This window comes from Pantoea sp. X-Soil-TKNS-1280 (assembly GCF_059730475.1).
The window spans coordinates 3,906,926-3,959,514 of the sequence record NZ_AP035962.1; the positions used below are offsets into that span (position 1 = coordinate 3,906,926).

Consider the following 52,589-nt stretch of genomic DNA (forward strand, 5'->3'; position numbering starts at 1 on the left):
GCATTCAGGCCCTCACCATTCATGGACGCACTCGCGCCTGTTTGTTTGAAGGACAAGCTGAATACGACAGCATTCGGACAGTTAAGCAGAGCGTTACCATTCCGGTTATCGCGAATGGTGACATTACTGACCCGCATAAAGCCAGAGCAGTGCTCGATTATACAGGAGCCGATGCTCTGATGATCGGTCGCGCTGCTCAGGGAAGACCGTGGATCTTCCGGGAAATCCAGCATTATCTGGACACAGGGGAGCTGCTGGCACCGAAGCCGTTGGCTGAAGTGAAGCATATGCTGATTGGACATATACGGGAGCTGCACGACTTTTACGGTCAGCGCAAGGGATACCGTATTGCCCGAAAACACGTTTCCTGGTATTTGCAGGAAAATGCCCCTGATGACCAGTTTCGGCGCACATTCAACGCCATTGAGGATGCCAGCGAACAGCTGGAGGCGTTGGAGGCATACTTCGAAAATCTTGCGTAAACGAAATAAAGAGCTGAAAGAACTATGTTCGAACAACGCGTAAATTCTGACGTACTGACCGTTTCTACCGTTAACTCACAGGATCAGGTGACGCAAAAGCCTCTGCGTGATTCGGTTAAACAGGCACTGAAGAACTATTTTGCTCAACTGAATGGTCAGGATGTGAGTGACCTGTATGAGCTGGTACTGGCTGAAGTCGAGCAGCCACTGTTGGACATGGTGATGCAGTACACCCGTGGCAACCAGACCCGTGCAGCCCTGATGATGGGTATCAACCGTGGTACTCTGCGTAAGAAGCTGAAAAAATACGGCATGAACTGATTTCAGTTTGTTGCTGCGATAACGCCAGCCCTCGGGCTGGCGTTTTTGTTTGTGTCTTTGTCGTTAACAACGGGTGAAACAGTTGTCCCCATAATGGTAACGATAGTTGCAATTGCTCCAGTGATATTTCGCCCGCAACGCCATCCTTGTTCTGCCCCATTTTCGCACCGATTTCCCCCTCATTTCTTCACCTGATTGCCGCCCAGGCCGCTGCCGATGTGATCCTAAACCATTCCAACCGCAAATCTGCAAACCCATACATTTTGTCCTGCGCCCCCGCTCACACTGCTTCCATATAGTGAAACTTTTTGCACTGTTTGTGATCGAGGCGACTCGCATTGCTTCCTTTTGGTGCGCGATAGTAGTCGGAACTTTCTGAATGCTTCAGTTTATGAAGAGATCTTTCCAATGAATTCAGGATTCTGCAAACCTGGCATTAGCTTTGCAAAGTCGTGAATGGCTGACTGCCACAGACAGGAAAAGCGCACATAAAAGTGCGCAATGCACCCACATCACAACACGATTTCGCCACACAGGATGCTTTATGAAAAAGATGATGCTCTCCACCCTGGTCGCTGCAGCTTCTCTGTTCGCCGTTGCGCAGCAAGCGCACGCCGGCACCACGTTGGATGCAATTAAAAAGAAAGGGTTTGTTCAGTGCGGTATCAGTGATGGCCTGCCCGGCTTTTCCTATGCCGATGCTAGCGGCAAATTCACCGGTATCGACGTTGACGTTTGCCGTGCCGCTGCGGCTGCCGTATTTGGTGATGCTAATAAAGTGAAATACACCCCGCTGACGGCAAAAGAGCGTTTTACTGCGCTGCAATCTGGTGAAGTGGACATTCTGTCTCGCAACACCACCTGGACTTCTTCACGCGATGGCGGCATGGGCTTCCTGTTCGCGGGCGTGAACTATTACGACGGTATCGGCTTCCTGACCCATAAAAAAGCCGGTCTTAAAAGCGCGAAAGAGCTGGATGGCGCCACGGTATGTATCCAGGCGGGTACCGATACCGAACTGAACGTGGCGGATTACTTCAAAGCCAACAATATGCAATACACCCCGGTGACCTTTGACCGTTCTGACGAATCCGCTAAGGCGCTGGACAGTGGTCGCTGCGATACCCTGGCCTCTGACCAGTCTCAGCTGTACGCACTGCGCATCAAGCTGGGCAAACCGGACGAATTCATCGTTCTGCCGGAAGTGATCTCTAAAGAGCCGCTGGGTCCGGTAGTACGTCGTGGCGATGATGACTGGTTCACTATTGTGAAATGGTCACTGTACGCGATGCTGAACGCTGAAGAGATGGGCATCAACTCGAAGAACGTCGATCAGCTGGCCGCCAAACCGTCCAACCCGGACATGGCTCACCTGCTGGGTGCTGAAGGCGACTTCGGTAAGGATCTGAAACTCGACAACAAATGGGCGTTCAACATCATTAAACAGGTAGGTAACTACCAGGAAAGCTTTGACCGTAACGTCGGTAAAGACAGTGCTCTGAAAATCGCGCGTGGTCAGAATGCGCTCTGGAATCAGGGCGGCATCCAGTACGCTCCGCCGGTACGTTAATTCTGCCTTCCAGTCGGGCACCGCACCCTGCGGTGCCCAATGCGTTTTATTCACTGAGGTTTCAACATGTCACAACGCCCAACCGTAAAAAGGGATTTTTCGTTCGGTAATCCTACGGTTCGCGCCTGGCTTTACCAGATAGTCGCGATTGTGGCCGTGTTCGCTGTTGTGGGATATCTCATCCACAATACGGTGATCAACCTGGCTAATCGTGGCATCACATCCGGTTTTGGCTTCCTGGAGCGCAGTGCCGGTTTCGGCATCGTCCAGCATCTGATTGATTACTCCGAAGGTGATACCTACGCGCGCGTATTTATGGTGGGGTTAACCAATACCCTGCTGGTTTCCGCGCTCTGTATTGTTTTCGCCTCTATCCTCGGATTCTTTATCGGCCTTGCCCGCCTGTCTGATAACTGGCTCCTGCGCAGGATCTCCACCATTTACATCGAGACGTTCCGCAACATTCCACCGCTGTTGCAGATCTTCTTCTGGTATTTCGCGGTGCTGCGTAATTTACCTGGCCCACGCCAGGCGTTGAGCGCTTTTGACCTGGCGTTTGTCAGTAACCGTGGGCTTTATATTCCCTGGCCTACCTACGCACCGGGGACATGGCCATTCATTATCGCCTTAGCCCTGGCGATAGCGGGTAGCGTTGGATTGTTTCGATTTAACCGTAAACACCAGCTGAAAACCGGTCAGTTCCGCCGTACCTGGCCGTTCGCGGTAACGATGATCGTTGCCTTCCCACTGATCGCTCATGCGTTGTTTGGTGCGGCGACGCACTGGGATCTGCCGCAACTGCGTGGATTTAACTTCCGGGGTGGCGCGGTGATGATCCCTGAGCTGGCTTCACTGACGCTGGCCCTGTCGATCTACACCTCTTCGTTTATCGCTGAAGTGATTCGCTCGGGTATTCAGTCGGTGCCACACGGTCAGAATGAAGCGGCACGTTCGCTCGGCCTGCCGAATCCTGTGACCATGCGCCAGGTGATCATCCCGCAAGCCATGCGTGTGATCATTCCGCCTCTGACCAGCCAGTATCTCAACATCGTGAAAAACTCTTCACTGGCAGCGGCTATCGGCTATCCGGATATGGTTTCGCTGTTTGCCGGAACAGTGCTGAATCAGACAGGCCAGGCTATCGAGACCATCGCGATCACCATGGCGGTCTACCTGATCATCAGTTTGGTCATTTCGCTGCTGATGAACCTCTACAACCGCAAAATTGCGCTGGTTGAGCGTTAAGAGAACGGGATTATTATGTCTGTTACCACACACGAAACACCGCCGGTGCCAACCAACCCTGTCAGCAAAGCCTGGGGTTGGGCGCGCAAAAACCTGTTCTCCAGTTGGTTCAATACCCTGCTGACACTGCTCTGCTTCTGGATTATCTGGAGCGTGATCCCACCTGCACTTAACTGGCTGGTTTTCCAGGCTAACTGGTTCGGCTCAACCCGCGCCGACTGTACCAAAGAAGGTGCCTGCTGGGTGTTTATCCATGCACGCTTTGGCCAGTTTATGTATGGGCTGTATCCACATGAACTGCGCTGGCGCATCAACCTGGCGCTGGTGATTGGCCTGCTGTCCATTATCCCGATGTTTATCAAATCGATCCCGCATCGTGGCCGTTATATCGCCTGCTGGGCAGTGGCCTATCCCATTATCGTCTGGTTCCTGATGTATGGCGGCTATTTGGGCTTGGATCGCGTCGAAACCCGCCAGTGGGGCGGTTTGACGCTGACGCTGATTATCGCGTCGGTCGGCATCGCCGGTGCCCTGCCATTGGGGATTTTGCTGGCATTGGGACGCCGTTCAAAGATGCCAGTGGTACGAACCCTGTCGGTGATTTTTATTGAATTCTGGCGTGGTGTGCCGCTGATTACCGTGTTGTTTATGTCATCGGTGATGCTGCCGCTGTTTATGGCCGAGGGAACGACCATCGATAAGCTGGTGCGTGCGCTGGTCGGTGTGATTCTGTTTCAGTCAGCTTATGTCGCGGAAGTGGTGCGCGGTGGCTTACAGGCTCTGCCAAAAGGACAGTATGAAGCCGCTGAGTCGCTGGCGCTGGGTTACTGGAAAACACAGATTCTGGTGATTTTGCCTCAGGCACTCAAACTCACCATTCCCGGCCTGGTTAACACTATCATCGCTCTGTTTAAAGATACCAGTCTGGTGATCATCATCGGCCTGTTCGATCTTTTCAGTAGCGTGCAGCAGGCCACCGTTGACCCCACATGGCTTGGGATGTCGACGGAAGGCTATGTTTTTGCTGCCCTTGTCTACTGGATTTTCTGTTTTAGCATGTCGCGCTATAGCCAGTATCTGGAGAAGCGCTTTCACACCGGGCGTAAATCGCACTGAGGTTTTACATGACACAATCTATGACTAATTCTGCTGACCAAATGATGATTACGCTCGAAAATGTGAATAAATGGTACGGCCAGTTCCATGTATTAAAGGACATTAACCTGCAGGTGAAACCGCGCGAACGTATCGTTCTTTGCGGACCATCAGGCTCGGGCAAATCCACCACTATTCGTTGCATCAACCACCTGGAAGAGCATCAGCAGGGGCGAATCGTCGTTGATGGCATTCATTTGAATGATGATGTTCGCAATATTGAACGAGTGCGAACTGAAGTTGGCATGGTGTTCCAGCACTTCAACCTTTTCCCGCATTTGACTGTGTTGCAAAACTGCACGCTGGCACCTATCTGGGTGCGTAAGATGCCAAAGAAAGAGGCGGAAGAACTGGCGATGCATTATCTGCAACGTGTCCGTATTGCCGAGCATGCACATAAATTTCCCGGTCAGCTATCCGGTGGCCAGCAACAGCGCGTGGCAATTGCACGTTCGCTGTGTATGAAACCCAAAATCATGCTGTTTGATGAGCCTACTTCAGCCCTTGACCCTGAAATGGTTAAAGAAGTGCTCGATACCATGATTGGTCTGGCGGAAGATGGCATGACAATGTTGTGTGTAACCCATGAGATGGGCTTTGCGCGCACAGTCGCGGACCGGGTTATCTTTATGGACCGTGGTGAGATCGTGGAACAAGCCCCACCACAGGAGTTCTTTGCCAATCCGAAGTCAGAACGTACCCGTGCCTTCCTGTCGCAGGTTATTCACTAAGACAGTTCCCTGGCCGGTCCACTGCAATCAACCCTCTGCCCTGGCAGGGGTTTTTTTATGTCTCTGCTTTATTTATCGTGAATGTTTAAGGCCTGGTACGATAGAAACTGCGCGATAAATCGCGTCGCTACGGCACCGGGCTTTTTTCTGATTCAAAGACGTAAAAAAGCCCTGAACTTTCGTTCAGGGCTTCTTCACTTGATTGATGCCTGGCAGTTCCCTACTCTCGCATGGGGAGACCCCACACTACCATCGGCGCTACGGCGTTTCACTTCTGAGTTCGGCATGGGGTCAGGTGGGACCACCGCGCTACAGCCGCCAGGCAAATTCTGTTTATCCGCACCGCCCTCGCAGGCCGCACGAATCAATCCGTTCGAACAATGCTGAAAATCTTCTCTGGTCTCTCACCAAAACGCCTCTGGCGTTGTAAGGTTAAGCCTCACGGGTCATTAGTACCGGTTAGCTCAATGCATCGCTGCACTTACACATCCGGCCTATCAACGTCGTCGTCTTCAACGTCCCTTCAGGACTCTCAAGGAGTCAGGGAGAACTCATCTCGGGGCAAGTTTCGTGCTTAGATGCTTTCAGCACTTATCTTTTCCGCACTTAGCTACCGGGCAATGCCATTGGCATGACAACCCGAACACCAGTGGTGCGTTCACTCCGGTCCTCTCGTACTAGGAGCAACCCCCCTCAATTCTCCAGCGCCCACGGCAGATAGGGACCGAACTGTCTCACGACGTTCTAAACCCAGCTCGCGTACCACTTTAAACGGCGAACAGCCGTACCCTTGGGACCTACTTCAGCCCCAGGATGTGATGAGCCGACATCGAGGTGCCAAACACCGCCGTCGATATGAACTCTTGGGCGGTATCAGCCTGTTATCCCCGGAGTACCTTTTATCCGTTGAGCGATGGCCCTTCCATTCAGAACCACCGGATCACTATGACCTGCTTTCGCACCTGCTCGAGCCGTCACTCTCGCAGTCAAGCTGGCTTATGCCATTGCACTAACCTCCTGATGTCCGACCAGGATTAGCCAACCTTCGTGCTCCTCCGTTACGCTTTGGGAGGAGACCGCCCCAGTCAAACTACCCACCAGACACTGTCCGCAGCCCGGATTACGGGCCTACGTTAGAACATCAAACATTAAAGGGTGGTATTTCAAGGTCGGCTCCACGCAGACTGGCGTCCACGCTTCAAAGCCTCCCACCTATCCTACACATCAAGGCTCAATGTTCAGTGTCAAGCTATAGTAAAGGTTCACGGGGTCTTTCCGTCTTGCCGCGGGTACACTGCATCTTCACAGCGATTTCAATTTCACTGAGTCTCGGGTGGAGACAGCCTGGCCATCATTACGCCATTCGTGCAGGTCGGAACTTACCCGACAAGGAATTTCGCTACCTTAGGACCGTTATAGTTACGGCCGCCGTTTACCGGGGCTTCGATCAAGAGCTTCTCCTTACGGATAACCCCATCAATTAACCTTCCGGCACCGGGCAGGCGTCACACCGTATACGTCCACTTTCGTGTTTGCACAGTGCTGTGTTTTTAATAAACAGTTGCAGCCAGCTGGTATCTTCGACTGGCTTCAGCTCCGGGAGCAAGTCCCTTCACCTAATGCCAGCGTGCCTTCTCCCGAAGTTACGGCACCATTTTGCCTAGTTCCTTCACCCGAGTTCTCTCAAGCGCCTTGGTATTCTCTACCTGACCACCTGTGTCGGTTTGGGGTACGATTTCGTGTTACCTGGAGCTTAGAGGCTTTTCCTGGAAGCAGGGCATCAGTTACTTCACCACCGTAGTGGCTCGTCATCACGCCTCAGTGTTAAAGAAGACCGGATTTGCCTGGTCTTCACACCTACACGCTTAAACCGGGACAACCGTCGCCCGGATAACCTAGCCTTCTCCGTCCCCCCTTCGCAGTAACACCAAGTACAGGAATATTAACCTGTTTCCCATCGACTACGCTTTTCAGCCTCGCCTTAGGGGTCGACTCACCCTGCCCCGATTAACGTTGGACAGGAACCCTTGGTCTTCCGGCGAGCGGGCTTTTCACCCGCTTTATCGTTACTTATGTCAGCATTCGCACTTCTGATACCTCCAGCAGACCTCACAGTCCACCTTCAGCGGCTTACAGAACGCTCCCCTACCCAACAACACATAGTGTCGCTGCCGCAGCTTCGGTGCATGGTTTAGCCCCGTTACATCTTCCGCGCAGGCCGACTCGACCAGTGAGCTATTACGCTTTCTTTAAATGATGGCTGCTTCTAAGCCAACATCCTGGCTGTCTGTGCCTTCCCACATCGTTTCCCACTTAACCATGACTTTGGGACCTTAGCTGGCGGTCTGGGTTGTTTCCCTCTTCACGACGGACGTTAGCACCCGCCGTGTGTCTCCCGTGATAACATTCTCCGGTATTCGCAGTTTGCATCGGGTTGGTAAGCCGGGATGGCCCCCTAGCCGAAACAGTGCTCTACCCCCGGAGATGAGTTCACGAGGCGCTACCTAAATAGCTTTCGGGGAGAACCAGCTATCTCCCGGTTTGATTGGCCTTTCACCCCCAGCCACAGGTCATCCGCTAATTTTTCAACATTAGTCGGTTCGGTCCTCCAGTTAGTGTTACCCAACCTTCAACCTGCCCATGGCTAGATCACCGGGTTTCGGGTCTATACCCTGCAACTTAACGCCCGGTTAAGACTCGGTTTCCCTTCGGCTCCCCTATACGGTTAACCTTGCTACAGAATATAAGTCGCTGACCCATTATACAAAAGGTACGCAGTCACACCCCGAAGGATGCTCCCACTGCTTGTACGTACACGGTTTCAGGTTCTGTTTCACTCCCCTCGCCGGGGTTCTTTTCGCCTTTCCCTCACGGTACTGGTTCACTATCGGTCAGTCAGGAGTATTTAGCCTTGGAGGATGGTCCCCCCATATTCAGACAGGATACCACGTGTCCCGCCCTACTCGTCGGACTCACAATCTGTGCATTTTCGTGTACGGGGCTGTCACCCTGTATCGCGCGACTTTCCAGACGCTTCCACTAACACACAAACTGATTCAGGTCCTGGGCTGTTCCCCGTTCGCTCGCCGCTACTGGGGGAATCTCGGTTGATTTCTTTTCCTCGGGGTACTTAGATGTTTCAGTTCCCCCGGTTCGCCTCGTTAACCTATGTATTCAGTTAACGATAGTGCACAAGTGCACTGGGTTTCCCCATTCGGACATCGCCGGCTGTTGCGGTTCATATCACCTTGCCGGCGCTTTTCGCAGATTAGCACGTCCTTCATCGCCTCTGACTGCCAGGGCATCCACCGTGTACGCTTAGTCGCTTAACCTCACAACCCACAGGCGTTTTGCAACGCTTATGAATCGTAAGCTTTTGAGAGACTCGAACGCGTCGCTTTCATTTCTTATTACGGAGAAATGACACAACACGTCGTTTCAAATTTTCAGCTTGTTCCGGATTGTTAAAGAGCAAATATCTCAAACGTGACTCGTAAGTCAGTTTTGAGATACTGAGCAGCGACACCTTTCACCTGTCACCAAGCAAGTGGCGTCCCCTAGGGGATTCGAACCCCTGTTGCCGCCGTGAAAGGGCGGAGTCCTAACCGCTAGACGAAGGGGACACGAATGTGTCACGACTTCGCAGCCGTCTTGCTCATTACTTTTCTATCAGACAATCTGTGTGAGCACTTCGCGGGAAAGTATCTTCAGGTAAGGAGGTGATCCAACCGCAGGTTCCCCTACGGTTACCTTGTTACGACTTCACCCCAGTCATGAATCACAAAGTGGTAAGCGCCCTCCCGAAGGTTAAGCTACCTACTTCTTTTGCAACCCACTCCCATGGTGTGACGGGCGGTGTGTACAAGGCCCGGGAACGTATTCACCGTAGCATTCTGATCTACGATTACTAGCGATTCCGACTTCATGGAGTCGAGTTGCAGACTCCAATCCGGACTACGACGCACTTTATGAGGTCCGCTTGCTCTCGCGAGGTCGCTTCTCTTTGTATGCGCCATTGTAGCACGTGTGTAGCCCTGGCCGTAAGGGCCATGATGACTTGACGTCATCCCCACCTTCCTCCGGTTTATCACCGGCAGTCTCCTTTGAGTTCCCGACCGAATCGCTGGCAACAAAGGATAAGGGTTGCGCTCGTTGCGGGACTTAACCCAACATTTCACAACACGAGCTGACGACAGCCATGCAGCACCTGTCTCACGGTTCCCGAAGGCACTAAGGCATCTCTGCCAAATTCCGTGGATGTCAAGGCCAGGTAAGGTTCTTCGCGTTGCATCGAATTAAACCACATGCTCCACCGCTTGTGCGGGCCCCCGTCAATTCATTTGAGTTTTAACCTTGCGGCCGTACTCCCCAGGCGGTCGACTTAACGCGTTAGCTCCGGAAGCCACGCCTCAAGGGCACAACCTCCAAGTCGACATCGTTTACGGCGTGGACTACCAGGGTATCTAATCCTGTTTGCTCCCCACGCTTTCGCACCTGAGCGTCAGTCTTCGTCCAGGGGGCCGCCTTCGCCACCGGTATTCCTCCAGATCTCTACGCATTTCACCGCTACACCTGGAATTCTACCCCCCTCTACGAGACTCTAGCCTGCCAGTTTCGAATGCAGTTCCCAGGTTAAGCCCGGGGATTTCACATCCGACTTGACAGACCGCCTGCGTGCGCTTTACGCCCAGTAATTCCGATTAACGCTTGCACCCTCCGTATTACCGCGGCTGCTGGCACGGAGTTAGCCGGTGCTTCTTCTGCGGGTAACGTCAATCGATGAGGCTATTAACCTCACCGCCTTCCTCCCCGCTGAAAGTACTTTACAACCCGAAGGCCTTCTTCATACACGCGGCATGGCTGCATCAGGCTTGCGCCCATTGTGCAATATTCCCCACTGCTGCCTCCCGTAGGAGTCTGGACCGTGTCTCAGTTCCAGTGTGGCTGGTCATCCTCTCAGACCAGCTAGGGATCGTCGCCTAGGTGAGCCGTTACCCCACCTACTAGCTAATCCCATCTGGGTTCATCCGATGGTGTGAGGCCCGAAGGTCCCCCACTTTGGTCTTGCGACGTTATGCGGTATTAGCTACCGTTTCCAGTAGTTATCCCCCTCCATCGGGCAGATCCCCAGACATTACTCACCCGTCCGCCACTCGTCACCCAAGGAGCAAGCTCCTTTGTGCTACCGTTCGACTTGCATGTGTTAGGCCTGCCGCCAGCGTTCAATCTGAGCCATGATCAAACTCTTCAATTTAAAGTTTGATGCTCAAAGAATTAAACTTCGTAATGAATTACGTGTTCACTCTTGAGACTTGATATTTTTTAAGTCCGTGGACTTTTGATATCAATCCTGCGAGTGCCCACACAGATTGTCTGATAAATTGTTAAAGAGCAGTGCGAGCAGCGGGTTAACCGTCTGTCGCGAGGTGGCGTATATTACGCTTTCCTCCTTCAGAGTCAATCACTTTTTTCAGCGATTTTCTCTGGCGGGATGAATCACTTCGTCCCTCGCTGACCGTCTGCGTTGCCGCTTTGCCGTGTCAGTGGAGGCGCATTATAATCCGATTTTTTTGCACAACCCCTTTTTTCGATCTTTTGATTCAACTGGTGAGTTTTCATCCTTTCTGCTGGGATCACGAACGATCCGCTCAATAATTAGCTTGTCTGACGCACCGATCGCGCTCAGGCTAGGCATAAATGAGTAAAAGGAGAAAGATCATGTCCACAGCCTTACGTCCCTATAAAAGCAGCTATCCGCAAACTGGCGATCGCGTCATGATCGATAAAAGCAGTGTTGTGGTTGGCGATGTTGTATTAGGAGACGATGTCAGTATCTGGCCACTGGTTGCTATTCGCGGTGACGTGAATCAGGTGATGATTGGCGCACGAACCAATATCCAGGATGGCAGCGTCCTCCATGTGACGCATAAGTCAGCCAGCAATCCGGCGGGTTACCCTCTGGTGATTGGTGAAGATGTTACGGTGGGCCACAAAGCTATGCTGCATGGCTGCACCATTGGCGATCGCGTCCTGGTTGGCATGGGATCGATTCTGCTGGATGGTGTAATAGTAGAAGAGGATGTGATGATTGGTGCAGGTAGCCTGGTCCCCCCCGGCAAGCGTCTGGAAAGTGGCTACCTGTATTTAGGCAGCCCGGTGAAACAAATTCGCCCGCTTAATGAAGCCGAGATAGAGGGCCTTCGTTACTCAGCAAACAACTATGTTGGCTGGAAAAATGATTATCTCGCTCAGGAAAGCCAGACCCAGCCCTGATGATCAACTTCATCATTACGGATAAGTTGCTCGGCCTCATCTTCCAGATCCCAGCGATGAGCGCTAAACAGCGCCATCGCTTCTCCCTCACCGAATCTGTCATGCAATGCCTGAAGAGAGATCGCGCACATCAGCCCCATGCCATTCACCATCGCCGGAAAACACACCGCTTGCCGGTTTTGATCCCAATCTTCCCAATCAGGAAACTGAATCGCCTGATTCACGGCTGCATCGCCTGCTTTAATTGCGCAATGACGGGCGTGATCTCAGGCATCACACCATGCCATAACTGAAAAGCATGCGCTGCCTGCCCCACCAGCATACCCAATCCATCGGCGAGTTGTTGTGCCCCCTGTTGCTGGCACCAAAACAAAAATGGCGTCAGACCCGGCTGGTAAAACATGTCATAACAGCGCGTATGTTGGGAAATCAAAGAAGTAGGTAATGGCGGCACATCGCCTTTCACACCGCTGGAAGTGGCGTTGATAATCAGATCAAACGACTGGCCAGTCAGAGAGGTGAAACCGCAGGCATGAATGGCCCCGCTATGCTGAAAAATATCCGCAAGCAGCTCCGCCTTTTCAACCGTACGATTCGTCACTGTCAGTGCGCACCCTAATGAGAGCAGTGGCAAAATCACGCCGCGTGCGGCTCCCCCTGCCCCCACCAGCAATATCCGATCGCCGGGGCGGATCATGTTAAGCCGCTCAAGATCGCTCAGTAAGCCGATGCCATCCGTGTTGTCGCCCAGGATCTGCCCCTGCACATCCTTCTTTAACGTATTGACCGCCCCAGAGAGCGCAGCACGCTCGCTGAGTTCATCAGCAAACTCCCACGCCTGCTCTTTGAAGGGCAACGTCACATTGGCCCCTTTCCCACCAGCCGAAAAGAACTCGCTGATCGCCTGCGGGAAACCATCCAGTGGTGCGCATACGCGACCATAGTGGTGTTCAATTCCCGTTTGCTCTGCGAATAAACGATGGATAAAAGGTGACTTACTATGTTCAATCGGGTTACCAAAGACGGCAAAGTTTTCCATAAATTAGCCCTGGCGGATAAGTTCGCCGCTGATAACGTCGCGGATTTCAGAAGGATTAAGACGTCCGCCCGTTTCACCCGCTAATACCGGAAACTCAGCACCAAATTGCTGAGCGACTTCGGCAACGGTGCGACATGGCGTCTCGCCTGAAAGATTGGCACTGGTTGAAACCAGCGGTTTACCGAAGCGCTGACACAGCGCCTGCACATCAGGATGGTCGCTAACGCGAATCGCCAGCGAGTCAAAACGTCCAGTTAGCCACCGTGGCGTATGTGGGGAGGCCGGTACGACAAACGTGACCGGCCCCGGCCAACAGGCAAACATACGTTCACGCTGCACCACGGAAAGCTCCTGATCGGCAACGTAGGGTTCCAGCTGAGCATAGTCGGCCGCAATCAGGATCAATCCTTTTTCGACAGGCCGCTGTTTCAGCGCAAGTAATGACATCACAGCACTTTCGCTGTCCGGGTCACATCCCAGACCAAAGACCGCTTCTGTGGGATAAGCGATCACCGCATGTTGCTGCAGCTGGTTAATACAGAATTCCAGGTTTTCCGCTGAAGAGTGATTTTGCGTCATGGTAATTCATTGTCCTGCACTACGGGTTTGCCGCAGCGCTTACTGGCGCAGAAACGTTTCTTGCCCTGCGCGGTTTTCTTTTCAATTAATAGAGGGAACTGGCAGTGCGGGCAGACACCCTCAATCGGGGTCGCATTCAGCGCAAACTGGCAGTCTGGATAACGATCGCAGGAGTGGAACGTCTTACCATAGCGCGAACGGCGCTGAACCAGCTTCCCACTTTGGCACTGTGGACAGGCAATAGCCGTCTCGTCAGGCTTATCAATCGTTTCAGTATAATCACATTCAGGATAGTGGCTGCAGCCAACAAACATACCAAAGCGTCCCTGACGCAGCACTTTATCAGCGCCACATTGCGGACAGGCATGGCCTTCCAGGACTTTAACGATATGGCCATCGCCCTGGTTTTTCAGCGGGCGGATATACTCGCAGGCAGGAAAGTTGGCACAGCCAAGAAATGGACCATGTTTGCCGGCACGTATCACTAAATCTGCCCCGCAAGCGGGGCAGGGATCATGTTTACGCACGGTAAATAGTGCTGATTTACTCATATAACCCGATGCATCAAGCGCAAATTAATGCAGCATACCTTCATTGACGTCGAATAACAGTTCTTCCATTTGCTGATAGGCATTTTCGCATCCTGGGATGTTAAACAACACCATCAGCACCACCCATTTGAGATCTTCCAGATCGAATTCGAGGGTATCGAGGGCCATCACACGTTCGATAACCATTTCGCGAGTTTCCATATTCAGCACCTGGATTTGTTCCAGGAACAGAATAAAACCACGACATTCGGCATCCAGACGCAGGCTCTCTTCCTCCGTGTAGATTCGCATTGAGAGCGGATCGTTCGCCAGCAACACTGGCGCAACTAAACCTTCCTGGTAATCCGCCAGTCTCTCAAGCCAATTCAACGCATTGTAGATATCTTCACGATGAAAACCGGCATCAGTTAAATCATCGGTCAATTTATCCTGATCAACGCGCATTTCGGCTTCGTTGTGGATATAGGTCTCAAACAAGTACATAAGTACGTCGAACATGGCATGCCCTCCTCAATCGGACATAGCCGCCGGGTACAGCTGCGATCCATCCTGCTAACTCCAGCTCCAGCAACTGGGCTGAGATAACTGGCACAGGTTGGCCGGCACGTTCAGCGACGACGTCAACAGGTGTAACCTCATCACCTACGTTAGCCAACACGTCTGCAAATGGCAATGGAACATCGTCACTGTCATGTGAATATATTGTTTCTGAGGTTGTGGCAGGTAGCCAATGCAACGTGGAACGCAGGTCTTCGAGAATATTATCAGGATGCACAACCAGCAACGCACCCTGCTGGATTAACCAGTGCGTCCCTTCACTGCCCGCGTTACCTAATGCACCGGGTAAAGCATAGACATTGCGGTTTTGTTCCAGTGCATAACGCGCCGTCACCAGTGAACCGCTTTTAAATGAGGCTTCTACTACCAACACTCCAAGGCTCAACCCGCTGATAATACGATTGCGTCGTGGGAAATTTACCGCATATGGGGCCATTTCCAGAGGAAACTCCGAAATCAGCGCACCGCCATTGTTAACGATATCCTGTGCCAACTGTTGGTGACTTTTCGGATAGATATGTTTCAGTCCGCTACCCAGCACCGCAATGGTTTTACCGGACGCATTCAGCGCCGCCCGATGAGCAATGCCATCAATCCCCCGCGCCAGACCGCTGGTGATGGTCAATCCATTCACCGCCAGTTGCTGTGCGAAATAGCTTCCCCACTCGCTTCCATAATGAGAGCAATGGCGGCTCCCAACCACCGCGAGTTGTGGCGTATGTAACGCTGCGGCATTACCCATTACATACAATAGCGAAGGAAAACGACTGATCTCAGCCAGCGCAGGGGGAAAATCGCTGTCCAGCACCGAAAGCAGCTGATGTTGTGGATTCTCCAGCCACTGGCGAGTACGTAAAAGCTGCCGTGAGCATAGTGTATGAAATTGTTTTCGCTGCGTTTCACTCAGTCGCTGCGACCTCATCAAATCATCATCCATATGCCCGGTGGTTTGCAGCCTTTCCGCCAGATGGCGGATCTGCTGCCCACTGAGTCCTTTCACATTTGCCAGCCTGAGCATCCACTCAATTTTGTCCACGCCTCACTCCCTGTTCAGCCGGTGCCATCATGCGGTGCAATGCTGTCAATCAGGCCCCAAAAAGTCTACAATATGAGGTAGTAATCTTTTCTTTAACGCATACAGATCTGGAAATTTATGTCAGTTTTGCAGGTATTACATTACCCTGATGACCGTCTTCGCAAAATCGCAGCACCGGTGAAAACCGTTGATGCTGGTGTGCAACGCATCGTCGATGACATGTTTGAAACGATGTACGCTGAAGAAGGCATTGGCCTTGCAGCGACTCAGGTTGATATTCATCAGCGCATTATCGTGATTGATGTGTCGGAAAGCCGCGAAGAGCGCCTGGTGTTGATTAACCCAGAGTTGCTGGAAAAAGGTGGCGAAACCGGCATCGAAGAAGGCTGTCTCTCCATCCCGGAACAACGTGCTTTTGTGCCGCGCGCTGAGTGGGTAAAAGTGCGTGCGCAGGATCGTGACGGTAATACTTTCGAGCTGGAAACTGATGGCTTGCTGGCTATCTGCATTCAGCACGAAATCGACCATCTCGATGGCAAACTCTTTATTGATTATCTGTCCCCGCTGAAACGTCAGCGCATTAAACAGAAACTGGAAAAACTGGCACGCCAGAATGCACGCGCATCCTGAGTGCAAATAGAAGGTTAAACTGTGTCTGCACCGCTAAAAATCATTTTTGCCGGTACACCTGACTTTGCAGCGCGTCATCTTGACGCGTTGCTTGCTTCTGAGCATCAGGTGGTTGGCGTCTTTACGCAGCCCGATCGCCCAGCTGGCCGTGGCAATAAACTCACACCCAGCCCGGTTAAAGTCCTTGCACAAGCGCACAACGTTCCGGTTTTTCAGCCGAAATCATTAAAACCTGCGGAAAACCAGCAACTGGTCGCCGACCTGCAAGCTGATGTAATGGTGGTGGTGGCCTATGGTCTCATCCTGCCAAAAGCCGTGCTGGATATGCCGCGTCTGGGGTGTATCAATGTTCACGGTTCTCTGCTGCCGCGCTGGCGTGGTGCCGCCCCGATTCAACGTTCGCTCTGGGCTGGCGATGCCGAAACTGGCGTAACCATTATGCAGATGGATGTAGGTCTGGATACCGGCGACATGCTGCATAAACTTGCCTGCCCGATTACCGAACATGACACCAGTGCCACGCTGTATGACAAGTTAGCGCAACTTGGTCCTGAAGGAATGCTGAAGACGCTGGAGCAACTGGCAAACGGCAGCATACAGCCGGAAAAACAGGACGAAGCGATGGTTAGCTACGCCGAGAAGCTGAGCAAAGAAGAAGCCCGCCTCGACTGGACGCTTTCTGCCGCACAGCTTGAACGCTGTATTCGCGCATTCAATCCCTGGCCGATGAGCTATTTCATGGTTGATGATCAACCCGTGAAAGTCTGGCAAGCCAGCGTGTTACCCCATCAGGCCAAACAGCCAGGTGAAATACTTCATGCCGATAAGCAAGGTATTCAGATTGCGACGGCTGATGGTGTTCTGAATTTGCTTTCGCTACAGCCTGCCGGTAAAAAAGCCATGTCCGCACAGGATTTGCTTAACTCACGCCGTGAATGGTTCACTCCTGGCAGCATTCTGGCCTGATCCCGTAGCCCGGTTAACACCGGGCTTTTTGTTTGATGAATGAATCGCATGAAAAAAACGACAAACCTGCGTAGCCTGGCCGCGCAATTAATTGAACGCGTAGTGGATAAAGGCGAGTCGCTTAACGCTATTCTGCCTGGTGCGCAAAAAGCGCTTTCCGATAAAGACGCTGCGTTATTGCAGGAGCTCTGCTTTGGCGTCATGCGTACTTTGCCGCAGCTTGAAGCGTTAATTGGCAAGCTGATGGAGCGCCCCTTAACCGGTAAGCAACGCGTTCTCCATTATCTGATTATGGTCGGACTGTATCAGTTGCTGTATACCCGCATACCGCCCCATGCTGCGCTGGCGGAAACCGTGGCTGGTGCTGAAGTGCTGAAGCGCGCTAACCTGAAAGGATTACTCAATGGCGTATTGCGCCAGTTTCAGCGCCAGCAGGAAACGCTGGTTGCTGAAGTGGATCAGGGTGCGCAGCGTTATTTGCATCCCGGCTGGTTGCTCAAACGTTTGCAAACCGCATGGCCTGAGCAGTGGGAGCAGATTGTGGACGCAAATAATCAGCGTCCGCCAATGTGGCTGCGCGTCAACCGCCAGCATCATTCACGAGACGCCTGGCTGGCACTGCTTGAGCAGGCAGAAAAAAACGCTTTCCCTGGGGATGTTCCAGATGCGCTGCGGCTGGAAGCTCCCGCTCCTGTCGGGTTGTTGCCCGGTTTTGATCAGGGCTGGGTAACAGTTCAGGATTTATCCGCACAACGTTGTGCGTTGTTGCTTGAACCACAAAATGGCGAAACCATTCTCGACCTTTGTGCAGCACCAGGCGGAAAAACCACCCATATCCTTGAAATCGCACCGCAGGCGCAGGTGTTAGCCGTCGATATTGATGAACAACGTCTGGTACGCGTCAGGGAAAACCTGCAACGTCTCGGCATGCAGGCGGACGTGCGTCAGGGTGATGGCCGCATGCCAGCACAATGGTGTGGAGATCAACAATTTGACCGTATTCTGCTGGATGCCCCCTGTTCGGCAACCGGCGTGATCCGCCGCCATCCCGATATCAAATGGCTGCGACGCGATCGGGATATCGCTGAATTGGCCAGCCTGCAACGTGAAATCCTCGCAGCAGTATGGCCACGCCTGAAAAGCGGAGGCACACTGCTTTACGCCACCTGCTCGATCCTGCCGGAAGAAAACCATCAGCAGATCAGCGCATTTCTGGCTGCCCATTCCGATGCGATAGCTGAGGCATTGCCGCAGGGTCAGGCGAATGGCTGGCAGGTATTTCCTAACACAGATGGCGGGGATGGTTTCTTCTACGCTAAGTTGATGAAAAAATAATACGGCGCAATCTGACAAGAGCTCATCGCGATGAAAATTATTATCCTCGGTGCCGGACAGGTCGGCGGGACCCTCGCAGAAAACCTGGTGGGTGAAAACAACGACATTACTGTGGTGGATAGCGATCCCACCCGTTTGCGTCAGTTGCAGGACAAATTTGATCTGCGCGTAGTGCATGGTCATGGCTCTCATCCACGCATTCTGCGCGAAGCAGGTGCTGAGGATGCCGATATGCTGGTGGCGGTGACCAGCTCGGACGAAACCAATATGATCGCTTGTCAGATCGCTTATTCGCTATTCAATACACCAAACCGTATTGCCCGTATTCGTGCGGCTGATTATCTGCGCGATGCTGAAAAGCTGTTTGTACCCGAAGCGGTGCCAATCGATCATTTGATCTCGCCAGAGCAGTTGGTAATCGACAATATTTATCGTTTGATCCAGTACCCTGGTGCACTGCAGGTGGTGAATTTTGCCGAAGGAAAAGTGAGTTTGGCAGTGGTTAAAGCCTATTATGGTGGGCCACTGGTAGGAAATCCGCTCTCCATTCTGCGCGAACATATGCCGCATATTGATACCCGTGTTGCCGCCATCTTCCGCCAGGATCGCCCGATTCGTCCGCAAGGTTCAACCATTGTTGAAGCGGGTGATGAAGTCTTCTTTATCGCGGCAAGTCAGCATATTCGTGCCGTAATGAGCGAGATGCAACGCCTGGAGAAGCCTTACAAACGTATCATGCTGGTTGGCGGTGGGAATATCGGCTTTGGCCTAGCACAGCGTCTGGAAAAACAGTACAGCGTGAAGTTGATCGAGCGGAATCCGCAACGTGCTGCAGAACTGGCCGAGCAATTGCAGGATACCATTGTATTCTACGGTGATGCCTCCGATCAGGAGTTGCTGGCTGAGGAACATGTCGATCAAATCGATCTGTTTATTGCTGTTACTAATGACGATGAAGCCAACATCATGTCCGCCATGCTGGCGAAGAAAATGGGGGCAAAAAAAGTCATGGTGTTGATCCAGCGCCGGGCCTATGTTGATCTGGTTCAGGGCAGCGTGATTGATATTGCCATTTCGCCGCAGCAGGCGACCATTTCCGCGCTTCTGGGACATGTACGTAAAGCTGACATTGTAGGTGTCTCATCATTACGCCGTGGTATCGCTGAAGCGATCGAGGCGATCGCGCACGGTGAAGAAACAACTTCACGCGTAGTGGGACGCCTGATTGAAGATATTAAATTGCCACCCGGTACCATCATCGGTGCCGTAGTGCGCGGTGATGAAGTTATCATCGCCAATGACAACGTTCGCGTCGAACAGGGGGATCATGTGATTATGTTCCTGACCGACAAGAAGTTTGTGCCTGATGTCGAACGGCTCTTCCAGCCAAGCCCCTTCTTCCTGTAATCGCTGCGGGCAATCCGTTGCCCGCCGTGATAATCCAACTTAATCCCTTGTTGTAATGGCAAATGTAGAAAGGTTTGTTAAACTTTAGGCATTGGCCAGGACAAGGAGATAACAATGAGTTTTTTCAAAGAGTTTCGTGATTTTGCGATGCGTGGCAACGTAGTTGACCTCGCAGTTGGTGTGATTATCGGTGCCGCTTTCGGTAAGATTGTTTCATCACTGGTGGCTAATATCATCATGCCGCCTTTAGGCTTGCTGATCGGCGGGGTCGATTTTAAGCAATTCAAATGGGTACTCAAACCCGCAGAAGGTGCAGTAGCTCCCGTGGTGATGGAATACGGTGTCTTTATTCAGAGTATTTTTGATTTCGTTATCGTGGCACTTGCCATTTTCATCGCCATCAAGCTCATGAATAAATTATATAAAAAGAAAGAAGTGGAAAAACCGGATCCGAAACCAACCAACGAAGAGTTGTTACTGACGGAAATTCGTGACCTGCTCAAGCAACAAAATAACAAAATCTGATTCAAGGAACCGCCTCACCAGGCGGTTTTTTTATGATTAAAACCAGAAGGCCAGTGGTAAACCGCTTTGCTTACCACTGGCCTCCCAGTTGCCTCGTTTCGCATGTTTGTCTTTGCGACGATAACTACCTTTCCCTTTTTGATTTTGCTCAACACGCTGACGAAATAGCGGATCGTGCAATAGAGCTTCAATAGCGTTGTCTTTGATCTGACCTTTTTGGTGCTGATAACGGCTCATATTTCCTCCGGTTAGTGATTGCGCAACTATAGGCCTTTGCGCCATAAATTCAATCCTTACTACAGCAATTTTCCGGATGGGGTTCTTCCCCCTTCTCCAGGGCTTCCAGGATTGAGCAACAAGCGCTGCTATGTAAATCGCCACAACAGGTTTCTGCCAGTCGTTGCAACGAACGCTCGATCGTTTGCAACTCAGCGATCATTGAGCTGACCTCATCAAGACGCTTCGCCACAATAGCTTTAGATTCCTGACAGGTATGATGTTCGGGATCGATGCGGATCGATAATAATCCACGAATAGAATCGAGGCTAAACCCCAGCTGGCGTCCATAACGGATGAAACGCAGACGTTGCAGATCGTCATCACTATATAAGCGAAAACCCCCTTCGGTTCTGACTTCATGATCCATCATGTTTTGCTTTTCATAAAAACGGATGGTGTCAGGTGTGACATCTGCCATTTTGGCGAGTTGGCCGATACGGTACATGTTATTTCTCCTGCATCAGTCGGTGTTTAATCGCATCGCTATAGTCGCCGCGTAGGAACGTGGTGCTCATTCCCGCCTGACGTAATTTGAGCTCCAGTAAACTCAACCGTTTCGATAGTTCATGCGCCTGATGATCGTCAGGATCCAATTCCCGGAGCAGATCCTGAACTTGCAGGGCTTCACGTCGCATTTCCAATTCTGGCGGTAAAAATCCGGCATTTTTTAACAGCCGATACCCGGTACGCAGTTCTTCAGGTACACCACTTTCATCATCGAGTTGCAACGGCGCTCCCTCACCAGGCAAATTGCTGAGTTCACCTTTTTCCTGAGCAGCAAGAATGTGCTGTTCGGCAAGCTGGTCAATTAACCACATGAGTCGCTCCTGATCGGGATAACAGCCATCAGCATAGCGGAAGGGGGAGAAATGGGAAGAAACGACAGGCAATAAAAAACCCGCCGAAGCGGGTCTTTTACGTTACTGCAAATTACTCTGCAGCAGCTTCTGCTTGAGCTTCTGGACGATCAACCAGCTCGATGTATGCCATCGGAGCGTTGTCACCAGCACGGAAGCCACACTTCAGAATACGAGTGTAACCACCGGCACGGCTCGCGAAACGCGGGCCCAGCTCGTTAAACAGTTTTGCCACGATCTCGTTATCACGAGTGCGGGCGAATGCCAGACGACGATTAGCTACGCTGTCGGTCTTGGCAAGAGTAATCAGCGGCTCAACTACGCGACGCAGCTCTTTGGCTTTCGGCAGAGTCGTCTTAATGATCTCATGACGAACCAGAGAACCAGCCATGTTGCGGAACATAGCCTGACGATGGCTGCTGTTACGGTTCAGTTGACGACCACTCTTACGATGGCGCATGACCTTATCCTTCTCAGTGAAACCTTAACCTGTGATCCGGTTATTCATCAGCAATGCTTGCCGGCGGCCAGTTTTCCAGGCGCATGCCCAGAGACAGACCACGTGAGGCCAGCACGTCTTTAATCTCGGTAAGAGATTTTTTACCCAGGTTAGGCGTTTTAAGCAGCTCAACCTCGGTACGCTGTACCAGATCACCGATGTAGTGGATAGCTTCTGCCTTAAGGCAGTTAGCAGAGCGGACAGTCAATTCCAGATCGTCAACAGGGCGCAGCAGGATCGGATCGAATTCTGGTTTCTCTTCTTTCACTTCCGGCTGACGTACATCACGTAAGTCAACGAAAGCTTCCAGTTGTTCTGCCAGGATGGTTGCCGCACGACGAATCGCCTCTTCAGGATCGATTGTGCCGTTGGTTTCCATTTCGATGACCAGCTTGTCCAGGTCGGTACGCTGTTCAACACGCGCTGCTTCAACATTGTAGGCGATACGGTCTACAGGGCTGTAGCATGCGTCAACTAACAGACGGCCGATTGGGCGCTCATCTTCTTCCGAATGAATTCGGGCAGAAGCCGGCACATAACCACGACCACGCTGAACTTTGATACGCATGCTAATAGATGCGTTTTCATCGGTCAGATGGCAGATCACATGCTGCGGCTTGACGATTTCGACATCACCGTCGTGGGTAATGTCGGCTGCAGTCACAGGGCCAATGCCAGATTTATTCAGGGTCAGGATGACTTCATCTTTACCCTGAACTCTTACCGCCAGCCCTTTCAGGTTAAGCAGGATTTCCAGGATATCTTCCTGTACGCCCTCTTTGGTGGAGTACTCGTGGAGCACGCCATCAATCTCAACCTCGGTCACCGCGCAACCCGGCATGGAAGAAAGCAGAATACGGCGCAGTGCGTTACCAAGAGTATGGCCAAAGCCACGCTCTAACGGCTCAAGGGTCACCTTGGCGTGCGTCGAACTCACTTGCTCGATATCTACCAGGCGCGGTTTTAGAAACTCTGTCACAGAACCCTGCATTGTGTCCTCTCTTTGGTACTAAGCTTTACTTAGAGTAAAGCTCGACGATCAGGTGTTCGTTAATGTCCGCAGACAGATCAGTACGCTCAGGAATACGCTTGAACACACCTTCCATCTTAGTCGCATCAACTTCCAGCCAGGTTGGCTTTTCACGCTGCTCAGCCAGCTCCAGAGCGGCCTTCACGCGAGATTGCTTTTTGGCTTTCTCACGGATGCTTACGACATCATTCGGAGATACCTGATAAGAAGCGATGTTAACAACGCGGCCGTTCACCAGGATAGATTTGTGGCTCACCAGCTGACGTGCTTCTGCACGAGTGGCACCAAAACCCATACGGTAAACTACGTTATCCAGACGACCTTCCAGCAGAGCTAACAGGTTTTCACCGGTGTTGCCTTTCAGACGCGCTGCTTCTTTATAGTAGTTACGGAACTGACGCTCCAGCACGCCGTAGATACGACGAACTTTTTGCTTTTCACGTAACTGACCGCCGTAATCAGACAGACGCGGTTTACGCGCACCATGCTGACCAGGGGCTTGTTCAATTTTGCACTTGGAATCGATCGCGCGAACACCAGACTTAAGGAATAAGTCAGTGCCCTCACGACGGCTCAGCTTGAGCTTAGGACCCAAATATCTTGCCATTTTCTTTCTCCAACTATCCTAAAAACGAGGCGTTAAACGCGACGTTTTTTCGGCGGACGACAACCGTTGTGAGGGATCGGAGTCACATCAGTAATGTTAGTGATGCGGAAACCAGCGGCGTTCAGAGCACGAATAGTAGATTCGCGACCCGGACCCGGACCCTTAACCATAACTTCCAGGTTCTTAATACCGTAATCTTTCACGGCTTCTGCACAGCGCTCTGCAGCGACCTGAGCAGCAAACGGAGTAGATTTACGTGAACCGCGGAAACCGGAACCACCGGCGGTTGCCCAACCCAGTGCGTTACCCTGACGATCAGTAATGGTAACGATGGTGTTGTTAAAAGAAGCATGGACGTGAGCCACGCCATCTGAGACTTGCTTTCTTACACGTTTACGTGCACGAACTGGTGCCTTTGCCATTATTTACTCACCCCGATTATTTCTTGATCGGTTTACGCGGACCCTTACGGGTACGTGCGTTGGTCTTGGTACGCTGACCGCGTACTGGCAGACCACGACGATGGCGCAAACCACGGTAGCAACCAAGGTCCATCAGACGCTTGATGCTCAGGGTGATTTCACGGCGCAGATCACCTTCTACAACGAATTTAGCAACTGCATCACGCAGCTGATCAATTTGTTCTTCAGACAGCTCACTGATCTTAACATTTTCAGCGATGCCCGTTTCAGCACAGATGGCTTTAGAACGGGTTTTGCCGATACCGAAAATCGAAGTTAATGCGATAACGGTGTGTTTTTGATCAGGAATGTTAATGCCTGCTATACGGGCCACTATGCACTCCTATAATTAAATAAATGCGAACCATGCTGAAAAGCCCGTTTTCAGGATACTCAAATGGAAACGCATCGACATACAAAAGATTGGCTGGCTAATCTAGCCAGCTCAACCCGACTTTGCAAGAAAAATATGTGAGAAAATCAGCCCTGGCGCTGTTTATGCTTAGGCTCGGCGCTGCAAATCACACGTACGACGCCGTCGCGACGGATGATTTTGCAGTTACGACATAATTTCTTGACGGAAGCACGAACTTTCATTTTTACTCTCCGTAACTTCTCAAGCGCCTGAATTAACGGCCATAGCCTTTCAGGTTAGCTTTCTTCAATGCAGACTCGTACTGACTCGACATCATCAGAGTTTGCACTTGAGCCATAAAGTCCATGATGACAACCACTACGATGAGCAGTGAAGTACCGCCAAAGTAGAAGGGAACCTTCATGGCATCACGCATGAACTCCGGGATCAGGCAGATAAAAGTAATATACAGTGCGCCGATTAAGGTCAGACGTGTCATTACTTTATCGATGTACTTCGCCGTTTGCTCTCCCGGACGAATTCCCGGTACGAATGCACCAGACTTCTTCAGGTTATCTGCTGTTTCACGCGGGTTGAAAACCAACGCCGTGTAGAAGAAACAGAAGAAGATGATTGCAGTCGCATAGAGTAGCACATAAAGCGGCTGTCCTGGCTGCAAATACAGCGAAATTGTTGTCAGCCAGTTCCAACCGGTACCGCCCCCGAACCAGGATGCTATCGTCGCCGGGAACAGGATAATGCTGGAAGCGAAGATTGCCGGGATAACCCCTGCCATATTCACTTTCAACGGTAAATGTGTGCTCTGTGCAGCATAAACTCGACGACCTTGCTGACGCTTAGCGTAGTTCACCACAATTCGGCGTTGACCACGTTCTACGAAAACAACGAAGAAGGTCACTGCAAATACGAGAACTGCAACCAACAGCAACAGAAGGAAGTGCAGGTCGCCTTGCCGCGCTTGCTCGATGGTATGGCCAATGGCCGGCGGGAGACCCGCAACAATACCAGCAAAGATAATGATCGAGATACCGTTACCGATACCACGCTCAGTAATCTGTTCGCCCAGCCACATCAGGAACATTGTTCCAGTAACCAGACTTACAACAGCGGTAAAGTAGAATGCAAAGCCTGGATTAATTACCAGACCCTGCATTCCAGGCATATTCGGCAGACCGGTAGCAATACCGATCGACTGGAATACGGCCAAAACCAGCGTGCCATAACGGGTATACTGGCTAATCTTACGACGGCCAGCCTCCCCTTCTTTCTTAATCTCCGCTAACGCCGGATGAACCACCGTCAGCAACTGGATAATAATAGAGGCCGAAATATACGGCATAATACCCAGTGCAAAGATTGAGGCACGACTGAGAGCACCACCAGAGAACATGTTAAACATTTCAATGATGGTGCCACGCTGTTGCTCAAGCAGTTTGGCAAGTACAGTGGCATCGATACCGGGGATTGGAATAAAAGAGCCAATACGGAAGACAATCAGTGCACCGATAACAAACAATAGTCTGCGCTTCAGTTCACCAAAGCCACCTTTGGCACTTTGAAAATCTAATCCCGGTTGCTTTGCCATCTGCTACTTATTCCTCGATTTTACCGCCAGCAGCTTCGATTGCAGCACGAGCACCTTTGGTGACACGCAGACCGCGAACCGTTACCGGTGTAGAAACTTCACCAGACAGAATCACTTTCGCAAATTCAATCTGAACACCGACAATGTTTGCTGCTTTCAGCGTGTTCAGGTCAACGATACCGCCTTCAACTTTCGCCAGGTCAGACAGACGAACTTCTGCAGTGACCATTGCTTTGCGAGAGGTGAAACCGAATTTCGGCAGACGACGGTACAGAGGCATCTGACCACCCTCGAAACCGCGACGTACGCCACCGCCAGAACGAGACTTCTGACCTTTGTGACCACGACCACCGGTTTTACCGAGGCCAGAACCGATACCACGACCCAAACGCTTAGAAGCGTGCTTAGACCCTTCGGCCGGAGACAGAGTGTTTAAACGCATCTCTTACTCCTCCACTTTCAGCATGTAGGAAATCGCGTTGATCATACCGCGTACAGCCGGCGTGTCTTCACGCTCTACGGTGTGACCAATGCGACGCAGACCCAGGCCAACCAGAGTGGCTTTGTGCTTAGGCAGGCGGCCGATTGAGCTACGGGTTTGTGTAATTTTAATAGTCTTCGCCATGGTGATTACCCCAGAATTTCTTCAACGGATTTACCACGCTTGGCAGCGACCATTTCCGGAGACTTCATATTGCCCAGGCCGTCAATAGTTGCACGAACCACGTTGATCGGGTTGGTGGAACCATAGGCTTTAGCCAGAACGTTATGAACTCCAGCGACTTCCAGAACGGCGCGCATTGCACCACCGGCGATGATACCGGTACCTTCAGAAGCCGGCTGCATGAACACACGAGAACCCGTGTGCGCACCTTTAACCGGGTGCTGCAGGGTGCCGTGAGTCAGCGCGACGTTAATCATATTGCGACGGGCTTTTTCCATCGCTTTCTGGATCGCTGCTGGAACTTCGCGCGCTTTACCGTAACCAAAACCGACGCGACCGTTACCATCACCTACCACAGTCAGAGCTGTGAAGGAGAAAATACGACCACCTTTAACAGTTTTAGAAACACGGTTTACCGCGATCAGTTTTTCCTGCAGTTCGCCAGCTTGTTTCTCGATGTGTGCCATCTTAGACCTCTACCTTAGAACTGAAGGCCAGCTTCACGAGCAGCATCTGCTAGTGCCTGGACGCGACCATGATATTGGAAACCGGAACGGTCGAAAGAAACATCTTTGATGCCTTTTTCGATTGCGCGCTCAGCCAGAGCTTTACCTACAGCTGCAGCGGCGTCTTTGTTACCGGTATACTTCAGTTGTTCAGCGATAGCTTTTTCTACAGTAGAAGCAGCAACCAGAACTTCGGAACCGTTCGGGGCGATCACCTGTGCGTAGATATGACGCGGGGTACGATGTACCACCAGGCGAGTAGCACCCAGCTCTTTGAGCTTGCGACGTGCACGGGTCGCACGACGGATACGAGCAGATTTCTTATCCATAGTGTTACCTTACTTCTTCTTAGCCTCTTTGGTACGCACGACTTCGTCGGCGTAACGAACACCCTTGCCTTTGTAAGGCTCAGGACGACGGTAGGCGCGCAGATCAGCTGCAACCTGACCAATCAGCTGCTTATCAGCGCCTTTCAGCACGATTTCAGTCTGAGTTGGGCATTCGGCAGTGATGCCAGCCGGCAGTGCATGGTCAACAGGGTGAGAGAAGCCCAGGGCCAGACTCACAGAGTTGCCTTTTACAGCTGCACGATAACCAACACCGACCAATTGCAGCTTCTTGGTGAAGCCTTCGGTAACACCAATAACCATGCCGTTCAGCAGCGCACGAGCAGTACCTGCTTGTGCCCAACCATCCGCATAACCTTCGCGCGGAGCGAAAGTCAGGGCGTTGTCTGCATGCTTAACTTCAACAGCTTGGTTGATAGTACGAGTCAGCTCGCCGTTTTTACCTTTGATCGAAACTTCCTGACCGTTGAGTTTTACCTCTACGCCGGCAGGAACAACGACAGGTGCTTTTGCAACACGAGACATGTTTTCCTCCGATTACGCTACGTAGCAGATAATTTCGCCACCAAGACCAGCCTGGCGCGCTGCACGATCAGTCATAACACCTTTAGATGTAGAAATTACAGCGATGCCCAGACCAGCCATTACTTTTGGCAGCTCATCTTTTTTCTTATAGATGCGCAGACCTGGACGGCTAACACGCTGAATGTTTTCTACAACAGCTTTACCCTGGAAATACTTAAGAGTCAGTTCCAGTTCCGGCTTGATGTCGCCTTCGATTTTAAAATCTTGAATATAGCCTTCTTCCTTCAGCACGTTGGCAATTGCCACTTTCAGCTTGGAGGAAGGCATAGAGACCGCAACTTTGTTCGCGGCCTGACCGTTACGGATACGGGTCAGCATATCCGCGATCGGATCTTGCATGCTCATCTGTGTTACTCCCGTGATTCAAATGGTGACAATTACCAGCTTGCCTTTTTCAGACCCGGGATTTCACCGCGCATTGCGGCTTCACGGACCTTGATACGGCTCAACCCAAACTTCCGCAGGAAACCGTGCGGACGACCTGTTTGACGGCAGCGGTTACGCTGACGTGAAGGGCTGGAATCACGCGGCAGACTCTGCAGCTTGAGAACGGCATCCCAACGATCTTCGTCAGAAGCGTTCACATCAGAAATGATCGCTTTCAGTTCAGCGCGTTTTGCGAAGAACTTGTCTGCTAATTTCACACGCTTAACTTCGCGTGCTTTCATAGATTGCTTAGCCATGAAGTAACCCTACCTTACTTGCGGAACGGGAAGTCAAAGGCAGCCAGCAGAGCACGGCCTTCATCATCAGATTTCGCAGTAGTGGTAATGGTAATATCCAAACCACGAACGCGATCGACTTTGTCGTAGTCGATTTCTGGGAAGATGATCTGCTCACGAACGCCCATGCTGTAGTTACCACGACCGTCGAAAGACTTCGCGGACAAGCCACGGAAGTCACGGATACGCGGTACAGCAATAGTGATCAGGCGCTCAAAGAACTCCCACATGCGCTCGCCGCGCAGAGTTACTTTACAGCCGATCGGATAGCCCTGACGGATTTTGAAGCCTGCAACTGATTTGCGTGCTTTGGTGATCAGCGGTTTTTGACCGGAGATTGCTGCCAGGTCAGCTGCTGCGTTATCCAGCAGTTTCTTGTCAGCGATCGCTTCACCAACACCCATGTTCAGGGTGATCTTCTCGACCCGAGGGACTTGCATGACAGAATTGTAGCCGAACTCAGTCATGAGTTTCTGGACTACTTCGTCTTTGTAGTAATCATGCAGTTTCGCCATCGTACTACTCCAAATTACTTGATAGTTTCGCTATTAGACTTGAAGAAACGGACTTTTTTGCCTTCTTCGAATCTAAAGCCTACACGGTCAGCCTTGCCGGTTGCCGCATTGAAGATTGCAACGTTAGAAACCTGAATAGCAGCTTCTTTTTCAACGATGCCACCTGGTTGGTTCAGAGCCGGAACCGGCTTTGAGTGTTTCTTAACCAGGTTGATACCTTCAACGATGACCTTACCAGAAGTCAGGACATTCTTTACTTTACCGCGCTTACCTTTATCTTTGCCGGTCAGCACGATAACTTCGTCGTTACGACGGATTTTCGCTGCCATTGTTCGCTCCTTAGAGTACTTCAGGTGCCAGAGAGATAATTTTCATGAACTTTTCAGTACGAAGTTCACGAGTTACCGGCCCAAAAATACGCGTTCCGATAGGCTGCTCAGAGTTATTGTTTAAAATAACGCAAGAGTTACCATCGAAGCGAATGACAGAACCGTCCGGGCGACGAACACCCTTCTTGGTGCGCACCACTACCGCCTTCAGGACATCACCTTTTTTCACCTTACCACGCGGAATTGCTTCCTTGATGGTAACTTTGATGATATCGCCGACGCCTGCGTAGCGACGGTGCGAGCCACCCAGAACCTTGATACACATTACGCGACGTGCACCGGAGTTGTCGGCGACGTTCAGCATAGTCTGTTCTTGGATCATTTTAGTGCTCCGCTAATGTCAACTACTACTTCGGGACCCAAAACCTCAGGTCGTTAAAAAGCCCCATAATTGAGGGCGCGGCATTATAACACCGGTTCCTGCATATGGGTAGAAAAAATGAACGGCTCGCGAGAGCCGTTCATCTTATTTTTTAGAGGAAGTGGATTCTATTACAGAACCGCTTTCTCTACAACGCGAACAAGCGTCCAGGACTTAGTCTTGGACAGCGGACGGCATTCGCGGATTTCAACCACGTCACCGATACCGCATTCATTGTTTTCGTCGTGGATGTGCAGCTTAGTCGTACGTTTAATGAATTTACCGTAGATCGGGTGCTTCACAAAACGCTCGATAGCAACAACTGCAGATTTCTGCATTTTGTCACTAACAACACGACCTTGCAGAGTACGGATTTTATCGGTCATTACGAACCCGCCTTCTCAGTCAGTAAAGTCTTAACGCGTGCAACATCACGGCGCACATTCTTCAGCAGATGGGTCTGCTGCAGTTGGCCGGATGCTGCTTGCATGCGCAGGTTAAACTGCTCACGCAGCAGGTTAAGCAGCTCAGCGTTAAGCTCTTCAACGCTTTTTTCACGCAGCTCAGTTGCTTTCATTACATCACCGTCTTAGTTACAAAGGTGGTTTTGATAGGCAGTTTTGCTGCTGCCAGCTTGAATGCTTCACGGGCCAGCTCTTCCGGTACGCCGTCCATTTCATACAGGACTTTACCAGGCTGGATCAGGGCAACCCAATACTCCACGTTACCCTTACCTTTACCCATACGCACTTCCAGCGGCTTCTCGGTGATCGGTTTGTCCGGGAATACACGGATCCAGATCTTACCTTGACGCTTAACTGCACGGGTCATAGCACGACGTGCTGCTTCGATCTGACGTGCAGTCAGACGACCACGGCCAACAGCTTTCAGACCGAAAGTACCGAAGCTAACATCCGTACCCTGCGCCAGACCGCGGTTACGGCCTTTGTGCACTTTACGGAATTTCGTACGCTTTGGTTGTAACATCAGCGACTCTCCTTACTTACGGCCTTTACGCTGCTGCTTTTTAGGTTGAGCAGCCGGTTCCGGTTGTTCAACAGCAGCCATACCACCCAGGATCTCACCTTTGAAGATCCATACCTTAACGCCGATTACACCATAAGTGGTGTGCGCTTCAGAGGTGTTGTAGTCAATGTCAGCACGCAGAGTGTGCAACGGTACGCGACCCTCGCGGTACCATTCGGTACGTGCGATTTCCGCGCCGCCCAGACGGCCGCTAACTTCAACTTTGATACCCTTCGCGCCCAGACGCATGGCGTTCTGTACTGCACGCTTCATAGCACGACGGAACATCACACGACGCTCCAGCTGTGAAGTGATGCTGTCAGCTACCAGTTTTGCGTCCAGTTCCGGTTTACGGACTTCAGCGATGTTGATCTGTGCAGGAACGCCAGCGATATTCGCGACGACCGTACGCAGTTTTTCTACGTCTTCACCTTTCTTACCGATAACGATACCCGGGCGAGCAGTGTGAATGGTCACACGGATGCTCTTAGCCGGACGCTCGATAACGATGCGAGATACAGACGCTTTTGCCAGTTCTTTAGTCAGGAACTGACGTACTTTAAAATCGCTGTCCAGGTTGTCAGCGAATTCTTTGGTGTTCGCAAACCAGGTAGAGTTCCATGGTTTTACAATACCCAGGCGAATACCATTAGGATGTACTTTCTGACCCATTGCTAGTCTCCAGAGTCTCAGCGATCGGACACAACCACAGTAATGTGGCTGGTGCGCTTCAGGATGCGATCTGCACGACCTTTTGCACGCGGCATAATGCGCTTCATGCTTGGGCCTTCGTCTACGAAAATTTTCGCAACTTTCAGATCGTCGATATCAGCGCCATCGTTGTGTTCGGCGTTAGCAATGGCAGATTCCAGGACTTTCTTAACCAGTACAGCCGCTTTCTTGTTGGTGTAAGTCAGAATATCCAGAGCCTGCGACACTTTCTTACCGCGAATCAGGTCAGCAACGAGGCGAACCTTCTGAGCAGAAGAACGAGCATGGCGATGTTGAGCAATAGTTTCCATCTCTTCCTCCTACTTATTTCTTCTTGGCTTTCTTATCTGCAGCATGGCCGCGATAAGTACGTGTCGGTGCAAATTCACCCAGCTTGTGGCCGACCATTTCGTCGGAAACAAAGACAGGAACGTGCTGACGACCATTATGGACAGCGATGGTCAAACCGATCATGTTAGGGAAGATCGTTGAACGACGGGACCAGGTGCGCAGGGGCTTCTTGTCTCCGCTTTCCACCGCTTTCTCTACCTTCTTCAGCAAGTGCAGGTCAATAAAAGGACCTTTCTTGAGAGAACGTGGCATGGCTTATCCTCTAAAATTATTTGCTACGGCGACGTACGATAAATTTATCAGTACGCTTGTTGCTACGGGTCTTCTTACCTTTGGTCTGAATGCCCCACGGCGTTACCGGGTGCTTACCAAAGTTACGACCTTCACCACCACCGTGCGGGTGATCGACTGGGTTCATCGCAGTACCGCGAACGGTAGGACGAACACCACGCCAACGGGTTGCACCGGCTTTACCCAGAACGCGCAGCATGTGCTCAGCGTTACCGACTTCGCCCAGAGTTGCGCGGCAGTCAGCTTCGACTTTACGCATTTCACCTGAACGCAGACGCAGGGTAACGTAGGAACCTTCACGCGCAACGATCTGCACGTAAGTACCAGCAGAGCGAGCAATCTGACCGCCTTTGCCTGGTTTCATTTCTACGTTGTGCACGGTAGAACCAACTGGGATGTTACGCATCGGCAGGGTGTTACCTGCTTTGATCGCAGCATCAACGCCAGACTGAACCTGGTCGCCAGCTTTCAGGCCTTTAGGGGCCAGGATGTAACGGCGTTCGCCATCTTTGTACAGAACCAGTGCGATGTTCGCAGAACGGTTCGGATCGTACTCAAGACGCTCAACAACTGCCGGGATACCATCTTTGTTGCGTTTGAAGTCAACAATACGGTAAGCCTGCTTATGACCACCACCGATATGACGGGTAGTGATACGACCATTGTTGTTACGACCACCGGATTTGCTGTTTTTTTCTACCAGCGGAGCAAAAGGTTTGCCCTTGTGCAGCTCAGGGTTCACCACTTTAACTACGTGGCGACGACCCGGAGATGTCGGTTTACATTTAACAACTGCCATTGTCTTTCTCCTCCGACTTACTCAGCGCCGCCGACGAAGTCCAGGTTCTGGCCTTCTTTCAGGGTGACGTAAGCTTTTTTCCAGTCGCTACGACGACCGATACGCTGTCCGTGACGCTTAACTTTACCCTTAACAACCAGGGTGTTTACGTCTTTAACTTCTACTTCGAACAGTTTCTCAACAGCAGCAACGATCTCTGCTTTGGTCGCGTCTTTAGCAACTTTGAGAACGATGGTATTGGTTTTTTCCATCGCGGTAGATGCTTTTTCAGATACGTGCGGCGCGCGCAGTACTTTCAGCAGACGTTCTTCACGGATCATGCCAGCATCTCCTCAACTTGCTTAACTGCTTCAGCAGTCATAACGACTTTGTCGAAGGCGATCAGGCTAACTGGGTCGATACCCGCTGCATCACGCACGTCAACCTTGTACAGGTTACGCGCAGCCAGGAACAGATTCTCATCCAGTTCACCGGTGATGATCAGCACGTCTTCCAGCGCCATGTCTTTCAGTTTCTGTGCCAGCAGCTTGGTTTTCGGTGCTTCAACAGAGAACGACTCGACAACGATCAGACGGTCCTGACGTACCAGCTCGGACAGGATGCTTTTCAGCGCGCCGCGGTACATCTTTTTGTTAACTTTTTGACTGTGGTCCTGCGGACGTGCAGCGAAGGTCACGCCACCTGAACGCCAGATCGGGCTCTTGATAGAACCTGAACGCGCACGGCCGGTACCTTTCTGGCGCCACGGCTTTTTGCCTGAACCAGTTACTTCGGCACGAGTTTTCTGCGCGCGAGTACCCTGACGAGCACCTGCAGCGTAGGCAACAACAACCTGGTGAACCAGCGCTTCGTTGAAATCACGACCGAAGGTAGTTTCGGAAACAGTCAGCGCGCTCTGCGCGTCTTTCAATACTAATTCCATTGCTATCCCCTTACGCCTTCACAGCCGGTTTAACGATCAGGTCGCTACCGGTCGCACCCGGAACTGCACCTTTCACCAGCAGCAGGTTGCGCTCAGCGTCAACACGTACCACTTCCAGGCTCTGAACGGTTACGCGCTCATTACCCAGCTGACCAGCCATTTTCTTGCCTTTGAACACTTTGCCCGGAGTCTGGTTCTGACCGATAGAACCCGGTACACGGTGAGACAAGGAGTTACCGTGAGTCGCGTCCTGGGTACGGAAGTTCCAGCGCTTAACGGTACCTGCGAAACCTTTACCTTTAGAGGTACCGGTTACGTCTACTTTTTTAACTTCAGCGAAGATTTCAACACTGATGCTCTGGCCTACTGAGTATTCTTCACCTTCGGTGCGGAATTCCCACAGACCACGGCCAGCTTCAACGCCAGCTTTAGCAAAATGACCTGCTTCCGGTTTGGTCACGCGGTTAGCTTTTTTAGCACCGGTGGTAACCTGGATCGCCTGGTAACCATCGTTCTCCAGAGTTTTCACCTGGGTAACGCGGTTTGCTTCAACTTCAATAACGGTTACTGGGATTGAAACGCCATCTTCAGTGAAGATGCGGGTCATGCCCACTTTTTTACCGACTAAACCACTCATTGTATCAACCTCTCAATCGCTCGATGACCTGATTAACCCAGGCTGATCTGCACGTCAACACCGGCAGCCAGATCCAGACGCATCAGAGCATCAACGGTTTTTTCAGTTGGCTCAACGATGTCTACCAGACGCTTGTGAGTGCGGATTTCGTACTGATCACGCGCATCTTTGTTAACGTGCGGAGAGATCAGAACGGTGAAGCGCTCTTTGCGAGTCGGCAGCGGGATCGGACCACGTACCTGCGCACCAGTGCGCTTGGCAGTCTCAACGATTTCCGCGGTTGATTGATCGATCAGGCGATGATCAAACGCTTTAAGACGGATACGGATTCTTTGGTTCTGCATGAGACCAGAGCTCCAAACATTTTATAAACGAAAAAAATTACTACCCGCACCCATTACGATTGATGGGGGAGTGTAATCGTTCAGCATATAACTCCCCAATTGGGAGTATTGTCAGGCGACCTAACTTACAGCCACCTGCGATTCTGCTCGAATCGCGCCAGCCAATATTGGCAGGCCCGCGCATTATACGCAAATTTGTATAGGAAGCAAGCCGTGATGCGTTTTTAACCAGAACAGGCAATGGTGCGATAAAGAAAACCCGCAACGATCACAGATCGTTGCGGGCTCGATTATCCAGGGAAAGCAATCAGCTTAGCTGTCGCCCTCCTCTTTGATTTGTGCCTGCAGGTAATTCTGAATCCCGATTTTCTGAATCAGGTCCAGCTCGGTCTCCAGGTAGTCAATATGGTGTTCTTCATCCGCCAGGATTTCGATCATCATATCGCGGCTGACGTAATCGTGAACTTTATCCGCGTAGGCAATCGCTTCGCGCAGGTCCTTCGCACCTTCCAGTTCCAGTGCCAGGTCAGACTGCAGCATTTCCGGTACATCTTCACCAATACGCAACCGCCCCAGATCCTGCAGATTAGGAATCCCTTCAAGAAACAGAATGCGTTCAATGTACTTGTCCGCATGCTTCATTTCATCAATGGATTCGTGGTATTCCACATCGTTGAGGCGTATCAGACCCCAGTTTTTGAACATGCGCGCATGAAGAAAGTACTGATTGATTGCAACCAGCTCATTCCCCAGCAATTTGTTGAGATGATTTATGATTTTAGTGTCGCCCTTCATTTCGCTTCCTCCGCTTCCAGTTAATTAGAGCGTAGATGCGGATAAAAAGAAGTCAAAAAAACGCGACAGTTTTTGTGGTTATTACTCAGGCAGGCCTGGTATCAGGCAATTTCTTTGTACAGCGGCACCTGCTGCAATTCATCATCCATAATCTCACGCGCGGCGCGAATGCATTTACCGCACTGTTTTCCAATAGGAACCAGCTGTCGCAAATGCTGAATAGATTTGGGCTGATAGCGGCGAACCACCTCACGGAGGGTTTTATCACTCACGGCATTACACAGACAGACGTACATTCACTACGGACTCCAGTACAATTTCTGATCAAAGTGTAAATGAGAATGGTTTTTATTTCAAACCTGGATTTTGTGTGGGATTAGCATCAATCTGAGAGGAATTTTCAGCATAAAAAAAGAGCACCGAAGTGCCCTTTTTCAATTGCTCAGATGGCTACCGAAGCGGCCATCTGTGTTAACACAATTAAGCGATAACTTTAGCAACAACGCCCGCACCAACGGTACGGCCGCCTTCGCGGATTGCGAAGCGCAGACCTTCGTCCATCGCGATCGGGTGAATCAGGGTAACAACCATTTTGATGTTGTCGCCCGGCATTACCATCTCTACGCCTTCCGGCAGTTCTACTGAACCGGTTACGTCAGTTGTACGGAAGTAGAACTGAGGACGGTAGCCTTTGAAGAACGGAGTATGACGGCCGCCTTCGTCTTTAGACAGTACGTACACTTCTGATTCGAACTGAGTGTGCGGCTTGATGGTGCCCGGCTTAGCCAGTACCTGACCACGCTGGATGTCTTCACGCTTGATACCGCGCAGCAGAACACCACAGTTTTCACCAGCCTGACCCTGATCCAGCAGTTTGCGGAACATTTCAACGCCAGTACAGGTTGATTTTGCAGTCGCTTTGATACCAACGATTTCAACTTCGTCGCCGACTTTCACGATGCCGCGCTCAACACGACCGGTAACAACGGTACCACGGCCAGAGATTGAGAATACGTCTTCGATCGGCAGCAGGAACGGCAGGTCGATGGCACGAACCGGATCCGGGATGTAAGTATCCAGGTGACCAGCCAGCTCAACGATTTTCGCTTCCCACTCTGCTTCGCCTTCCAGCGCTTTCAGAGCTGAACCACGAACGATCGGGGTGTCGTCGCCCGGGAAGTCGTACTGTGACAGCAGGTCACGTACTTCCATCTCAACCAGTTCCAGCAGTTCTTCGTCATCAACCATGTCACACTTGTTCAGGAACACGATGATGTAAGGAACGCCAACCTGACGACCCAGCAGGATGTGCTCACGGGTCTGCGGCATCGGGCCGTCAGTCGCAGCAACAACCAGGATTGCGCCATCCATCTGAGCAGCACCGGTGATCATGTTTTTCACGTAGTCGGCGTGGCCCGGGCAGTCAACGTGCGCGTAGTGGCGAGTCGGGGTTTCGTACTCAACGTGTGAAGTGTTGATGGTGATACCACGAGCCTTCTCTTCCGGCGCGTTGTCGATCTGGTCAAATGCACGAGCCTGGCCGCCGTAGGTTTTAGCCAGTACGGTGGTGATCGCAGCAGTCAGAGTGGTTTTACCGTGGTCAACGTGACCGATGGTGCCCACGTTTACGTGCAGTTTGTTACGTTGAAATTGCTCTTTCGCCATGGCGATAATCCTTACTGTTATGCCTCTATCAAGGATAGAGGCATCTGTTCACAATTTTTAAACCGTAGCCTTATTTGCCACGAGCTTCAATAACGGCCTGAGCGACGTTGTTCGGCGCATCATCGTACTTCAGGAACTCCATGGAGTAAGAAGCACGGCCTTTGGTCAGAGAACGCAGTTGGGTTGCGTATCCGAACATTTCAGACAGCGGAACCTCAGCGTGAATCTCAACGCCAGTAGCGTTAGATTCCTGCCCTTTAAGCATACCACGACGTCTGCTCAGGTCACCGATAACGTCACCGGTGTGCTCTTCCGGAGTCTCTACTTCAACCTTCATGATCGGCTCAAGCAGAACAGGTTTCGCTTGCTTAAAGCCCTGTTTGAAGGCGATAGAAGCAGCCAGTTTAAATGCCAGCTCTGAGGAGTCGACATCATGGTAAGAACCGAAGTGCAGACGCACACCCAGGTCTACTACCGGATAACCAGCCAGCGGACCAGATTTCAGCTGCTCCTGGATGCCTTTATCAACGGCAGGGATGTATTCACCAGGAATCACACCACCTTTAATGTCGTTGATGAATTCGTAACCTTTCGGGTTCGAACCAGGCTCCAGCGGGTACATGTCGATCACAACATGGCCATACTGACCACGACCACCAGACTGTTTCGCGTGTTTACCTTCAACATCGGTAACTTTCGCGCGGATCGCTTCACGGTAAGCAACCTGAGGTTTACCTACGTTCGCTTCAACGTTGAATTCACGCTTCATACGGTCAACGATGATGTCGAGGTGCAGCTCACCCATACCAGCGATGATGGTCTGGTTAGACTCTTCGTCAGTCCATACGCGGAATGACGGGTCTTCTTTCGCCAGACGACCCAGAGCCAGACCCATTTTTTCCTGGTCAGCTTTGGTTTTCGGCTCAACAGCGATAGAGATTACCGGCTCAGGGAACTCCATACGCTCCAGAATGATCACGTTGTTCGGATCACACAGGGTGTCACCGGTGATAACGTCTTTCAGACCGATAGCAGCGGCGATGTCACCTGCACGAACTTCGCTGATCTCTTCACGTTTGTTGGCGTGCATCTGAACGATACGACCAAAACGCTCACGTGCAGATTTCACTGAGTTCAGTACGGTGTCACCGGAGTTAACCACACCAGAGTACACGCGGAAGAACGTCAGGTTACCCACGAACGGGTCAGTTGCGATTTTGAACGCCAGAGCAGAGAACGGCTCGTCATCACTTGCGTGACGCTCAGCCGGGGTGTCTTTGCCATCGTCCAGCATGCCGTTGATTGCAGGTACGTCGGTCGGAGCCGGCAGGTACTCAACAACTGCATCCAGCATCGCCTGAACACCTTTGTTCTTAAATGCAGAACCACAGGTAACCAGGATGATTTCGTTGTTCAGAACGCGCTTACGCAGAGCAGATTTGATCTCTTCTTCAGACAGCTCTTCGCCACCAAAGAATTTCTCCATCAGCTCGTCAGAAGCTTCAGCAGCAGACTCGATCAGTTTCTGGCGCCATTCTTCAGCCAGTTCCTGCATGTTAGCCGGGATATCTTCGTAAACGAAGGTAACGCCCTGATCTTCATCGTTCCAGTTGATGGCTTTCATTTTGATCAGGTCAACAACACCGGTGAAGTGTTCTTCTGCGCCGATAGCCAGCTGCAGAGGTACCGGAGTCGCGCCCAGACGGCTTTCAATCTGGCCTACAACTTTCAGGAAGTTTGCACCCATGCGGTCCATTTTGTTAACGAACGCAATGCGTGGAACTTTATATTTGTTAGCCTGACGCCATACGGTTTCAGACTGCGGCTGCACGCCACCTACTGCACAGTAAACCATTACTGCGCCGTCGAGCACACGCATGGAACGTTCTACTTCGATGGTGAAGTCAACGTGTCCCGGGGTGTCGATGATGTTGATGCGGTGCGGCTCAAACTGCTTAGCCATACCAGACCAGAATGCGGTAGTCGCTGCAGAGGTGATAGTAATACCACGCTCCTGCTCCTGGGCCATCCAGTCCATGGTCGCTGCGCCATCATGCACTTCACCGATTTTGTGGTTAACACCGGTGTAGAACAGGATACGTTCGGTAGTAGTAGTTTTACCGGCGTCAATGTGTGCGCTGATACCGATGTTACGGTAGCGCGCAATGGGTGTTGTACGAGCCATTTGATTCCTCTGATTCTCGGACGTTCAAAGTTAGTCGACCCCAGCGGGTTGGCTGTTCGAGCGCCCGCTGGTTTAACAACAACTACGTGGTCATTACCAGCGGTAGTGTGCGAACGCCTTGTTGGCTTCTGCCATACGGTGAACGTCTTCACGTTTCTTAACTGCAGTACCTTTGTTTTCTGCAGCGTCAGAAAGTTCGTTCGCCAGGCGCAGAGCCATAGATTTATCACCGCGTTTACGAGCAGCATCTACGATCCAACGCATTGCCAGAGCATTACGACGGACCGGACGGACTTCAACTGGAACCTGATAAGTTGAACCACCAACACGGCGAGACTTAACTTCTACAGTCGGGCGCACGTTTTCGAGGGCAACATCAAAAGCTTCCAGGGCGTTTTTACCAGAACGTTGAGCCAGGGTCTCAAGAGCAGTATAAACGATTGATTCTGCAGTTGATTTTTTACCATCAACCATCAGGATATTTACAAATTTAGCCAGCAGCTCTGATCCGAACTTAGGATCCGGCAGAATTTTACGCTGACCAATGACGCGACGACGTGGCATGGAAATACTCCGTTGTTAATTCAGGATTGTCCAAAACTCTACGAGTTTAGTTTGACATTTAAGTTAAAACGTTTGGCCTTACTTAACGGAGAACCATTAAGCCTTTGGCTTCTTCACGCCATACTTGGAGCGAGCCTGCTTACGGTCTTTAACACCTGAGCAGTCCAGCGCGCCACGAACGGTGTGGTAACGCACACCTGGCAGGTCTTTAACACGACCGCCACGGATCAGGATCACGGAGTGCTCCTGCAGGTTGTGACCTTCACCACCGATGTAGGAAGTCACTTCGAAACCGTTGGTCAGACGCACACGGCATACTTTACGCAGCGCTGAGTTAGGTTTTTTCGGGGTAGTGGTGTACACACGAGTACAAACACCACGTTTTTGCGGGCAAGCTTCCAGCGCCGGCACGTTGCTCTTTGCAACTTTGCGGACGCGTGGTTTGCGAACCAGCTGGTTAACTGTTGCCATTAAATAGCTCCTGGATTTGCTTTAGCTTTTGCTTCGTAAACACGTAATAAATCGCCTCGCATTACTACGAGGAGGCAGAATTTTAGGGCTGTGTCAAAAGGGTGTCAAGAAATAACCAGGTTAAAGCGTGTTACCAGGCTATTTGCTGTTGGTGCTTCGCCGTTAAAGCAACGAATTCAGTATAGTCCACACAGGGTAGACTGGTCGAAATTTGCGCAGTCAGGCCGCGTGCCACCACATCTTCCCGCAGTACCCACACCGTAGCCGGGGAATTAAGCAGCTTTTTAAGCATGGCACTGCCTGACAAAGCTGCCGTGACGCCATCCTGAAGTAGCAACAGATCGTCTTCCTTCTGCAGCAGCAGCAGTAAGGTGTCGATATCGCATTGCCAGGGTGAATGCATGAGCGTGTACAGCATGATGAAGTCTCAGAAACGAATGATACGGTGATAAGTCGCCAGTTTTTGGCACAGGGTTGGCGTATCCAGCACCGTTGCTGCCATCACACGCGGTGACGTCGCATCCAGCCCACGCGCCAGCAATGACTCTTCGCAGACAAAGCACTGATCGATATCGTAGAGCGCCAGCACGCCAAAAGTGGCGATATAGTTGCGCGCCAGAATTGTCTCAGGTTGCTGATGGCAATTCAGTTGCAGCACGCCATCGCCAATAAAAAACAACGCAATGTTCTCACTCAGCGCTGCCGTGGCCAGCACCGCATCCAGCCCTTCCCTGCCAGCACTGCTGCCATGGGGCGATTGGGTAAAGAGAAAAGCGACAGAATTCATCAGAATTGCACCAGACGGTCACAGGTTAGCGCGGCTTCCGCCAATGCCCCCAGTCCACTTAAAACAAAGCCAGCTTGCAGGTTGCTGCCCGCCAGCTGCAATCGTGCCGCTTCCTGAGCGTCAGTGACGCCACGCCGCAACGCCGCCGCCACACAGATATTCAACGCCACGCCATGCGCCTGGTGTAACTGCTGCCACTCACGTACCAGATCCACTTCATCGCTGGCCGGAGCAGTAAGCTGATTCGCGTTGAGTACCCCTTCACGATAGAAAAACACGCTTTCCAGCTGATGCCCGGCCTGTAGCAACGCCCGGGCAAACAGCAACGCGCTGCTGGCATGTTGTGTCCCATAAGCCGGACCGGTTACCAGTAAGGTATAGCGCATTAACGATCCTGGCCCTGCAAGTCACCACTCTTGAACTGGCGAATATAGAGATACACCGTGTGCTTAGAAATATTGAGGCGATCGGCAACCTGGTTAATCGCATCTTTAATATCGAAAATCCCCTTTTCATACAGATTGAGGACCACCTGACGATTCTTGGCGTTGTTCGACACGTTGCGATCGGCACTCACTTCTTCAATGGTGAACTCCAGCGTCTGCGTCACCAGGTCTTCAACCGAACTGGCAAAGTTCACATTGGAATCGACCTGCTGCATCTCTGGCGGCATAAAAGTCGACATAATCTGCGAGAACGGCACATCGAGGTTCATATTGATACACAGCAGGCCAATCACCCGCTGCTGGCGATTGCGAATCGCAATCGTGACCGACTTCATCAGCACACCACTTTTGGCGCGGGTGAAGTAAGCTTTTGAGACATTGCTGTCTGCACCGTGCATATCGTGTAGCATACGCAGTGCCAGGTCGGTTATCGGCGATCCGACTTTACGTCCGGTGTGCTCGCCATTCGCGATGCGCACCGCAGAGCATTTTAAATCGTCCAGCGAATGCAGCACGATTTCACAGTGCGAGCCAATCAGCATCGCCAGGCCATCGACCACGGCCTCGTAAGATTTCAGAATATCGTAGTCTGCTTGCTCAAACGGACGTTGCTCCAGTAAATCGAAGTCAGTCAGTTCACCAGGATTGAATGGATTAGACATCGAAGACATCACCCTAAATGGCTGGAGCCTGTCACGGCAGCTCTGGGCAGACTCATTTTTTTGATAGTAGTAGTTGTGCAGGCGTTAGTCTGGCAAATGTCGAGTGCTTATGCCAGAGCTTTGTCATAAGGCGGAAATGAAACCGCCGCCCTGGGGGCGGCGGCTGGCAGATTACTGTGCTTTCTGATCAGCAGCAGCTGGAGCCTGGGTTTTCTCATCGGCTTTTGGCGCCGGTTTGATATCGAGCAGTTCAACATCAAACACCAGCGTAGAGTTAGCCGGAATACCCGGCACGCCGTTTTTACCGTAAGCCAGTTGCGGTGGAATGACCAGCTTGATCTTGCCGCCTTTCTTCACGTGCTTCAGACCTTCAGTCCAGCCAGGGATGACGCCATCCAGACGGAACGACAGCGGCTCGCCACGGGTGTAGGAGTTGTCGAACTCGGTACCATCAATCAGCGTACCTTTGTAGTTCACAACGACAGTATCACTGTCTTTAGGCGCGTCACCGGTGCCTTCTTTCTCAACCTGATAGAGCAGGCCAGATTCGGTTTTCTTCACGCCTTTTTCTTTGGCGAATTTGTCAGCAAAAGCGGTGCCTTTATCGGCGTTCTCTTTCGCGTCTTTTTCCATCTTCGCCTGGGCAGCACCTTTCACGCGGCCTTCAAACGCCTGCAGGGTTTGCTCAATCTCTTCATCAGAGAGTTTGCTCTTACCGCCAAATGCATCCTGAACACCAGCGATCAGCTGTTGTTTGTCCAGTTTGATACCCAGTTTCTCTTGTTCCTTCAGAGAGTTGTCCATGTAGCGACCCAGGGACGCACCCAGCGCATAGGCTGATTGCTGATCTTCATTTTTGAAGGCAGCATTTTTCGGTGCCTGCGGCGCGGCCTGAGCAGCATCTGCCGGCGCTGTGGTAGCTTCTGCTGCCATTGCCAGCGGCGCGTTCAGCACGACGGCCATAGTGGTAGCTAACAATGTGACTTTAAACAGTGATTTCATCCTTTCTCCAAATCCGAAGCCTCTCGCCCCGGGAATCATTGCGGACTGTGGCCCACACTATAACTTTACGTGGCAGCGGCGAACACTCCCACAACGTAATAATCCGGTCAACCTCTGACCTTTTTTGCATCAGGAAGTTTCATCAGAGATGGTGGCATAATGTCCCCATTCAAGCATCCTGGCCAATTCTGGTGAAAAATCGGGTTATTCTGCAGCAAAAGACTTAGAATCCCGGCCGACACGCGAGAAGCACCGTAATTCGAGGAGTGGTGATGCAACAATCAGAATGGGAGCAACGCCTTGAGGCGCTGGAGAGCAAGCTGGCTTTTCAGGAACACACCATAGATCAACTCAATCAGACGGTGGTTCATCATGAACTTGAGATGAGCAAACTGCGTGAGCAGGTGCGTCTGCTGGTTGATAAGGTTAAGGCCGCCGCGCCATCCATGATTGCGTCGCAATCGGAAGAGACTCCCCCCCCGCACTACTAAACAAAAGGCCACCGCGAGGGTGGCCTTGATTCTTAGTGGTTACAACCGCAACCACCGTGGCCGCCGCAGCCGCCTTTACCGTGTTCATGACCGTGGTCGTGATCATGGTCGTGGTCGTGATCATGGCCGTGCTCACCGTGAACGTGGCCGTGAGCCAGTTCTTCCGGTGTTGCTTCACGAATCGCCACCACTTCCACGTTGAAGTTCAGGTTCTGACCCGCCAGCATGTGGTTACCATCAACCACCACGTGCTCGTCTTCCACTTCGGTAATTTCAACCGGTACCGGACCCTGATCGGTTTCTGCCAGGAAGCGCATGCCAACCTGCAGTTCGTCAACGCCCATAAATACGTCTTTCGGTACACGCTGCACCAGGTTGTCATCATACTGACCGTAAGCGTCGTTTGCCGGGATATGCACGTCAAACTTGTCACCTACCGCATGATTTTCCAGTGCTTTTTCCAGACCAGAAATCAGGGAACCATGGCCGTGCAGATAGTCCAACGGTGCGCTCACCGGTGACTCGTCAACCAACACACCGTCTTCGGTACGAACCTGATACGCCAGGCTCACCACCAGGTCTTTTGCTACTTTCATGATATCTCCTAACCGTTGAGAACTGCGAATCCCGTCTCATTGGTCCATTTTTGCGAGCAAAAACACCAACCAGAAAGGTTCAAGACTGAGGATGCTGACAACGCAATGCCGCATTCTGCTCAGCGTTAATGGCGCCGATTGTAGCGGAATTCAATCCCGCTGTAAGTTTAAGCTTAAAAAAAGCTGCACCCTTGCGCTACTCGGGATGAAAAATGCCGATCACCTGTTCCTGACTGCGAACCTGATCGCGCACCTGCTTATCCGCTTCACGCATCTGATGGCCGCACTTCACGCACTCCACCACATCTACATTGTTTTCACGCCACATGGCCAGCGTGTCTTTCTGCTGACAGTGCGGACATACCGCACCGGCAATAAAACGTTTACGCATACTGTTTCCTGCCCGTCATCAACGGATAAGGTAAGTGTAGTTACTCATCATCCCAGCCATCAAACTGACGCTTTTCATGCTGCATTTCACGCTGGAAGATATCCTCCAGCTCGCGACGCGCCTCACGCACGCGTGAAACCGTTGCGCTGTCCGTCTGATTGGGCACCAGCTCACGCAGCATACGCATATCCAGACGGCGGAAATGATGTTGAGCACGTTGCGCCTGGTGTGGATGCATCCCCAGCGAGATCAGCGCTTTACGTCCCAGCTCCAGCGCACTGGAGAAGGTTTCACGCGAGAACAACGTCACGCCCGCCTGAATCAGTTCATGGGCTTCCACACGACCACGCGCCCGGGCGAGGATCTGCAACTGCGGGAAATGCTGCTGGCAAAGATGCACAATCGTCATGGCATCTTCCGGTTCATTACAGGTGATGACGATGGATTGTGCCGTCGCCGCTCCCGCAGCGCGCAACAGCTCCAGCTCGGTAGCATCACCATAGTAAACCTTGTAGCCATATTTACGCATCAGGCTAACTGCTGAGATATCGCGCTCCAGCACCGTGATACGCTTATTATTCGCCATCAGTAAACGGCCAACCACCTGGCCGAAACGACCAAAGCCCACCACAATCACCTGCGGTTGATCATCTTCGACAAACGGCTTCTCGCTGTTGTCATCCGGTTCATTAAAGCGACGTGCCAGCAGACGATCAATGCCCTGCATCAACAGCGGTGTGGTCATCATCGACAACGTCACCGTCACCAGCAGCAGCGGCAATTGATCGCCGCTAAACAGCTTTGCCGATGCCGCGGCCGAAAACAGCACGAAGGCAAACTCTCCGCCCTGGCTGAGTACCCCGGCAAACTGCTGACGCTCCGAACTGCGCAGACCATAAACCCGCGCCAGCACATACAGCACCAGGATTTTCACCACCACCAGGATCACCACACCGAGCACGATTTCCAGGATGTGGGTGTAGAGCACGCCGAGATTCAGCGCCATGCCGACGGAGATAAAGAACAGCCCCAGCAGCAATCCTTTAAAGGGTTCGATCGCCACTTCCAGCTCATGGCGATACTCACTTTCCGCCAGCAGAATACCGGCGATAAAAGTCCCCAGCGCCATCGACAGGCCCAGCGCATCCATAAACAACGCCGAGCCAAGCACCAGCAGTAACGAAGCTGCGGTAAAGACTTCGCGCACGCCGGAGGCAGCAATAAAGCGGAAAATCGGGCGCAGCAGAAAACGGCCACCAATCAGCATCCCGGCGAATGCCAGCACCTTCATGCCGACTTTCAGCCAGTCTACATGACCGCTGTCGCCTCCTCCCGCCAGCAGCGGCACCAGCGCCAACGCCGGGATCACCGCTAAATCCTGGAACAGCAGCACCGAGAAACCCAGCTGCCCGGCTTCGCTGCGATTCATGCCTTTATCACGCATTAATTGCAGTGCCATCGCCGTCGAGGACATTGCCAGGCCGATACCGCCAATCACTGCCGCCTGCCAGGAGAAATCGGTCAGCCATAGCAGCACCCCGAGAATCGCCGCAGAGATCAGCACCTGAGCCGCACCCACCCCAAAAATCGACCGCCGCAGCGCCCAGAGTTTCGCCGGGTTCAGTTCCAGGCCGATGATAAACATCAGGAATACGACGCCGAGTTCAGAGAAGTGCAGAATCTCGTCCACGTCGCTGATAAAACCCAATCCCCACGGCCCGATGGCAATACCTGCCAGCAGATAACCCAGCACCGCGCCGATGCCCAGTCGTGCCGCAATCGGGACGATCAGCACCGCCGCCACCAGATAGATGACACCGGCAGTAAGCAGCGTTTGTCCTTCCATTACACACCTCCCTGCGGCAGCGGTGACGAGAGCCAATCGCTGTAAGCCTGGGCAAAATGGCGCAATACCTCCGGCGTCTGGCGTCGCGCCCAGTAGATCACCATCGGCGTCATCCAATGCATACGGCACATCTGCGCCGTCAGCTCAAACGGACGCATGATGTCGCTCATCGGGTAACGATTGAGGCCATGCTGATGATAGGCGGTTTCCGGCTCGCCGGTGGTGACGACGCTGCGCCAGTATTTCCCCTCCAGCGCATTGCCATCTACGCCACTGGCGAAGCCGCGAGACAGCACCCGGTCCAGCCACTCTTTCAACAGTGCCGGGCAGCTGTAGGTATACAGCGGATGCTGGAAAACCACGATTTGATGTTCGCGCAGCAGTTGTTGCTCGTAGTGAATATCAATAAAGAAATCCGGATAGTGGGCGTATAAATCGTGTACCGTGACGTGGTCCAGTTCCATAGCCGACTGCAGCAAAACCCGATTGGCAATCGAATCCTGTGATTCCGGATGGGCGTAAAGCAGCAGGATTTTGGGTGGCTGCGACATCGTTCCCCTCCAAAGCAAAGCATCGTCACAGCGCAGGAATTCCGCTACCATGCTCGACGCAACTAAACAGTTCATCTAATTATGTTGCCAGTAAATTAACATATTCTGACGATACGGCGCTTATGATTGTCTTTTCCTCGTTACAAATTCGCCGCGGCACCAACGTGCTGCTGGATAACGCTACTGCAACCATCAACCCCGGCCAGAAGGTGGGTCTGGTGGGCAAAAACGGCTGCGGCAAATCCACGCTGTTGTCGCTGCTCAAAGGTGAAATGAGCAGTGATGCCGGTAGCGCCACCTTCCCTGGTAACTGGGCGCTGGCCTGGGTCAATCAGGAAACCCCAGCGCTCAGTAAAGCCGCGCTGGAATATGTTATCGACGGCGACCGCGAATATCGCCAGCTGGAATCTGAATTAGCCGATGCCAACGCACGTAACGATGGCAACGCTATCGCGCTGCTGCACGGTAAACTGGATGCGATCCAGGCCTGGAGTATCCCGGCACGCGCCTCCAGCCTGCTGCACGGTCTCGGTTTCTCCCAGGAGCAGCTCCAGCGTCCGGTGAGCGACTTCTCCGGCGGCTGGCGCATGCGTCTTAACCTCGCGCAGGCGCTGGTGTGTCGTTCTGATTTACTGCTGCTCGATGAACCGACTAACCACCTCGACCTCGATGCGGTGATCTGGCTGGAGCGCTGGTTAAAAAGCTACGAAGGCACGCTGATCCTGATTTCGCATGACCGCGACTTCCTCGATCCGGTGGTGGATAAGATCATCCACATCGAACAACAGACGATGTTTGAATACACCGGCAACTACAGTTCGTTCGAGCGTCAGCGCGTCGCCAAACTGGCGCAGCAGCAGGCGCTGTATCAAAGCCAGCAGGAGAAAGTGGCGCACCTGCAAAGTTATATCGATCGTTTCCGCGCCCAGGCCACCAAAGCGAAGCAGGCGCAGAGCCGCATCAAGATGCTGGAGCGCATGGAACTGATTGCGCCCGCACACGTCGATAACCCATTCAGCTTCAGCTTCCGTGCACCAGAAAGCCTGCCCAATCCTCTGCTGAAAATGGAGAAAGTGACCGCAGGCTACGGTGACCGCATCATTCTCGACGCCATCAAACTTAACCTGGTACCCGGCTCACGTATTGGCCTGCTGGGGCGCAACGGCGCGGGTAAATCCACCTTAATCAAACTGCTGGCAGGCGAGTTAACCCCACTGGCGGGTGAAATTGGGCTGGCGAAAGGGATCAAGCTGGGTTACTTCGCCCAGCACCAGCTGGAATTCCTGCGTGCCGACGAGTCGCCGTTGCAGCATCTGGCGCGCCTTGCGCCGAAAACGCTGGAGCAGCAGTTGCGTGATTACCTCGGCGGCTTTGGCTTCCAGGGCGATAAAGTCAGCGAAGTGACTGAGCGTTTCTCCGGTGGTGAAAAAGCGCGTCTGGTGCTGGCGTTGATTGTCTGGCAGCGTCCGAACCTGTTGCTGCTTGATGAACCAACGAACCACCTCGATCTCGATATGCGCCAGGCATTAACCGAGGCGCTGATTGATTTTGAAGGTGCGCTGGTGGTGGTCTCGCATGACCGCCATTTGCTGCGCGCCACTACCGATGATTTGTACCTGGTACACGATCGCAAAGTGGATATCTTCGAAGGGGATCTTGAGGATTATCAGCAGTGGCTGAGCGACCTGCAAAAACAGCAGGCGCAGCAGGATGCCGCACCAAAGCAGGAAAGCGGCAACAGCGCCCAGGCCCGTAAAGATCAGAAGCGTCGTGATGCGGAACTGCGCGCACAGACGCAGCCACTACGCAAAGAGATTGAGAAACTCGAAAAACAGATGGCGAAGTGGCAGAGCCAGCTGAACGAAGCCGAGCAGCTGCTGTCCGACAGCGCTATTTACGACCAAAACCGCAAAGCGGATCTGACTGTCGCGCTGCAACGTCAGGCGGAGAGTAAAACGGCGCTGGAAGAAGCGGAAATGGCCTGGCTGGATGCCCAGGAGCAGCTGGAGCAGATGCTGGCTGCGCCTTAATCACACCGTTCGTAGCGGCGCGATTTATCGCGCTCTTTTGACCTTATTCTCTGGCAAAGACCGCGCGATAAATCGCGCCGCTACAACGTGTTAAACCGGGATATCTCCCAGAATAGTCGCCCGATGCATCACCCGGCGCGCCGGATAATAATCCGCATTGGCATAATGCTGCGTCACGCGGTTATCCCAAATCGCCACATCATTTTCCTGCCAGCGCCAGCGCACCTGAAACTCAGGTTTGGTCATGTGCGCAAACAGGAAACCGAGCAGCGCCGCACTCTCCTTCTCGCTTAGCCCAACCAGCCGCGTGGTAAATCCTTCGTTGACGAACAACGCCTTGCGACCGCTGACCGGATGGGTACGGATCACCGGATGCAGCACCGGCGGGTGCTTCGCCACCGCCTGCTGCCAGCGCTGATGTTCTTCAGCCGTTTTGCGATATTTAAATTCCTGGAATGCTTTTTTGAAGTCATGCTCCGCCTGCAATCCTGCCAGCAGCGTTTTAAACGGTTCGGATAACGCTTCATACGCCGCAATCCCGCTGGCCCATAGCGTATCGCCGCCGCTTTCCGGCAGCAATTTGGCCGCCAGAATGGCGATCGCCGGGGGGGTCTCGATAAAGGTCACATCGGTGTGCCAGTTATCGCTATCGGGCGGGTTGCCCTGATGCGTATCCAGCACGATGATCTCCTCCACTCCGACGGCATGCGGATAGACCGGGTGGATATGTAAATCACCAAAGCGCACTGCCAGCGCGCGCTGCTGCTCGGGCGTAATCACCTGATGACGCAGGAACAACACCTGATGGCGCAGCAGGCCATGGTAAAGCTGTTCAAATTGCGCATCGCTCAGCGGCCGGCTGAGATCAACATCACTCACCTGCGCACCGATATACGGCCCCAGCGCGCTGAAAATCACACGTTCGTTCATTGCTGTTCTCCATTCCAGGGCGTCAGACGGCGCTGCAAGGCGCGCAGACCCAGTTCTAAACTAAAAGCGATCAACGCAATCACCGCGATGCCCGCCAGCACCACATCCGTTGCCAGGAACTCGCCCGCCGACTGCACCATAAAGCCCAGCCCACGGGTGGCAGCAATCAGTTCGGCTGCCACCAGCGTTGACCAGCCGACGCCGAGACCAATACGCAAGCCAGTGAGGATTTCCGGTAACGCGCCCGGCAGAATCACCCAGCGCAGCAATTGCCAGCGTGTAGCCCCAAGCGCCTGTGCCGCACGGATACGTACCTGCTGGGCGTTCTTCACACCCGCCAGTGTCGATAAGGTGACAGGCGCGAAAATCGCCAGGTAAATCAGTAAGATTTTTGAGGTTTCACCGATGCCGAACCAGATCACCATCAGCGGCAGATAAGCCAGCGGCGGCACCGGTCGATAGAGTTCAATCAGCGGATCAAGCAGGCCACGAATCGACGGGCTCAGCCCCATGGCGATCCCTACCGGAATGCCAATCAGCGCCGCGAAGAACAGCGCCACCAGCATCCGCGTCAGGCTGGCACCGAGATGCTGCCACAGCGTGGCATCCATAAAGCCCTGTGGACCGGCAATCAGCAGCAGCTTTTTCAGCACCAGCTGCGGTGGCGGCAGAAACAGCGGCGCAATCAATCCCAGCGCCGTTACCCCCCACCACACCAGCAGCAGCACCGCCACACTTAACAGGCTCAGGGACAGCTGACGCGAAAAGGGCCAGCGCAGATTACGGCGGCGCGCCGCACGCGCTTTATCATCAATTAACGCACTCATACGAACACCTCCCGCTGAGCAAACACCTGGTTCAGCACGTATTCGCGCCGTTCAATAAATGCGGGATCGGATTTGATACTGCGGCAGGGCTCACCGTCGGCAAAACGCTGCCCAAAATCGAGCTTCAGTCGTTCCACTACTCGCCCAGGTCCCGGTGACAGCAGTACCAGTTCACTGGCGAGAAACACCGCTTCTTCAATGTCGTGAGTAATCAGCAGGATCTGTTTGCCGGTATCGCGCCACAGCGTCAGCAGCAGGGTTTGCATCTGCTCACGGGTAAAAGCATCGAGCGCGCCAAAGGGTTCATCTAACAGCAGCAGCTGAGGGTCAGCCGCCAGCGCACGCGCAATCCCCACGCGCTGACGTTGACCCCCAGAGAGCTGCCAGATAAAACGCTTTTCCGCTCCTTCCAGCCCCACTTTGCCCAGCAGACGCCGGGCGATGGCATGGCGATCGGTCTTTGCCATCCCGGCCAGTTGCAAACCGAAGGCGACGTTGTCGATCACATTGCGCCACGGCAACAACCCTTCGTTCTGAAACACCACGCCGCGTTCGGCACCCGGCCCGTTCACCGGTTTGCCATCCAGCGTGATGCTGCCGGATTCCAGCGGCAGGAAACCGGCGATCAGATTGAGTAACGTGGTTTTGCCACACCCGGACGGTCCCAGCACCACCAACAGTTCACGCTGATCCAGTTGCAGGTTGATGTCCTGCAACGCAGGTTGTCCGGCGTAACGCGCATTAAGATGAGTGATGCTGAGCATAAAGCCTCCGGTTATTTCACTAAGGGAGCAACGAAACGGGTGGTGACAAAGCCGCTGTAATCACTGGCCGCATCCGGCACCTTGCCCTGCTCTTTCAGGAAATGCGCGGTATCGACAATCGCCTGATTGACGGGCTTACCAAGCTGCTCAACCTGCTGCTGGGCAGTGAGATAGGTGTTGCCCTGCACCAGCCCCGGCACCTGAGCTTCCGGCACCCCGCTCAGGCGCGACAGCTTGCTCAGGTTGTCCGGCTGTTGCAGCCACTGTTGCGGGTTATCGATATAGGCTTTCTGCGCCTCCAGCGCGCTGCGGGCAAACG

Annotated in this window: 70 protein-coding genes, 1 tRNA gene and 3 rRNA genes (2 of these 74 running past the window's edge); 14 read left to right on the forward strand and 60 right to left on the reverse strand. The window is 52.5% G+C overall.

The annotated features are described in order from the left end of the window. From dusB to AC6I8X_RS18160, 6 genes are all read left to right on the forward strand, one after another. Positions 1 to 482, forward strand: partial view of a tRNA dihydrouridine synthase DusB gene (dusB, locus tag AC6I8X_RS18135; protein ID WP_084877254.1) — the final stretch only. It extends 484 nt beyond the left edge of the window; the window shows 482 of its 966 coding nt (coding positions 485–966); its start codon lies off the left edge, out of view; it ends in the stop codon at positions 480 to 482. 24 nt (positions 483 to 506) lie between these two features. Continuing rightward, on the forward strand, positions 507 to 803 hold the full coding sequence (gene fis, locus AC6I8X_RS18140) for a DNA-binding transcriptional regulator Fis (RefSeq protein ID WP_003855228.1): 297 nt from the start codon (positions 507 to 509) through the stop codon (positions 801 to 803). A gap of 544 nt (positions 804 to 1,347) precedes the next feature. Continuing rightward, a complete protein-coding gene (locus AC6I8X_RS18145; protein ID WP_084877260.1) occupies positions 1,348 to 2,373 on the forward strand; it encodes an amino acid ABC transporter substrate-binding protein in 1,026 nt (341 codons plus the stop codon). Between the two features lie 66 nt (positions 2,374 to 2,439). After that, entirely contained in the window at positions 2,440 to 3,618 is a 1,179-nt protein-coding gene (locus AC6I8X_RS18150) for an amino acid ABC transporter permease (RefSeq protein WP_313683338.1), read from the forward strand. A gap of 15 nt (positions 3,619 to 3,633) precedes the next feature. Next, entirely contained in the window at positions 3,634 to 4,734 is a 1,101-nt protein-coding gene (locus AC6I8X_RS18155) for an amino acid ABC transporter permease (RefSeq protein ID WP_299447325.1), read from the forward strand. Positions 4,735 to 4,742: 8 nt separating this feature from the next. After that, on the forward strand, positions 4,743 to 5,504 hold the full coding sequence (locus AC6I8X_RS18160; protein WP_084877269.1) for an amino acid ABC transporter ATP-binding protein: 762 nt from the start codon (positions 4,743 to 4,745) through the stop codon (positions 5,502 to 5,504). A gap of 207 nt (positions 5,505 to 5,711) precedes the next feature. Here the strand turns inward: AC6I8X_RS18160 and rrf are convergent. From rrf to AC6I8X_RS18180, 4 genes are all read right to left on the reverse strand, one after another. After that, positions 5,712 to 5,827, reverse strand: a 5S ribosomal RNA gene (gene rrf / locus AC6I8X_RS18165). A gap of 105 nt (positions 5,828 to 5,932) precedes the next feature. Beyond that, positions 5,933 to 8,836: ribosomal RNA gene (locus AC6I8X_RS18170) — 23S ribosomal RNA — on the reverse strand. A gap of 216 nt (positions 8,837 to 9,052) precedes the next feature. Next, positions 9,053 to 9,127, reverse strand: a tRNA-Glu gene (locus tag AC6I8X_RS18175). An 89-nt stretch (positions 9,128 to 9,216) separates the two neighbouring features. Further along, a 16S ribosomal RNA gene (locus AC6I8X_RS18180) occupies positions 9,217 to 10,758 on the reverse strand. Together the 16S, 23S and 5S rRNA genes with 1 tRNA gene alongside form the textbook arrangement of a ribosomal RNA operon. A gap of 464 nt (positions 10,759 to 11,222) precedes the next feature. Between AC6I8X_RS18180 and AC6I8X_RS18185 the strand changes: the two genes are divergently transcribed. Beyond that, positions 11,223 to 11,777, forward strand: a complete 555-nt coding sequence (locus tag AC6I8X_RS18185; RefSeq protein ID WP_084877274.1) for a gamma carbonic anhydrase family protein — start codon at positions 11,223 to 11,225, stop codon at positions 11,775 to 11,777. Here AC6I8X_RS18185 and AC6I8X_RS18190 read toward each other — a convergent pair. The 6 genes from AC6I8X_RS18190 to dprA are packed head-to-tail and all read right to left on the reverse strand — an operon-like array spanning position 11,753 to position 15,540. Next, positions 11,753 to 12,001 (reverse strand): DUF1488 family protein, encoded by a 249-nt coding sequence (locus tag AC6I8X_RS18190; RefSeq protein WP_497840249.1) that lies wholly within the window; start codon positions 11,999 to 12,001, stop codon positions 11,753 to 11,755. The genes AC6I8X_RS18185 and AC6I8X_RS18190 overlap by 25 nt on opposite strands. Continuing rightward, a complete protein-coding gene (gene aroE, locus AC6I8X_RS18195) occupies positions 11,998 to 12,816 on the reverse strand; it encodes a shikimate dehydrogenase (RefSeq protein ID WP_497840250.1) in 819 nt (272 codons plus the stop codon). The genes AC6I8X_RS18190 and aroE overlap by 4 nt, the downstream gene beginning before the upstream one ends. A 3-nt stretch (positions 12,817 to 12,819) precedes the next feature. Further along, positions 12,820 to 13,395 (reverse strand): L-threonylcarbamoyladenylate synthase type 1 TsaC, encoded by a 576-nt coding sequence (gene tsaC, locus AC6I8X_RS18200; protein WP_497840251.1) that lies wholly within the window; start codon positions 13,393 to 13,395, stop codon positions 12,820 to 12,822. Continuing rightward, positions 13,392 to 13,946: a DNA topoisomerase family protein gene (locus tag AC6I8X_RS18205; RefSeq protein WP_084877285.1), complete on the reverse strand. Its 555-nt coding sequence runs from the start codon at positions 13,944 to 13,946 to the stop codon at positions 13,392 to 13,394. The genes tsaC and AC6I8X_RS18205 overlap by 4 nt, the downstream gene beginning before the upstream one ends. Positions 13,947 to 13,970: 24 nt before the next feature. Then, on the reverse strand, positions 13,971 to 14,444 hold the full coding sequence (gene smg, locus AC6I8X_RS18210; RefSeq protein ID WP_084877288.1) for a DUF494 family protein Smg: 474 nt from the start codon (positions 14,442 to 14,444) through the stop codon (positions 13,971 to 13,973). Next, on the reverse strand, positions 14,416 to 15,540 hold the full coding sequence (gene dprA / locus AC6I8X_RS18215; RefSeq protein WP_497840252.1) for a DNA-protecting protein DprA: 1,125 nt from the start codon (positions 15,538 to 15,540) through the stop codon (positions 14,416 to 14,418). The genes smg and dprA overlap by 29 nt, the downstream gene beginning before the upstream one ends. A gap of 117 nt (positions 15,541 to 15,657) precedes the next feature. Here dprA and def point away from each other — a divergent pair, with 117 nt between their 5' ends. From def to mscL, 5 genes are all read left to right on the forward strand, one after another. Next, a complete protein-coding gene (gene def, locus AC6I8X_RS18220) occupies positions 15,658 to 16,170 on the forward strand; it encodes a peptide deformylase (RefSeq protein ID WP_084877293.1) in 513 nt (170 codons plus the stop codon). A gap of 21 nt (positions 16,171 to 16,191) precedes the next feature. Beyond that, positions 16,192 to 17,136 (forward strand): methionyl-tRNA formyltransferase, encoded by a 945-nt coding sequence (gene fmt, locus AC6I8X_RS18225; protein ID WP_313688155.1) that lies wholly within the window; start codon positions 16,192 to 16,194, stop codon positions 17,134 to 17,136. 48 nt (positions 17,137 to 17,184) lie between these two features. Then, a complete protein-coding gene (rsmB, locus tag AC6I8X_RS18230) occupies positions 17,185 to 18,471 on the forward strand; it encodes a 16S rRNA (cytosine(967)-C(5))-methyltransferase RsmB (protein WP_497840253.1) in 1,287 nt (428 codons plus the stop codon). 30 nt (positions 18,472 to 18,501) lie between these two features. Beyond that, a complete protein-coding gene (gene trkA, locus AC6I8X_RS18235) occupies positions 18,502 to 19,878 on the forward strand; it encodes a Trk system potassium transporter TrkA (protein ID WP_084877300.1) in 1,377 nt (458 codons plus the stop codon). A gap of 114 nt (positions 19,879 to 19,992) precedes the next feature. Then, entirely contained in the window at positions 19,993 to 20,403 is a 411-nt protein-coding gene (gene mscL, locus AC6I8X_RS18240) for a large-conductance mechanosensitive channel protein MscL (protein ID WP_299447397.1), read from the forward strand. 36 nt (positions 20,404 to 20,439) lie between these two features. Here mscL and AC6I8X_RS18245 read toward each other — a convergent pair whose 3' ends face one another. The 42 genes from AC6I8X_RS18245 to fkpA all read right to left on the reverse strand — a co-directional run bounded on the left by AC6I8X_RS18245 (position 20,440) and on the right by fkpA (position 43,844). Further along, positions 20,440 to 20,640, reverse strand: coding sequence for an alternative ribosome-rescue factor A (locus tag AC6I8X_RS18245; protein WP_299447400.1), 201 nt, complete (start codon positions 20,638 to 20,640; stop codon positions 20,440 to 20,442). 49 nt (positions 20,641 to 20,689) lie between these two features. Continuing rightward, complete coding sequence (gene zntR / locus AC6I8X_RS18250; protein ID WP_313688149.1) at positions 20,690 to 21,127, reverse strand: Zn(2+)-responsive transcriptional regulator; 438 nt, start codon at positions 21,125 to 21,127, stop codon at positions 20,690 to 20,692. Position 21,128: 1 nt separating this feature from the next. After that, a complete protein-coding gene (locus tag AC6I8X_RS18255) occupies positions 21,129 to 21,500 on the reverse strand; it encodes a DnaJ family domain-containing protein (protein ID WP_299447406.1) in 372 nt (123 codons plus the stop codon). 112 nt (positions 21,501 to 21,612) lie between these two features. Continuing rightward, positions 21,613 to 21,999, reverse strand: a complete 387-nt coding sequence (gene rplQ / locus AC6I8X_RS18260; protein WP_003850180.1) for a 50S ribosomal protein L17 — start codon at positions 21,997 to 21,999, stop codon at positions 21,613 to 21,615. A 40-nt stretch (positions 22,000 to 22,039) separates the two neighbouring features. Beyond that, entirely contained in the window at positions 22,040 to 23,029 is a 990-nt protein-coding gene (locus tag AC6I8X_RS18265) for a DNA-directed RNA polymerase subunit alpha (protein ID WP_007891688.1), read from the reverse strand. Positions 23,030 to 23,054: 25 nt separating this feature from the next. Continuing rightward, positions 23,055 to 23,675: a 30S ribosomal protein S4 gene (gene rpsD, locus AC6I8X_RS18270; protein ID WP_013510754.1), complete on the reverse strand. Its 621-nt coding sequence runs from the start codon at positions 23,673 to 23,675 to the stop codon at positions 23,055 to 23,057. Positions 23,676 to 23,707: 32 nt separating this feature from the next. Next, positions 23,708 to 24,097, reverse strand: a complete 390-nt coding sequence (gene rpsK, locus AC6I8X_RS18275; RefSeq protein ID WP_004160563.1) for a 30S ribosomal protein S11 — start codon at positions 24,095 to 24,097, stop codon at positions 23,708 to 23,710. 16 nt (positions 24,098 to 24,113) lie between these two features. Further along, on the reverse strand, positions 24,114 to 24,470 hold the full coding sequence (gene rpsM, locus AC6I8X_RS18280) for a 30S ribosomal protein S13 (protein WP_013510755.1): 357 nt from the start codon (positions 24,468 to 24,470) through the stop codon (positions 24,114 to 24,116). 146 nt (positions 24,471 to 24,616) lie between these two features. Then, a complete protein-coding gene (gene rpmJ, locus AC6I8X_RS18285; protein ID WP_004160566.1) occupies positions 24,617 to 24,733 on the reverse strand; it encodes a 50S ribosomal protein L36 in 117 nt (38 codons plus the stop codon). Between the two features lie 32 nt (positions 24,734 to 24,765). Next, complete coding sequence (secY, locus tag AC6I8X_RS18290; RefSeq protein ID WP_013510756.1) at positions 24,766 to 26,097, reverse strand: preprotein translocase subunit SecY; 1,332 nt, start codon at positions 26,095 to 26,097, stop codon at positions 24,766 to 24,768. A gap of 7 nt (positions 26,098 to 26,104) precedes the next feature. Continuing rightward, positions 26,105 to 26,539, reverse strand: a complete 435-nt coding sequence (rplO, locus tag AC6I8X_RS18295; protein WP_299447422.1) for a 50S ribosomal protein L15 — start codon at positions 26,537 to 26,539, stop codon at positions 26,105 to 26,107. Positions 26,540 to 26,542: 3 nt separating this feature from the next. After that, positions 26,543 to 26,722, reverse strand: a complete 180-nt coding sequence (gene rpmD / locus AC6I8X_RS18300) for a 50S ribosomal protein L30 (RefSeq protein WP_013510758.1) — start codon at positions 26,720 to 26,722, stop codon at positions 26,543 to 26,545. Between the two features lie 5 nt (positions 26,723 to 26,727). Continuing rightward, a complete protein-coding gene (gene rpsE / locus AC6I8X_RS18305; protein ID WP_013510759.1) occupies positions 26,728 to 27,228 on the reverse strand; it encodes a 30S ribosomal protein S5 in 501 nt (166 codons plus the stop codon). A gap of 14 nt (positions 27,229 to 27,242) precedes the next feature. Continuing rightward, complete coding sequence (gene rplR / locus AC6I8X_RS18310) at positions 27,243 to 27,596, reverse strand: 50S ribosomal protein L18 (protein ID WP_013510760.1); 354 nt, start codon at positions 27,594 to 27,596, stop codon at positions 27,243 to 27,245. A gap of 9 nt (positions 27,597 to 27,605) precedes the next feature. Then, a complete protein-coding gene (gene rplF, locus AC6I8X_RS18315; RefSeq protein WP_208716706.1) occupies positions 27,606 to 28,139 on the reverse strand; it encodes a 50S ribosomal protein L6 in 534 nt (177 codons plus the stop codon). A 12-nt stretch (positions 28,140 to 28,151) separates the two neighbouring features. Further along, positions 28,152 to 28,544: a 30S ribosomal protein S8 gene (gene rpsH, locus AC6I8X_RS18320; RefSeq protein WP_013510762.1), complete on the reverse strand. Its 393-nt coding sequence runs from the start codon at positions 28,542 to 28,544 to the stop codon at positions 28,152 to 28,154. A gap of 32 nt (positions 28,545 to 28,576) precedes the next feature. Further along, positions 28,577 to 28,882, reverse strand: coding sequence for a 30S ribosomal protein S14 (gene rpsN / locus AC6I8X_RS18325; RefSeq protein ID WP_006120592.1), 306 nt, complete (start codon positions 28,880 to 28,882; stop codon positions 28,577 to 28,579). A gap of 14 nt (positions 28,883 to 28,896) precedes the next feature. After that, entirely contained in the window at positions 28,897 to 29,436 is a 540-nt protein-coding gene (gene rplE / locus AC6I8X_RS18330) for a 50S ribosomal protein L5 (RefSeq protein ID WP_013510763.1), read from the reverse strand. A gap of 14 nt (positions 29,437 to 29,450) precedes the next feature. Next, a complete protein-coding gene (rplX, locus tag AC6I8X_RS18335) occupies positions 29,451 to 29,765 on the reverse strand; it encodes a 50S ribosomal protein L24 (protein WP_084877324.1) in 315 nt (104 codons plus the stop codon). A gap of 10 nt (positions 29,766 to 29,775) precedes the next feature. Then, the gene (gene rplN / locus AC6I8X_RS18340; protein ID WP_013510765.1) at positions 29,776 to 30,147 is read right to left on the reverse strand and encodes a 50S ribosomal protein L14; all 372 of its coding nucleotides are present in this window, start codon (positions 30,145 to 30,147) and stop codon (positions 29,776 to 29,778) included. Between the two features lie 170 nt (positions 30,148 to 30,317). Beyond that, positions 30,318 to 30,572, reverse strand: a complete 255-nt coding sequence (gene rpsQ / locus AC6I8X_RS18345) for a 30S ribosomal protein S17 (protein WP_013510766.1) — start codon at positions 30,570 to 30,572, stop codon at positions 30,318 to 30,320. Continuing rightward, positions 30,572 to 30,763, reverse strand: coding sequence for a 50S ribosomal protein L29 (gene rpmC / locus AC6I8X_RS18350; RefSeq protein WP_013510767.1), 192 nt, complete (start codon positions 30,761 to 30,763; stop codon positions 30,572 to 30,574). Before rpmC ends, rpsQ begins: the two co-directional genes overlap by 1 nt. Then, positions 30,763 to 31,173 carry a 50S ribosomal protein L16 gene (rplP, locus tag AC6I8X_RS18355; RefSeq protein ID WP_002438716.1) on the reverse strand — a complete coding sequence of 137 codons (411 nt, stop codon included), beginning with the start codon at positions 31,171 to 31,173 and terminating at the stop codon, positions 30,763 to 30,765. Before rplP ends, rpmC begins: the two co-directional genes overlap by 1 nt. A 12-nt stretch (positions 31,174 to 31,185) precedes the next feature. Beyond that, on the reverse strand, positions 31,186 to 31,884 hold the full coding sequence (gene rpsC, locus AC6I8X_RS18360) for a 30S ribosomal protein S3 (RefSeq protein WP_009087585.1): 699 nt from the start codon (positions 31,882 to 31,884) through the stop codon (positions 31,186 to 31,188). A 17-nt stretch (positions 31,885 to 31,901) separates the two neighbouring features. Next, positions 31,902 to 32,234 (reverse strand): 50S ribosomal protein L22, encoded by a 333-nt coding sequence (gene rplV / locus AC6I8X_RS18365; protein ID WP_007891659.1) that lies wholly within the window; start codon positions 32,232 to 32,234, stop codon positions 31,902 to 31,904. Positions 32,235 to 32,247: 13 nt separating this feature from the next. Continuing rightward, positions 32,248 to 32,526, reverse strand: a complete 279-nt coding sequence (gene rpsS / locus AC6I8X_RS18370; RefSeq protein WP_001138115.1) for a 30S ribosomal protein S19 — start codon at positions 32,524 to 32,526, stop codon at positions 32,248 to 32,250. A 16-nt stretch (positions 32,527 to 32,542) separates the two neighbouring features. After that, positions 32,543 to 33,364, reverse strand: a complete 822-nt coding sequence (rplB, locus tag AC6I8X_RS18375) for a 50S ribosomal protein L2 (RefSeq protein ID WP_084877326.1) — start codon at positions 33,362 to 33,364, stop codon at positions 32,543 to 32,545. Between the two features lie 17 nt (positions 33,365 to 33,381). Further along, positions 33,382 to 33,684 (reverse strand): 50S ribosomal protein L23, encoded by a 303-nt coding sequence (gene rplW, locus AC6I8X_RS18380; protein WP_010618574.1) that lies wholly within the window; start codon positions 33,682 to 33,684, stop codon positions 33,382 to 33,384. Continuing rightward, positions 33,681 to 34,286: a 50S ribosomal protein L4 gene (gene rplD, locus AC6I8X_RS18385; RefSeq protein WP_013510769.1), complete on the reverse strand. Its 606-nt coding sequence runs from the start codon at positions 34,284 to 34,286 to the stop codon at positions 33,681 to 33,683. Before rplD ends, rplW begins: the two co-directional genes overlap by 4 nt. A 10-nt stretch (positions 34,287 to 34,296) precedes the next feature. After that, positions 34,297 to 34,923 carry a 50S ribosomal protein L3 gene (rplC, locus tag AC6I8X_RS18390; RefSeq protein ID WP_497840254.1) on the reverse strand — a complete coding sequence of 209 codons (627 nt, stop codon included), beginning with the start codon at positions 34,921 to 34,923 and terminating at the stop codon, positions 34,297 to 34,299. A 32-nt stretch (positions 34,924 to 34,955) separates the two neighbouring features. After that, entirely contained in the window at positions 34,956 to 35,267 is a 312-nt protein-coding gene (gene rpsJ / locus AC6I8X_RS18395; RefSeq protein WP_001181005.1) for a 30S ribosomal protein S10, read from the reverse strand. Positions 35,268 to 35,579: 312 nt separating this feature from the next. After that, the gene (gene bfr / locus AC6I8X_RS18400; protein WP_497840255.1) at positions 35,580 to 36,062 is read right to left on the reverse strand and encodes a bacterioferritin; all 483 of its coding nucleotides are present in this window, start codon (positions 36,060 to 36,062) and stop codon (positions 35,580 to 35,582) included. Positions 36,063 to 36,163: 101 nt separating this feature from the next. Continuing rightward, a complete protein-coding gene (gene bfd, locus AC6I8X_RS18405) occupies positions 36,164 to 36,358 on the reverse strand; it encodes a bacterioferritin-associated ferredoxin (RefSeq protein WP_013510772.1) in 195 nt (64 codons plus the stop codon). Between the two features lie 184 nt (positions 36,359 to 36,542). Further along, the gene (gene tuf, locus AC6I8X_RS18410) at positions 36,543 to 37,727 is read right to left on the reverse strand and encodes an elongation factor Tu (protein ID WP_084877335.1); all 1,185 of its coding nucleotides are present in this window, start codon (positions 37,725 to 37,727) and stop codon (positions 36,543 to 36,545) included. Positions 37,728 to 37,797: 70 nt separating this feature from the next. Further along, the gene (gene fusA / locus AC6I8X_RS18415; protein WP_084877346.1) at positions 37,798 to 39,912 is read right to left on the reverse strand and encodes an elongation factor G; all 2,115 of its coding nucleotides are present in this window, start codon (positions 39,910 to 39,912) and stop codon (positions 37,798 to 37,800) included. Between the two features lie 93 nt (positions 39,913 to 40,005). Next, entirely contained in the window at positions 40,006 to 40,476 is a 471-nt protein-coding gene (gene rpsG, locus AC6I8X_RS18420) for a 30S ribosomal protein S7 (RefSeq protein WP_084877349.1), read from the reverse strand. 96 nt (positions 40,477 to 40,572) lie between these two features. Continuing rightward, the gene (gene rpsL / locus AC6I8X_RS18425; protein ID WP_003852912.1) at positions 40,573 to 40,947 is read right to left on the reverse strand and encodes a 30S ribosomal protein S12; all 375 of its coding nucleotides are present in this window, start codon (positions 40,945 to 40,947) and stop codon (positions 40,573 to 40,575) included. 130 nt (positions 40,948 to 41,077) lie between these two features. Beyond that, positions 41,078 to 41,365 carry a sulfurtransferase complex subunit TusB gene (gene tusB / locus AC6I8X_RS18430; RefSeq protein ID WP_313690045.1) on the reverse strand — a complete coding sequence of 96 codons (288 nt, stop codon included), beginning with the start codon at positions 41,363 to 41,365 and terminating at the stop codon, positions 41,078 to 41,080. A 9-nt stretch (positions 41,366 to 41,374) separates the two neighbouring features. Then, on the reverse strand, positions 41,375 to 41,734 hold the full coding sequence (gene tusC, locus AC6I8X_RS18435; RefSeq protein WP_313690047.1) for a sulfurtransferase complex subunit TusC: 360 nt from the start codon (positions 41,732 to 41,734) through the stop codon (positions 41,375 to 41,377). Next, a complete protein-coding gene (gene tusD, locus AC6I8X_RS18440) occupies positions 41,734 to 42,120 on the reverse strand; it encodes a sulfurtransferase complex subunit TusD (protein ID WP_310617062.1) in 387 nt (128 codons plus the stop codon). The genes tusC and tusD overlap by 1 nt, the downstream gene beginning before the upstream one ends. Next, positions 42,120 to 42,842 (reverse strand): helix-turn-helix transcriptional regulator, encoded by a 723-nt coding sequence (locus AC6I8X_RS18445; RefSeq protein WP_313690054.1) that lies wholly within the window; start codon positions 42,840 to 42,842, stop codon positions 42,120 to 42,122. Before AC6I8X_RS18445 ends, tusD begins: the two co-directional genes overlap by 1 nt. Positions 42,843 to 43,013: 171 nt before the next feature. Beyond that, on the reverse strand, positions 43,014 to 43,844 hold the full coding sequence (gene fkpA, locus AC6I8X_RS18450; RefSeq protein ID WP_299447542.1) for an FKBP-type peptidyl-prolyl cis-trans isomerase: 831 nt from the start codon (positions 43,842 to 43,844) through the stop codon (positions 43,014 to 43,016). A gap of 272 nt (positions 43,845 to 44,116) precedes the next feature. Here fkpA and AC6I8X_RS18455 point away from each other — a divergent pair, with 272 nt between their 5' ends. Beyond that, positions 44,117 to 44,335 (forward strand): protein SlyX, encoded by a 219-nt coding sequence (locus tag AC6I8X_RS18455; RefSeq protein WP_299447545.1) that lies wholly within the window; start codon positions 44,117 to 44,119, stop codon positions 44,333 to 44,335. Between the two features lie 32 nt (positions 44,336 to 44,367). Here AC6I8X_RS18455 and slyD read toward each other — a convergent pair whose 3' ends face one another. The 4 genes from slyD to kefG form a co-directional block, all read right to left on the reverse strand. Continuing rightward, positions 44,368 to 44,931 (reverse strand): peptidylprolyl isomerase, encoded by a 564-nt coding sequence (gene slyD, locus AC6I8X_RS18460; RefSeq protein WP_084877369.1) that lies wholly within the window; start codon positions 44,929 to 44,931, stop codon positions 44,368 to 44,370. 196 nt (positions 44,932 to 45,127) lie between these two features. Further along, positions 45,128 to 45,322 (reverse strand): YheV family putative zinc ribbon protein, encoded by a 195-nt coding sequence (locus AC6I8X_RS18465; protein ID WP_013510782.1) that lies wholly within the window; start codon positions 45,320 to 45,322, stop codon positions 45,128 to 45,130. 40 nt (positions 45,323 to 45,362) lie between these two features. Then, the gene (gene kefB / locus AC6I8X_RS18470; protein ID WP_084877371.1) at positions 45,363 to 47,168 is read right to left on the reverse strand and encodes a glutathione-regulated potassium-efflux system protein KefB; all 1,806 of its coding nucleotides are present in this window, start codon (positions 47,166 to 47,168) and stop codon (positions 45,363 to 45,365) included. Next, a complete protein-coding gene (kefG, locus tag AC6I8X_RS18475) occupies positions 47,168 to 47,719 on the reverse strand; it encodes a glutathione-regulated potassium-efflux system ancillary protein KefG (RefSeq protein WP_299447556.1) in 552 nt (183 codons plus the stop codon). The genes kefB and kefG overlap by 1 nt, the downstream gene beginning before the upstream one ends. Positions 47,720 to 47,841: 122 nt before the next feature. Here kefG and AC6I8X_RS18480 point away from each other — a divergent pair, with 122 nt between their 5' ends. Further along, positions 47,842 to 49,749, forward strand: coding sequence for an ABC transporter ATP-binding protein (locus tag AC6I8X_RS18480; protein ID WP_313682996.1), 1,908 nt, complete (start codon positions 47,842 to 47,844; stop codon positions 49,747 to 49,749). A 90-nt stretch (positions 49,750 to 49,839) separates the two neighbouring features. Here AC6I8X_RS18480 and tauD read toward each other — a convergent pair whose 3' ends face one another. The 4 genes in view from tauD to tauA are tightly spaced (at most 11 nt apart) and all read right to left on the reverse strand, a layout consistent with a single transcriptional unit that may run on beyond the window. Next, positions 49,840 to 50,679 (reverse strand): taurine dioxygenase, encoded by an 840-nt coding sequence (tauD, locus tag AC6I8X_RS18485; protein WP_497840256.1) that lies wholly within the window; start codon positions 50,677 to 50,679, stop codon positions 49,840 to 49,842. Continuing rightward, complete coding sequence (gene tauC, locus AC6I8X_RS18490; RefSeq protein ID WP_299447564.1) at positions 50,676 to 51,506, reverse strand: taurine ABC transporter permease TauC; 831 nt, start codon at positions 51,504 to 51,506, stop codon at positions 50,676 to 50,678. The genes tauD and tauC overlap by 4 nt, the downstream gene beginning before the upstream one ends. Beyond that, complete coding sequence (gene tauB / locus AC6I8X_RS18495) at positions 51,503 to 52,270, reverse strand: taurine ABC transporter ATP-binding subunit (RefSeq protein ID WP_313682992.1); 768 nt, start codon at positions 52,268 to 52,270, stop codon at positions 51,503 to 51,505. The genes tauC and tauB overlap by 4 nt, the downstream gene beginning before the upstream one ends. An 11-nt stretch (positions 52,271 to 52,281) precedes the next feature. Continuing rightward, positions 52,282 to 52,589, reverse strand: partial view of a taurine ABC transporter substrate-binding protein gene (tauA, locus tag AC6I8X_RS18500; protein ID WP_497840257.1) — the final stretch only. It continues 673 nt past the right edge of the window; 308 of the gene's 981 nt are visible here — the last part of the coding sequence; its start codon lies off the right edge, out of view — the gene reads right to left on this strand; the stop codon is at positions 52,282 to 52,284.

What these genes read in the sequence shown, in the direction of transcription:
- rpsQ (WP_013510766.1), bottom strand. Translation starts at nt 30,572, where the DNA reads ATGACCGATAAAATCCGTACTCTGCAAGGTCGTGTTGTTAGTGACAAA.
- tauB (WP_313682992.1), bottom strand. Translation starts at nt 52,270, where the DNA reads ATGCTCAGCATCACTCATCTTAATGCGCGTTACGCCGGACAACCTGCG.
- AC6I8X_RS18445 (WP_313690054.1), bottom strand. Translation starts at nt 42,842, where the DNA reads ATGTCTAATCCATTCAATCCTGGTGAACTGACTGACTTCGATTTACTG.
- AC6I8X_RS18255 (WP_299447406.1), bottom strand. Translation starts at nt 21,500, where the DNA reads ATGTGGTTAATTGACCAGCTTGCCGAACAGCACATTCTTGCTGCTCAG.
- rplE (WP_013510763.1), bottom strand. Translation starts at nt 29,436, where the DNA reads ATGGCGAAACTGCATGATTACTACAAAGACGAAGTAGTCCAGAAACTC.
- aroE (WP_497840250.1), bottom strand. Translation starts at nt 12,816, where the DNA reads ATGGAAAACTTTGCCGTCTTTGGTAACCCGATTGAACATAGTAAGTCA.
- AC6I8X_RS18150 (WP_313683338.1), top strand. Translation starts at nt 2,440, where the DNA reads ATGTCACAACGCCCAACCGTAAAAAGGGATTTTTCGTTCGGTAATCCT.
- tuf (WP_084877335.1), bottom strand. Translation starts at nt 37,727, where the DNA reads ATGGCGAAAGAGCAATTTCAACGTAACAAACTGCACGTAAACGTGGGC.
- rpmD (WP_013510758.1), bottom strand. Translation starts at nt 26,722, where the DNA reads ATGGCGAAGACTATTAAAATTACACAAACCCGTAGCTCAATCGGCCGC.
- tsaC (WP_497840251.1), bottom strand. Translation starts at nt 13,395, where the DNA reads ATGACGCAAAATCACTCTTCAGCGGAAAACCTGGAATTCTGTATTAAC.
- fusA (WP_084877346.1), bottom strand. Translation starts at nt 39,912, where the DNA reads ATGGCTCGTACAACACCCATTGCGCGCTACCGTAACATCGGTATCAGC.
- rplW (WP_010618574.1), bottom strand. Translation starts at nt 33,684, where the DNA reads ATGATCCGTGAAGAACGTCTGCTGAAAGTACTGCGCGCGCCGCACGTA.
- fis (WP_003855228.1), top strand. Translation starts at nt 507, where the DNA reads ATGTTCGAACAACGCGTAAATTCTGACGTACTGACCGTTTCTACCGTT.
- rpsJ (WP_001181005.1), bottom strand. Translation starts at nt 35,267, where the DNA reads ATGCAGAACCAAAGAATCCGTATCCGTCTTAAAGCGTTTGATCATCGC.
- tusC (WP_313690047.1), bottom strand. Translation starts at nt 41,734, where the DNA reads ATGAATTCTGTCGCTTTTCTCTTTACCCAATCGCCCCATGGCAGCAGT.
- AC6I8X_RS18205 (WP_084877285.1), bottom strand. Translation starts at nt 13,946, where the DNA reads ATGAGTAAATCAGCACTATTTACCGTGCGTAAACATGATCCCTGCCCC.
- AC6I8X_RS18185 (WP_084877274.1), top strand. Translation starts at nt 11,223, where the DNA reads ATGTCCACAGCCTTACGTCCCTATAAAAGCAGCTATCCGCAAACTGGC.
- rpsD (WP_013510754.1), bottom strand. Translation starts at nt 23,675, where the DNA reads ATGGCAAGATATTTGGGTCCTAAGCTCAAGCTGAGCCGTCGTGAGGGC.
- mscL (WP_299447397.1), top strand. Translation starts at nt 19,993, where the DNA reads ATGAGTTTTTTCAAAGAGTTTCGTGATTTTGCGATGCGTGGCAACGTA.
- bfd (WP_013510772.1), bottom strand. Translation starts at nt 36,358, where the DNA reads ATGTACGTCTGTCTGTGTAATGCCGTGAGTGATAAAACCCTCCGTGAG.
- AC6I8X_RS18265 (WP_007891688.1), bottom strand. Translation starts at nt 23,029, where the DNA reads ATGCAGGGTTCTGTGACAGAGTTTCTAAAACCGCGCCTGGTAGATATC.
- rpsG (WP_084877349.1), bottom strand. Translation starts at nt 40,476, where the DNA reads ATGCCACGTCGTCGCGTCATTGGTCAGCGTAAAATTCTGCCGGATCCT.
- trkA (WP_084877300.1), top strand. Translation starts at nt 18,502, where the DNA reads ATGAAAATTATTATCCTCGGTGCCGGACAGGTCGGCGGGACCCTCGCA.
- rpsE (WP_013510759.1), bottom strand. Translation starts at nt 27,228, where the DNA reads ATGGCACACATCGAGAAACAAGCTGGCGAACTGCAGGAAAAACTGATC.
- rplO (WP_299447422.1), bottom strand. Translation starts at nt 26,539, where the DNA reads ATGCGTTTAAACACTCTGTCTCCGGCCGAAGGGTCTAAGCACGCTTCT.
- rplF (WP_208716706.1), bottom strand. Translation starts at nt 28,139, where the DNA reads ATGTCTCGTGTTGCAAAAGCACCTGTCGTTGTTCCTGCCGGCGTAGAG.
- AC6I8X_RS18455 (WP_299447545.1), top strand. Translation starts at nt 44,117, where the DNA reads ATGCAACAATCAGAATGGGAGCAACGCCTTGAGGCGCTGGAGAGCAAG.
- rpmC (WP_013510767.1), bottom strand. Translation starts at nt 30,763, where the DNA reads ATGAAAGCAACTGAGCTGCGTGAAAAAAGCGTTGAAGAGCTTAACGCT.
- AC6I8X_RS18155 (WP_299447325.1), top strand. Translation starts at nt 3,634, where the DNA reads ATGTCTGTTACCACACACGAAACACCGCCGGTGCCAACCAACCCTGTC.
- rpsS (WP_001138115.1), bottom strand. Translation starts at nt 32,526, where the DNA reads ATGCCACGTTCTCTCAAGAAAGGTCCTTTTATTGACCTGCACTTGCTG.
- rplR (WP_013510760.1), bottom strand. Translation starts at nt 27,596, where the DNA reads ATGGATAAGAAATCTGCTCGTATCCGTCGTGCGACCCGTGCACGTCGC.
- rpsH (WP_013510762.1), bottom strand. Translation starts at nt 28,544, where the DNA reads ATGAGCATGCAAGATCCGATCGCGGATATGCTGACCCGTATCCGTAAC.
- rplP (WP_002438716.1), bottom strand. Translation starts at nt 31,173, where the DNA reads ATGTTACAACCAAAGCGTACGAAATTCCGTAAAGTGCACAAAGGCCGT.
- AC6I8X_RS18145 (WP_084877260.1), top strand. Translation starts at nt 1,348, where the DNA reads ATGAAAAAGATGATGCTCTCCACCCTGGTCGCTGCAGCTTCTCTGTTC.
- rplN (WP_013510765.1), bottom strand. Translation starts at nt 30,147, where the DNA reads ATGATCCAAGAACAGACTATGCTGAACGTCGCCGACAACTCCGGTGCA.
- AC6I8X_RS18480 (WP_313682996.1), top strand. Translation starts at nt 47,842, where the DNA reads ATGATTGTCTTTTCCTCGTTACAAATTCGCCGCGGCACCAACGTGCTG.
- rplX (WP_084877324.1), bottom strand. Translation starts at nt 29,765, where the DNA reads ATGGCAGCGAAAATCCGTCGTAACGACGAAGTTATCGTGCTGACCGGC.
- slyD (WP_084877369.1), bottom strand. Translation starts at nt 44,931, where the DNA reads ATGAAAGTAGCAAAAGACCTGGTGGTGAGCCTGGCGTATCAGGTTCGT.
- secY (WP_013510756.1), bottom strand. Translation starts at nt 26,097, where the DNA reads ATGGCAAAGCAACCGGGATTAGATTTTCAAAGTGCCAAAGGTGGCTTT.
- rplB (WP_084877326.1), bottom strand. Translation starts at nt 33,364, where the DNA reads ATGGCAGTTGTTAAATGTAAACCGACATCTCCGGGTCGTCGCCACGTA.
- tusB (WP_313690045.1), bottom strand. Translation starts at nt 41,365, where the DNA reads ATGCTGTACACGCTCATGCATTCACCCTGGCAATGCGATATCGACACC.
- rplV (WP_007891659.1), bottom strand. Translation starts at nt 32,234, where the DNA reads ATGGAAACTATTGCTCAACATCGCCATGCTCGTTCTTCTGCTCAGAAG.
- rpsC (WP_009087585.1), bottom strand. Translation starts at nt 31,884, where the DNA reads ATGGGTCAGAAAGTACATCCTAATGGTATTCGCCTGGGTATTGTAAAA.
- rplD (WP_013510769.1), bottom strand. Translation starts at nt 34,286, where the DNA reads ATGGAATTAGTATTGAAAGACGCGCAGAGCGCGCTGACTGTTTCCGAA.
- rpsK (WP_004160563.1), bottom strand. Translation starts at nt 24,097, where the DNA reads ATGGCAAAGGCACCAGTTCGTGCACGTAAACGTGTAAGAAAGCAAGTC.
- rpsN (WP_006120592.1), bottom strand. Translation starts at nt 28,882, where the DNA reads ATGGCTAAGCAATCTATGAAAGCACGCGAAGTTAAGCGTGTGAAATTA.
- tusD (WP_310617062.1), bottom strand. Translation starts at nt 42,120, where the DNA reads ATGCGCTATACCTTACTGGTAACCGGTCCGGCTTATGGGACACAACAT.
- def (WP_084877293.1), top strand. Translation starts at nt 15,658, where the DNA reads ATGTCAGTTTTGCAGGTATTACATTACCCTGATGACCGTCTTCGCAAA.
- fkpA (WP_299447542.1), bottom strand. Translation starts at nt 43,844, where the DNA reads ATGAAATCACTGTTTAAAGTCACATTGTTAGCTACCACTATGGCCGTC.
- smg (WP_084877288.1), bottom strand. Translation starts at nt 14,444, where the DNA reads ATGTTCGACGTACTTATGTACTTGTTTGAGACCTATATCCACAACGAA.
- tauD (WP_497840256.1), bottom strand. Translation starts at nt 50,679, where the DNA reads ATGAACGAACGTGTGATTTTCAGCGCGCTGGGGCCGTATATCGGTGCG.
- AC6I8X_RS18245 (WP_299447400.1), bottom strand. Translation starts at nt 20,640, where the DNA reads ATGAGCCGTTATCAGCACCAAAAAGGTCAGATCAAAGACAACGCTATT.
- rpsL (WP_003852912.1), bottom strand. Translation starts at nt 40,947, where the DNA reads ATGGCAACAGTTAACCAGCTGGTTCGCAAACCACGCGTCCGCAAAGTT.
- rsmB (WP_497840253.1), top strand. Translation starts at nt 17,185, where the DNA reads ATGAAAAAAACGACAAACCTGCGTAGCCTGGCCGCGCAATTAATTGAA.
- AC6I8X_RS18465 (WP_013510782.1), bottom strand. Translation starts at nt 45,322, where the DNA reads ATGCGTAAACGTTTTATTGCCGGTGCGGTATGTCCGCACTGTCAGCAG.
- rplC (WP_497840254.1), bottom strand. Translation starts at nt 34,923, where the DNA reads ATGAGTGGTTTAGTCGGTAAAAAAGTGGGCATGACCCGCATCTTCACT.
- rplQ (WP_003850180.1), bottom strand. Translation starts at nt 21,999, where the DNA reads ATGCGCCATCGTAAGAGTGGTCGTCAACTGAACCGTAACAGCAGCCAT.
- kefB (WP_084877371.1), bottom strand. Translation starts at nt 47,168, where the DNA reads ATGGAAGGACAAACGCTGCTTACTGCCGGTGTCATCTATCTGGTGGCG.
- kefG (WP_299447556.1), bottom strand. Translation starts at nt 47,719, where the DNA reads ATGTCGCAGCCACCCAAAATCCTGCTGCTTTACGCCCATCCGGAATCA.
- AC6I8X_RS18160 (WP_084877269.1), top strand. Translation starts at nt 4,743, where the DNA reads ATGACACAATCTATGACTAATTCTGCTGACCAAATGATGATTACGCTC.
- tauC (WP_299447564.1), bottom strand. Translation starts at nt 51,506, where the DNA reads ATGAGTGCGTTAATTGATGATAAAGCGCGTGCGGCGCGCCGCCGTAAT.
- bfr (WP_497840255.1), bottom strand. Translation starts at nt 36,062, where the DNA reads ATGAAGGGCGACACTAAAATCATAAATCATCTCAACAAATTGCTGGGG.
- rpmJ (WP_004160566.1), bottom strand. Translation starts at nt 24,733, where the DNA reads ATGAAAGTTCGTGCTTCCGTCAAGAAATTATGTCGTAACTGCAAAATC.
- zntR (WP_313688149.1), bottom strand. Translation starts at nt 21,127, where the DNA reads ATGTACCGTATCGGCCAACTCGCCAAAATGGCAGATGTCACACCTGAC.